Origin of the sequence: uncultured Alistipes sp. (assembly GCF_949296715.1) — a bacterium.
In the GTDB taxonomy this organism is placed as follows: Bacteria; Bacteroidota; Bacteroidia; order Bacteroidales; family Rikenellaceae; genus Alistipes.
Window position 1 is genome coordinate 1 of the sequence record NZ_CASFQD010000053.1, and the last position, 57,671, is coordinate 57,671.

Sequence of the window (57,671 nt, forward strand, 5' to 3'; positions counted from 1 at the left end):
ACAACATTTTAAGGACTTCGTAAAGTGGTATCTTTTTCTGAATAGCAATGATGGAATTATTATGAAAAACAAATGACCAGAATCATACGATTCTGGTCATTTGTTCTAATATAATACCAACCAATTTTGGCATCATTACCTTACTTTTTACCTTTCACTTCTCACTTTCACTTTTCGCCCTCTCCCGCACCTTTTACCTTTTACCTTTCACTTTTCACTTTTCACCTTAATAAAGGTTTTGTGCGGCGTGCGGATTTCGAGGTGCGTCCAGCCGGGCGGCAGCACGGCGGCATCGAGCTGCACCACTCCGTCGGGGGTGATCTCCAGCCCGCCGAAGCCGAACATCACGGCCTGCAGCAGGCCGCCCGCTCCGGTCATGAAATAGAGATTGCCGCTCGTAGCCGTCTCGGCGAAGGCCCCGAAGGGCGGCCGGAGGTTGGGCCGGTAGGCGCGGCGGAACATCTCGGCGGCCCGCCCGGCCATCCCCAGCCGCGCATACTGCACGGCAAAGACCGAGTAGCTCATCGCGGGACCGTTCTGCGGGTCGATGCGGTGCTCGTAGTAGGCCAGGTCGCGCAGCAGCGCTTCGCGGTCGGTGACGATCCCGAGCGGATAGCCCAGCAGGTTGGCATCCGCCTGCTTGATCTGCTCGCCCGCGTAGGCGGCATGCTCGCGCGTCACCCCGTCGTCAAAACGCAGGATGCGCAGCCCGGCGGCGATTTCGCGCCATGCGGGATCGGGCTCCTCGCCGCACAGCTCGGCCGCGGCAGCTGCATACTCCAGCGCCCGGCGCACGGCCCCGTTCGTGAAGGCGTTGTCCGTAACGCCCACGGCGTATTCGTTGGCGCCGATGACGTTGCGGATCGAGTAGCTGCCGTCGCCGTTCGGTGTCACACGGTCGCACCAGAAACGGGCCACCTCGTGCAGCAGCGGCCACCCCTCGCGGCGCAGCCACGTCCGATCGTGCGTCACGCAGTAGTAGTTCCAGCAGGCGATGGCCACATCCGCCGTCACGTGGTGCTCGAGCGGCCCCGTCAGGGCGAAGGTCGGCGTGCACTCCTCGCCGCGGTCGTCCCCCTCCCAGGGAAACATCGCGCCCCGGTAGCCGTGGACATAGGCCCGGCGCCGCGCGGCCGGCAGCCCGTCGACGCGGTAGTCGAGCATGCCGCGCGCCAGCTCGGGATGCAGCACCAGCAGCGGCGGATACATCCACAGCTCGGCATCCCAGAAGATGTGGCCGTTGTAGACGCCGCGGGCCGAGAGGCCCATCGGCGGGATACTGCGGCGGCTCCCCTCGCGGATCGAGCCGTAGAGGTTGTAGAGGGCGAAGCGCACGTCCAGCTGCGCCCCGGGGTCGCCCCCGATCACAATGTCGCCGCGCCACAGCTCCGCCCAGAGACGCTCGTGCGCCGCAACGAGCGCCGCACGCCCCTCGCGGGCGGCGTAGATCGCCTGCCGCTCCGCCTCGTTCCACGGATCGGCAAATGAAGCCGTCGTGCAGACCGTTCCCACGAGGGCAAGCGTCACCCGCTCGCCGCGCCGCAGTGCGATGCGCACCTCGCCGGGCCGCTCCTGCACGCAGGGTGCCTCGCAGAGAAAGGTCGACGAGGCGGCCACGTGGTCGCGCCCGCCGTTGTAGCTGCCCGACGAGCCCGTGGCGACGATCCGGCGGCCGTCGTCGCAGAAGACCGTGCGCGCGGAGTGCGTCGTGTCGGCAAAGTCCGCAGGGATCATGTGGCGGTTCACCAGGCGCAGGTCGACGTCGCGCGCGGCCGTCACCTCGACCTCCGCCATCAGGGCGCAGGGCATGTTGCGCAGGGCCCGGACGGCGTACCGCACGGTGACCGGCCCCGTCTCGAAGCGCGTCTCGTGCACGGCGCGCCGCAGGTCGATCCACTGCGCACGCTGCCGGACATCGGCGGCCTCCACGCGGCGGCCGCCGATCTCGAGCTCCAGCCCGAGCGGATTGATTCCCTCCAGCACGCGGCACACCGAGCCGTGCGTGCCCGCCTCGTAGGCGGCACCCAGCACAACGGGGCCGAACGCAAAGGGATCGCGCCCGACGGTCATGCCCACCTCGCCGTTGGCCACCGCCACCGGGTAGTAGGCCGCCGCGGTGTCGCGCGCCCGGAGGATCCACCCCTCGTCGCAGGCCGCGGGCGTCCGTTCCCGGTCATCCGCCGCAGCGAACTGCTCCCGGCCCGCTGCCACCGACACCCGCTCGCAGCCGTGCGCCGCAGAGGTCCGGGGCCCGGCCTGCACCGCCGTCACGGCAGGTGCGAGGACCGCCAGCCAGAGGATGATTCCGCGCCGTATCATGCCGTTATTCGTATTGCGGGATGAAGGTCACGGCCTGCCCGCCGCGCGCCGCCATGACGATTTCGAGCGTGTCGTCCGCCGTCACCGTGCGCTCCTCGATGCGGTAGGCCTCGGGGTTCTCGGCCGAGTCGGCGGCATCGGCATAAATCGTCGCCGTGTAGCGCACGCCGGGCTGCAGGAAGCCGAGCGGCTGCGTCAGCGTGCGCGCCTCGCCGTTCGTGCCGGCGCCGAGGAAGAAGCGCTCGCCCGCACGACGTGCCACGACGATATAGTCGCCGATCTCGCCCTGCAGCGCCTCGGACCAGTCGCAGTCGGCGTCGAAGTCGCGGAAGAAGCGGAAGGCCGGATGCCCCTCGTAGTTCTCTATCAGGTCGGCGGCCATCTGCAGCGGCGAGTAGATGATGACCCAGTTGGCAATCTGGCGCGCGAGCGTCGTCTTGATGCAGCAGTCGCCGTTGGGGCCGTTCCACTCGATGCGTCCCTTGTCGGCCTTCGCGCGCGAGTAGTCGATATCGAAGATGCCCGGCGTGTAGTCCATCGGGCCGCTCAACAGCCGCACGAAGGGCAGCGTGCAGAGGTACTCGGCCGAGTTGCCCTCCGACCAGGCGTTCCACTCCATGCCGCGGGCCCCCTCGCGCGTCATCATGTTGGGCCACGTGCGGCGGATGCCGGTCTCCTTGATCGGCTCGTGCACGTCGAGCATGATGCCGTAGCGGGCCGCCGTCTCGACGACGCGCTGGTAGTGCTGCACGCCGTACTGCGAATGGTGGAGGTAACCGCCCTTGAAGCCTCCGGCGTAACCCGTCTTGAGGGTGCGGATGCCCAGCTCGGCGTAGCGCTGCATGGCTTTCTCCATCTGCCGCTCGAATTCGGGGATGTTGCCGCCCGTCTCGGCGTGCATCCACAGCTCGACACCCCGCTCGCGGGCGTAGGCAGCGATGCGCTCCAGATCAAAGTCGGCATAGGGCTCGACGTAGTCGAAGTGCTGGTTGCCGCCCCAGTTCTCCCAGCCCTTGTTCCACCCCTCGAACAGCACGCCCTGGATGTTGTTGTCGGCCGCGAAGTCGATGTGCCGCAGGGCATTGGCCGTCGTGGCGCCGTGGCGCGGCCCCATCGTCCAGACCTGCGTGCCGAGGTGCATGCCCCACCAGACGCCGACATACTTCTGCGGGGTGATCCACGACGTGTCGGCGATCTTCGAGGGTTCGTTCAGGTTGAGAATCAGCGCCGAGTTGATGAGGTCGACGGCCCGGCGGCCGATCTGCACCGTGCGCCACGGCGTGGTGAACGTCACCGGGACGTAAGCCTTCACGCCGTCGGGCAGCGGCGCCAGGTCGGCCTTCAGCACCCCGGCCGAGTCGCGCCGCAGCACCATCTCGGGGTAGTCGTACAGAGCCGCCTCGTGCACCGAGCCGTAGAGACCCGCCGCCGTGCGGAACGTAAAGGGGGTGTTGGCGTCGGCAACCTCCGCGACGGGCAGCTCGCGATACTGAAGCTCGTAGGTCTCGAAGTTGCCCGGAATGGACCACGACTGCGTGCCGGGCTCGTCGGCGAAGCGGAACTCGGTCAGCTCGTCCGTCACCGCGAGGGTGTCGCACCCCGCGACGCGCCACTCGTAGCGGAACGCCACGCCGTCGTCGAAGGCCCGGGCGCGGAGCGTGAGGGCCACGTCGCCGGCGCCGCGCAGCGTGACGGCCATCTCGTTGCAGTGGTTGCGCACGAGTTTGTTCTCGCCCCAGGGCTGCGTCCACTCCTCGTCGAAGGAGCTGTGGCGCACGGAGGCGATCCGCGTGCCGGCGATGAGCGCCTCGCGCGTCTGAACCCCCAGCCGCGAGGGGAGCAGCAGCGGCTCTCCGTCGACCTCGACGGACCATGTCGGGCCGTCGGCATCGGCGGCGACACTCAGGGTGATGCGCCCGTCGGGCGAGGTCACCACGGGCCGTTCACCGCACGCGGAGCAGAACAAGAGAGCGCACAGGGACGCCAGCAAAGCGAAAAGAGAGATACGTTTCATACGGATGGTCTAATTTGCGTTTTTTTGCACGAGTTGTCGGAATTATTCGTCCGTGCGGTCGAAGAAGTAGGGCGCACAGCGGTAGCCGCACCGCTCATAGAGCCGGCGCAGCTCCCCGAGCCGCACGCGGAAGCTCTCCATGTCGCGCCGGTCGCAGGCCCAGCCCACCTCGGCGAGGGCCGCCAGGCGCGGCAGCAACATGTGCTGCAGATGCGCCATGCCGGCGACGTATTCGGTCCAGAGGTTGGCCTGCACACCGAGGATGAAGGGGCGCTCGGCCTCGGTCAACTGGTCATAGGGGTCCAGCGCATAGACCTTCCCGACGGAGACGTAGCCGCCGATGCCCCACGGCTCCTGCCGCGGGTCCTTCGTCTGGTAGTAGTCGAAGTAGCAGTGCGTGTTGGGGGTCATGATGGCGTGGTTCTCGGCCCGGGCGGCGGCAATACCGCCCGCGGCGCCGCGCCACGACATGATCGTCGCGCTCTGCGAGATGCCCCCTTCGAGAATCTCGTCCCAGCCGATCAGACGGCGGCCGTGGGCGTTGAGCCACCGCTCGATGCGGTGGATGAAGTAGCTCTGCAACTCGTTTTCGTCGCGCAGCCCCTCCTCGCGGATGCGGCGCTGGCACTCCGGACAGCGCTTCCAGTTCTCCTTCGGGCACTCGTCGCCGCCGACATGGATGTACTCCGAGGGGAAGAGCGCGATCACCTCGTCCAGCACCTCCTCCATGAACTCGAAGGTCGTGTCGCGCCCAGCGCAGAAGACCTCGGGGAAGACACCCCACAGCGTCTGCACCTTGTATCCCTCACCGGCACACCCGAGCCAGGGATACGACGCCAGCGCCGCGGAGGCGTGGCCCGGCATCTCGATCTCGGGCACCACGGTGATGAAGCGCTCGGCGGCGTAGGCCACCACGTCGCGCACCTGCCTCTGCGTGTAGTAACCGCCGTAGGGCTTGCCGTCGCAGGCCGCCGAGTTGTTGCCGAGCACCGTCTCCGCGCGGTGCGCACCGACGCGCGTCAGCTCGGGGTAACGGAGAATCTCGATGCGCCACCCCTGGTCGTCGGTCAGGTGCCAGTGGAAGCGGTTGATCTTGTGCAGGGCGAGGATGTCGATGAAGGTCTTGACCTCGTCGACCGTGAAGAAGTGGCGGCAGCAGTCGAGCATCGTGCCGCGGTAGGCGAACGTCGGTTCGTCCTCGATGTGCAGCGCCGGAAGCGCCGCGCCGTACTGGGAGACAAGCTGCCGCAGGCTCTGCAGACCGTAGAAGACCCCGGCCTCCGTGCCGCCCTCGACCAGAAGGCCGTCGGGACCGACCGTAAGCCGGTAGGCCTCGGCACCGAGCGCCGGATCGAGCGTCAGGCGCAGCGGGCCGTCGCTCTCCGCCACGGCGAGCCGCAGCCCCGCCTCGCGCTCCATCCACTGTGCAAACTGCTCCGCCACACGGAACAGCACGACGTTGTCCGCCGGGACGGAGATTCGCACGCCGTCGGTCAGCTGCAGGCCTTCGCCCCCGTCACAGACGGCAAGCCGCGGTTGCGGCACGACGGCCGGCTGTGCGGCCGCAAAGGCTCCGGCAGCCGACAGCGCCGCGAGCACAAGAAGGATCGTTTTTTTCATAGGTAACCGTTTGATTGTTTATCTGTCTGTTCTGCATTTCACGAAGCGCCACGGGGTCCGCGCATGCAAGCCGCCGGACCAACGACGAATTTAGCGATTTTTTTCTTCATTTGCAACCGGGCAGCCCACCATACGGCACAAAACAGACGGGAACACGGGCAATCCGTCCGCCCTCCCCGCCCCGGCACCGCCCGGTTCCCGGCAGCGGCATCCCGTCCCGCGTGCAAATCCCGCCTCCCGGCGGAGCACCCGGCCGGGCCTTTTATTTTTTTTCTACTATTTTTTTCGAAGAAAATTTGCATTACTAAAAAATTAGTAGTATACTTGCATTGCGGGAGCAGGTTTTCGCCGCCCGGCATTCCCACTGTGGAGCGGCATCCCGGACACGAAGAGACGCAACAAACGAAAACAGATACGACCATGAACGAAAAGCAACCCACGGCCCTGACACGCGGCGAGGAGGAGATCATGCAGATACTCTGGCGGCTCGGCAACGCCGTCGTCAACGACATCATCGCCTCGACGGAGGAACCGCACCCGAAATACACGACGGTGGCCACCTTCCTGAAGATTCTCGAAAACAAGGGCTTCGTCCGCCACACGAGCGAGGGCAAGAGCCACCGCTACTGGCCCGCCGTAAGCAAGGAGGAGTACGCCCGCAGCGTCATGTCGACGATGCTCGACTCCTACTTCGACGGCTCGCTCGTCCAGCTTGTGTCGTTCTTCTCGCGCCACGAGCAGCTCTCGGCCCGCGAAATGGACGAGATTCTCGAAATCATGCGCCAGGCCGGCAAATAATCCCGCAGCACCATGAAAGAGCTCCTGACATACCTTGCCGAGGTCATCGTCTGCAGCACCGCGCTCCTGGCGGCCTACGCCCTGCTGCTCGAACGCCGCGTGCGTTTCGGCTGGTGCCGACGCTACCTCACGGCACTGCTGCCGCTCGCCGCGCTCATTCCGCTGCTGCGCATCCCCGTCTGGCCGGGCGAGGTCATCACCGCAACCACAGCGCCGGCAGCCCCCATCCCCGCTACGGCGTGGGCCTCCGTGCCGGAGGTGCTCCCCGCGGCCGAGCCCCTCGTAACGCCCCGCACGCTGCTGATCGCCGTCTGCCTGCTCGGGACCGCGACGCTTGCCGGGGCGATGCTCCGTGAGGCGCTGCGCATCCGCCGTCTGCGCCGCCGCGCCACCGTCACGGACGCCGGGCACCTGCACCTGGTGCGGACGCGGGAGCGCATCGCCTCGTTCTCGTTCTTCCGCTCGGTCTACGTCTGGGAGGGCACGCCGGGCGAGGAGATGCAGGCCGTGCTGATGCACGAAGCGAGCCACATCGCCCACCGCCACACGGCCGAACGCCTCCTGATGGAGACCTTCAAGGCCCTTCAGTGGTGGAACCCCGTGGCGTGGGTCGCCGCGCGCCGCCTGACCGAAGTACAGGAGTTCGAGGCCGACCGCGACGTGCTTAAGCAGGGCTTCGACCGCGAACGCTACATGCACACGATATTCCGCCAGCTCTTCGGCTATAGTCCGGACATAGCCAACGGGCTGCGGGACTCACTGACCAAAAAAAGATTCCAGATGATGACAACCAACCACACAAGCAGGCACGCCCTGCTGCGAGTGGCGGGCACGGTGCCCGTCCTCGCGGGGTTGCTGTGCGCCTTCTCGTTCACGGCGCAGGCGGCCCGCATCGAAACCGAGTCCGGAGCAAGCCACGAGCGGGTCATCTACCTGCTCAACGGCCGCGAGGTTCCCGCCGCGGAGATCCGCGCCGCCGAACCCGAAGCGCTCACCGTCGACAGGTTCTACTCGTCGGAGAACCTTCCGGCCGAATACCGCGACCGTAATCCCGAGCTCGTCGTCGCCTTCACGGCCGAGGAGCCGCTCCGGCACTACACCCCGATCCGCATCGAGGGCACGGTGACCCACGCCGACGGCTCGCCGGCCGCCGACATCCTGCTCTACGCCGGTGCCATGGGTACGCACCCGCTCGACAAGGAGGCCTACCCCGCCCGCACGGACGCCGAAGGGCGCTTCTCGCTCACGGGTCCGGCCCGCGGATCGCTGACCTACGCCTCCAACACCGCAGAATCCTCCTTCACCCGTGTAACAACCTACGACAGCAAAGGGGCCGATCCCTACCGGATGCAGCTGGAGATCGCCGATCCCGATGCGGCAACCCCGCAAACGGACGCTGATGCCGCAGAACGCACCGCCGTGGAGCATCCGACAAACGCAACGACCCGAACAGCCCCGGCAGCCGCCAGTCAGCCGTTCGACCTCAAGTTCTACATCCGGCTGTGGAACCGGGACAACCGCAGCTTCTCGACCGACAACTACGCCGCGGGCGCCACGCTGCGGATCATCGGCACGGACGTCACGACGCAGTCCGACAGCAAGGGCGAGGCCACGCTCACGGTAACCGAAGGACAGGTCGTGGAGATCAATTACCCGGAATACTACGCCGTCTCCGTCGTGGCGGAAACCGCGCAACGCGAGGTATTCATCGACCTGCGGTCCGAGAGCACGAAGCAGTCGGTCGGTCCGATCCCGACGGTCGATGAATACGGCGTCCAGCAGCGCCCGCTCTACATCATCGACGGCATGGAATACCCCACCAACACGGGACTGACGACAAACTCCGTCGAGTCAATCCAGCTGCTCAAGCCCGAGGAGGCCACGGCCAAATACGGCGAGCGCGGAAAATACGGAGCCGTGGAAATCACCACCACCGCCGTCAAAAAAATGAAGCGTCCGAAAGCCGACGCCGCCGCGGAGGAAGCGCCCGCCGGGCAGCAGCCGACGCCGGCCGCTTCGGAAGACGACACGCCGTTCCTTGTCGCCGAGGAGATGCCGCTCTTCCAGGGCAAGGACCTCAACACCTTCCGCACATGGGTGCAGTCGCAGATCCGCTACCCGGCCGAGGCGCTCAAGCGCGGCATCGAGGGACGCGTCGTTCTGTCGTTCATCGTCGAGCGCGACGGTTCGGTGAGCACCATCCAGCTGCTGCAATCCCCCGACCGGATACTCTCGGAGGAGGCCCGGCGCGTCGTCGCCGCCTCGCCGAAATGGACCCCCGGCCGGCAAAGGGGGCATCTCGTGCGCGTCCGCTATATGCTGCCCGTAGACTTCAGCATCCCGAAGGAGAAGGCAGCCGCACAGGAGCCGGGAATGACGCCGCCGCAGTTTGAGGGCGGAGATATTAACGCCTTCCGCAGCTGGGCGATGCAACGCCTGCGCTATCCCGCCAAAGCGAGGGAGCAGCAGACGGAAGGGAGCGTCGTGGCCACCTTCACCGTCGGCAGGGACGGCCGGGTGGACGACATCCGCATCGCCGGTAAGCCCGACCCGCAGCTTGCCGAAGAGGTGCGCCGCGTCGTGAAGGCCTCGCCCGCCTGGAGTCCCGCTACGCGCAACGGCGAGGCGACGACCGTGACCATCACGCTGCCCGTCTCGTTCCGGATTCAGGGCTCGGGGCATCCGCTGGAGGAGGTGCCCGCCGCCTCGGCAACGACCGTGGAGCGGATCATCGTCACGGCGTTTCCGACCCCAGCCCGCGAAACGGCTCCCGATACGGCTTCCGCCACCCGCTGACCACCGCAACCAATCTTACCATAACGCGGAAGGCGGCGTCCACTCCGAAGTTCGGTGGACGCCGCCTCTTTTTCTACCGGTGAATCCGGCCGCGGAAGCTGCGCGGGTTATTCGAGCCCGAGCAGTTGCATGATCCGCTGCGAGAGCTGCGTATTGTCCATCACGCCCGTGATGCGGTCGGCTCCCGCGCCGTAGAGGTAGACCGGCACCATCGTGCCCGTATGGCCCGTCGTGGAGAAGGAGTAGTTCAGGCCGCTCTCCGAACGGGTGAAGTCCGCCTCGTTGCTCGGAATCGTCAGACCGCCCGTCTCGTGGTCGGCCGTGACGACCACCAGCGTGCCGGGTGTGCGGTCGGCAAAGTCCATCGCCGCAGCCACCGTGCTGTCGAAGTCGCGCATCAGAAAGAGCAGCTCTTCGGCATCGTTGCCGTGGCAGGCCCAGTCGATGAACGACCCCTCGACCATCAGCACGAAGCCCTTGTCGCGGCGCTCGGCCTCGGCGGAGAGCAGTTCGAGCGACCGGCGCGTGGCACGCGTCAGGTAGCCTGCCTGCATCTCGTCGTCCAGTACGCTCTCCTCGGCCACAACGGCCAGCAGGGGCAGCGCATCGGCACGCTCGGCCTCGTCCATCGTTTCGGCCACGGCATAGCCGTCGCGGCGCATCGCATCCAGCCAGCTGCCGCCCTCGGGCGACGCTTCGCCGAGCCACTTGCGGCCGCCGCCGAAGAGCACGTCGATGCCGCTCGCGGCCAGGTCGCGCGTAATGGCCGGATTGTCGTCGCGGTCGGCCACATGGGCATAGAAGGCTGCCGGCGTGGCATGCTGCAGATAGCAGCAGACGGCAAGGCCCGTCGGGCGTCCCTCGGCATGGGCCCGGGCGATCATCGACTGCACGGGCTTGCCGTCGGGCGTCTGCCCGAGCATGCCGTTGTTGGTCTTGTGCCCCGTGGCGAGCGCCGTACCGGCCGCCGCGGAGTCGGTCACGCGGTTGTTGGCCGAGCGCGTCGTGATGAGCGCCACGCCCTCGGCCCGGTCGAAGGCCGTCGGGGCATACTGCTGCTCAATCTGCAGCATCGAGACCTGCGCGAGGCCCATGCCGTCGCCGATCAGCAGAATCACGTTGCGGACCGGTTCCGCGCCGCTGCACGCGGGCTCCGCAGCCCGCAACATGCCCGTCGACAGCACCACCGCCAACAGGCCCATCCAAAATCTTTTCATGGTCGTAGTTTTGTTTACACGACAAAAGTAAGGGAATTTTGCAACTTTTTGCTACATTTACCGAACTTTATCCGATTTGCATCATGGACGTAAAGATCGCCCCCGACTGGAAAGAGATATTCGCCCCCGAATTCGAAAAGCCCTACTTCGGGGAACTGGCCCGCTTCGTGCGCGAGGAGTACGCCTCGCACCGCATCTACCCGCGCGGCAGCAACATCTTCCGCGCCTTCGACAAGTGTCCGTTCGACCGGCTCAAGGTCGTCATCATCGGGCAGGACCCCTACCACGGACCCGGGCAGGCCAACGGGCTCTGCTTCTCGGTCGGCGACGGCGTGCCCTTCCCGCCGTCGCTGCAAAACATCTTCAAGGAGGTGGCCGACGACACCGGCACACCCATCCCGCCGACGGGCAACCTCGACCGCTGGGCCGAGCAGGGCGTGCTGCTGCTCAACGCCGTGCTGACGGTGCGCGAACACCTGGCCGCCTCGCACGCCGGACACGGCTGGGAGACCTTCACCGACGCCGTGGTGCGGGCCGTCGCCGAGCGCAAGGAGCACATCGTCTACATGCTCTGGGGCAGCTACGCCCAGAAGAAGGGCGCCATCGCCGACCCCGCGCGCAACTGCATCCTCAAGGCCGTGCACCCCTCGCCGCTGTCGGCCTACCGCGGATTCCTCGGCTGCCACCACTTCTCGCGCGCCAACGACTACCTCCGCTCCGTAGGCAAGGAGCCGATCGTCTGGTAGCCGCACCGCCGACAACCGGCTACGACTGTCCGTCCCGGTCCTTTCTGAGAAAGAGCCCGGCAAGGAACCAGCCGACCAGGATATAAAAGATGGTTGAAAGCATATTCCGAAGATACGGAAATTTTCGCTTTCATGCAACACCGGACCCCGGCGGCCGCCCGAACGCTCCGCACGCGACGACGCCGCAGGACAGCCGGGCATAGACACGAAAAGCCCGCCCTTTCCTTGCGAAAGAGCGGGCTTTATCCGTATCTGCGCGGGCGATCAGCCCAGGTAGGACTTCAGCAGCTTCGAGCGCGACGAGTGGCGCAGGCGGCGGATCGCCTTCTCCTTGATCTGACGCACGCGCTCGCGCGTGAGGTCGAACTTCTCGCCGATCTCCTCGAGGGTCATCTCCGAGCAGCCGATGCCGAAGAAGTACTTGATGATGTCGCGCTCACGCTCGGTCAGCGTCTCCAGCGCGCGGTCCACCTCCGTCGAGAGCGACTCGTTGATCAGCCCCCGGTCGGCATTCGGCGAATCGGGGTTCACCAGCACGTCGAGCAGCGAGTTATCCTCGCCGTCGGCGAAGGGCGCATCGACCGAGACATGGCGTCCGGCCACACGCAGCGTATCGGTCACCTTCTCCTTCGGGAGTTCGAGCTCCGTGGCCAGCTCCTCGGGCGACGGCGTGCGCTCGTGCTCCTGTTCGAAGCGGGCGAAGGCCTTGTTGATCTTGTTGAGCGACCCCACCTGGTTGAGCGGCAGGCGCACGATGCGCGACTGCTCGGCCAGCGCCTGGAGGATCGACTGGCGGATCCACCACACGGCATAGGAGATGAACTTGAAGCCGCGCGTCTCGTCGAACTTCTCGGCGGCCTTGATCAGTCCGAGGTTGCCCTCGTTGATCAGGTCCGGCAGGCTCAATCCCTGGTTCTGATACTGTTTGGCGACGGAGACCACGAAACGAAGGTTGGCTTTCGTGAGCTTTTCGAGTGCTTCCTGATCCCCTTTCTTGATCCGTTGGGCGAGTTCCACCTCCTCCTCGACCGTGATGAGTTCCTCCTTGCCGATCTCCTGCAGGTACTTGTCCAGCGAGGCGCTCTCGCGGTTGGTGATGGACTTCGTAATCTTTAACTGACGCATAACTTACTATTACCTCTCAATAAACATTAGCCGTTGCAAAAACCCGCCCGGACCGGCCGCGCCTACTCCACAAACATGTAGCTTGCGGAGCGGCCGTTGGGGTAGATGCCGTCAATCGAACGAATCTTCTCGGTCAGGCGCTGCATCTCCGACACCGAATAGACCGGCTTGTCGTTGATGTGGGTGATGACAAAACCCTGCTTTACGCGCGCCCGGGAGAGCAGTCCGTCCGCCTTGAGGCCGACCACCTGCACACCGCCCCGGATGTCGAGTTCACGGCAAAGCTTCGAGCCCGCATCGGCGAACCGGCCGCCCAGAGCCTCGACCACGTCGACGTCCTCACGGGTCAGCAATTCCGCTTTGCCTGCCTTATTACGCAAAGTGACGTCAATTTGTTTCACGCTGCCGTCTCTTTTTACCGACAATCTGACCTTGTCGTTGGGTCGATGGCGGGCGATCTGCTCCTGCAGCGAGACCGAACCGTCGAGTTTCACGCCGTCGATTGCAACAATCACGTCACCCTTGCGGACACCGGCCTCCGAAGCCGCACCGCCCTCGGTGATGCCGGCCACGTAGACACCGCCGATCTCGGTGATGCCCAGCTCCTTGCCCTCCGTGTCGATGAAGTCCTGGTCGACCGGACGGAACAGGATGCCCAGCATGGCGCGCTGCACGACGCCGTACTCCTTCAGGTCGACAACGACCTTGCGGACAATCGACTCGGGCACAGCGAACGAATAACCGACATAGCTGCCCGTCTGCGACTTGATGAGCGTGTTGATGCCCACCAGCTCACCGTGCGTATTGACCAGCGCACCGCCCGAGTTACCGGGGTTGACGGCCGCGTCGGTCTGGATGAACGACTCGATCGAGAAGTCGTTGGGTATGGCCCCGAGGTTGCGGGCCTTGGCGCTGACGATGCCGGCCGTAATGGTCGACGGCAGGTCAAACGGCGATCCGATGGCCAGCACCCACTCGCCCAGGCGCAGGGCGTCCGACGACCCGAAGGCGAGCGTCGGCAGATCCTTCGCCTCGACCTTCAGCAGCGCGATGTCCGTGGCCGAATCCTTGCCCACGAGCTTCGCGTCGAAGGTCCGCCCGTCGTTGAGCTTCACCTTGAGTTTCGTGGCACCGTCGACGACGTGGTTGTTCGTCACGATGTAGCCGTCGGCCGAGATGATGACGCCCGAGCCGCCCGCGCGGCGCTCCTGGTATTCGGGCTCGCCGCTGCCGCCGCGCCGTCCGTACTCCTGCGGAATGCCGAAGAACTCCAGGAAGGGGTCATAGTCGTAGCCATAGGCGCCGCGGCGCGGCATCTCGATCTGCTGCACGGCCTCGATGTTCACCACGGCCTTCACGGCGTTCTCGGCCGCATAGGTCAGGTCGGGATACTGCCCCGCCTCATAGGAGGTGAAGTGCGTACCCAGCGCCGGGGTGCGCGGCACCTCGCGCTCGATATATTCGACGGACGGCTCCCGCCCGGCAGTGAGCGTCCACGCCGTCGCACCGCCCGCGGCAGCCGATACGGCAACAAGTCCTAAAATCAAAAATGCCTTTTTCATAATTCAAATGTGTGTGTTTTTCAATAAATTAATCGGAGGCAATCATTCCATCATAGGCTCTTTTCATTTTCAGTCGAAGGATAAACGCACGAAAACGCCCCGTTAGTATGCAAAAAAAGACAAAAATCGGAGCACCGCACCCGGTGCCCCGATTTTTTCTGCGGCAAGCGGCGATCAGAGGCCGAACTCGCGGCGGATCATCTCGACGGCGTCGAGCTTCTCCCAGCCGAAGTACTCGATTTCGCGCTCCACCTCGCGGCCGTTCTCCCAGACCTTCTCGACGCGCTTGAAGGGGCGGTTGCCGAAGTGTCCGTAGGAGGCCGTGGCCTCGAAGATCGGGTTCTTCAGCCCGAAACGCCTGACGATGGCCGCGGGACGCAGGTCGAAGAGCTTGCCGATGCGGCGGGCGATCTCGCCGTCGGTCATCCCCTCGAGGGCCGCGGGACGCGGCGAGCGGTAGGTGTCGACGTAGATCGACAGCGGCTCGGCAATGCCGATGGCGTAGGACAACTCGACGAGCACCTCGTCGGCGACGCCCGCCGCCACGAGGTTCTTGGCGATGTGGCGCGCGGCATAGGCGGCCGAACGGTCGACCTTCGAGGAGTCCTTGCCCGAGAAGGCGCCGCCGCCGTGGGCGCCGCGCCCTCCGTAGGTGTCGACGATGATCTTGCGGCCCGTGAGGCCCGTATCGCCGTGAGGGCCGCCGATGACGAACTTGCCCGTGGGGTTCACGTGCAGGATGTAGTCGTCGCCGATCAGCTCGGCGAGCTTGTCGCCGGCACGCTCCAGCCGCGCCTTGACGCGCGGGATGAGGATCGTGCGCACATCCTCGCGGATGCGCTCCTGCATCTGCCGCTCGGCCTCCTTCTCCGTCAGGCCGTCGGTCGGGCGGATGAACTCGTCGTGCTGCGTCGAGACGACGATCGTGTGGACGCGCAGCGGGCGGTTCGTCCGCTCGTCGTATTCGATCGTCACCTGCGACTTGGCGTCCGGGCGCAGGTAGCGCATCACCTCGCCCTCGCGGCGGATGACGGCCAGCTCCTTGAGAATCACATGCGAGAGGATCAGCGTCGCGGGCATCATCTCGCGCGTCTCGTTGCAGGCGTAGCCGAACATGATGCCCTGGTCACCGGCACCCTGCGCCTCCTCCTCGTCGCGCACGATACCCTGGTTGATGTCGGGCGACTGCTCGTGGATGGCCGAAAGGATGCCGCACGAGTTGCAGTCGAACTGGTACTCGCTCTTCGTGTAGCCGATGCGCTCGATGACGCGGCGCGCCACGCCCTGCACGTCGACATACGCCTCCGAGCGCACCTCGCCCGCCACGACCACGAGGCCCGTGGTGCAGAGCGTCTCGCACGCCACCTTCGACGAAGGGTCGTGGCGCAGGAACTCGTCCAGGATGGCGTCTGAAATCTGATCCGAAACTTTGTCGGGGTGCCCCTCGGACACCGACTCCGACGTAAACAAAAAGCCCATTTTCTACATTTTTAATGGTTAAACGTATAAAATGGGAAAAATTGGCTGTTGGAATAAAAAAGTGCTGTTTTAGCGATTTTTTATTGTGGTTTGCAATCAGTCAAATCTTTCCACATTTTCCCGCGTGACAGACGGGACGGCAAAGGTACGAATTTTTTTCCAATCCGCAACTTTTTCCGCCTTTTCCGGAAAAAGAGCGCCCCAAAAGCGGAAAAGGCACCCCGGAGAGCCGTCTCCCCGGGGTGCCTTCCCGTTTCGGGCTGCCGCGCCGGCGGCCCCACCCTACTCCTCCGACTGTGCGACGAGGAAATCCTCGCCCGTCGTGTCACGCACGACGATGCTGCCGTCCTCGTTCGTGAAGTAGAAGTAGAGCGCCTCGATGCGCGTCCCCTCGGGCAAGCCGAAGAAGTGGCGCGGATAGATGTACTTCTGGTAGGAGGTCTCGCCGATCTTCTCCATCAGGTTGGCGTCGCCCGTCGTCGTGACCGACACCTCCGAGCCGTCCTCGCAGAGGGCGCGGCCGCAGAGGTAGACCTTCTCGGCCCCCTTGAGCTCGGTCTCGGTCGAACCGGCCACCGACTCGAACTTCACCGAGAAGATGTCGCCGTAGCGGAACACCGACGGCACGGTCGAGACGAGGCTCACGGTCGTATAGTCGAGCATCGGGCCCGAACCGCCCGTCACGGTGAGCACCTTCGACATCTCGTTGGCCTTGTAGCGCTCGCCGTTGAAGCCGCTCTTCATGCCGCAGAAGCCGTAGCCCATGAAGCACTTGATGCTCTGGCTGCCCGTCGTGAGGCGGATCTTCACCGTACCCTCGATCGGGTCGGTGCTCACCTTGTCGTTGATGATGAAGGTGGTCTTCGAGCGGAAGACGACCCACTCCATGGGGCCGAGGTTGCCCATCAGGCCGATCTTGCTCTGGTAGGCCTCCGACCACTTCAGGGCCGTCGTCGGCTCGACCTCGCTGTCGGGCATCAGCTCCATCTGTTCGTCCGTCACGTCGGCATACCCCTGGCTCGCATAGCCCGAGGTCGTGAGCGACAGCCGGGCGCTCTGCGCGATGTTCCAGCTCTTGGGCGCCAGCACGGCGAAGACAAGCTGCGTCGTCTCGTCGGTCTCGGTCACGAGCTTGATGCGCACGGTGATGTCGATTTCGCTGTTCACCTGGGCATCGTCCGGGTGGATGATCTCTTCGATGGTCATGCAGGCGGCCACCATGAGCGGCAGGGCGACGAGCGCCAGCCAATATTTGCAGTTTTTCAGAAGTTTCATGGTCTCGACGTGTTTATTTGATCTCCTTGAAGGTATACTTGTAACTCAACTGCTTGCTGTCCAGCTGGAACGGGATGCTGAACTCGCCGTTCTGGAAATAGGCGATCACGTTGCCCGTGCCCTTGATGCGCAGCTCGTTGGGAAGCGCGTCGGTGTCGAACTCGCACTCGACCACCCCGTCGGGCAACTCGAATGCAAAGGGAGAGAAGGGCACCTCGCCGTTCGAGAACTCCAAGTGCGTCATCTTGCCGTCGTGCACCTCGATTGTGAAGCGCAGCGTCGAGAAGAAGTCGAACTTGTCCACGACGTCGATGCCGTTGATGTTCATCGGGTCGTACTGCAGCACCTGCCGCAGCCCGTAGTTGATCGTATAGTCACTCGGGAAGTCCGACGACATCTTGTCCGAGTGCTCCTCGCAGGAGATGAAGGCGCATGCCGCCGCAAGGAGGGAAATGATAGCGTATTTTTTCATGATTGGCGTATTTTCGGGTAGATGAATTATTTTCCGTTGAGTATGCGGTCGATCTCCACCCAGAAGAAGCGGGGACGATAGGTCGTCACGTCGCTGAACTGCTGGGCGAAGTCGCCCGTGTTGACGTTGTAGCTCACCAGGATCATCCCGTCCTTCTCGAACTGCGGGTGCGCCATGGCATTGTAGGTGAACAGATTGGGAACATCCTGCTCATAGGTTCTGAAGATGAGCTGCTTGTTCCGCCACGGCCCATAGGGCGTATCGGAGACGAACGTGTAGATCTCACCGCTGTTGAAGCGCTTGTTCTGCGTCAGCAGCACGTACTTGTCCCGCAGGCGGAAGACGTTGAACTGCGACGAGACCGGCACGCTCGCCAGCCCTTCGAGCCGCACGGCGTCGGACGAGTTGACACTCCAGCCCGTACCCGTGTAGTACTCCCAGCTGTCGTAGAGGCGGTCGAGCGTCGTGCGGGCCGCCAGCACCTCCGAGACGGGGTTCGCACTGTTGTCGACGTCGACCTGCGCATAGATGTAGATGTAGTCGCCGTCGTTGAGCGCCGCCATGCCGTAGTGGATGTCCGCCGAGCCGGTGAAGGGGATGCGCGTCGTGCGCTTCAGGCGCACCTCCGGCAACTCGTACTCGAGGATGTCGGTCGTCTCGTAGCGGAAGCCCCACATGCCCTCTTCGCCCTGGTACATGACCGTCTGGAAGATGTAGAGCGTATTGTCGGCGACGAACCCGTGCCCGGGCCAGTACCACTTCTGCCCCTCGTTCGTAACGCCGGGAGGCACGGCCCCCGACGTGCCGGGGCCGTTGGCGTCGACCAGGGCGCTGACCGCGCCGTCGTCGTAGAGGATGTAGGAGTTGCGGTACATGTGGTCCGAGGTCGAGCGGCGCCCGGCCGTCACGGTGCCCGTGTAGGAGTCGCCCATCAGGAAGATGCTCCTCCCGTCGGGCAGGGCGACGGAGTACATGCCGTCGCCGCCCGTGACGCTGCCGCGGTCCGGGATGATGATCCCGGCCGTCACGCGGTCCAGCCCGTCGATCACCAGGTCCGTCTTGTTCGTCTTGAGCACCTTGCCGTCCTGCATGAGCGAGAGGTAGACCGACACCGGCTCGGCATAGGGGATGTGCGTGAGGAAGCACGACGTCGCCTCGCGGCCGGCCGTGACGACGCGGCCCGTCCGGTTGTCCGTCACCTGATAGGAGTCGAAGCGCGTGTCGGTGTCGTTCAACGTCCAGCGCAGGTAGACCGTATCGGCGTTCGACGTGTACTCGACCTTCACGAACGACTCCTCGTCGCCGAAGATGTTGGGCTTGCGTCCCTGGCCGTCGTCACCGCACGAGGCGAGCAGGGCAAGCGCGATTCCCGCAAAGATCATGGTTCCGAAAGATCGTTTCATACGGCGGTTATCGGGTAAGATTCGGATTCAGGCGCTTCTCTCGCAGCGGATAGGGGAAGAGCAGGTCCTCCTCCTCGAACTTGCAGCCCTCGTTGTGGCCGGGAGCCTCGTATCCGATCAGATCGATGACCGCACCCGTCGTGACGTTGAGAATCTTGCGCGTGCGCAGCAGGTCAAACCACGTCTGCGACTCGAAGCAGAGCTCCCACAGCCGCTCGCGGTATACCTCGTCGAAAGAGACCGATCCGGGCTTGGCCGCCTCGGGCAGCGCGCGGCCGCGGACCATCCAGTAGGCGTCGACCGCATCCCGGTCGGTCGTCGTGCCGCCGTCGGCCTGGGCCTTCGCCTCGGCCATCACCAGCAGCAGGTCGGCGTAGCGCAGCAGCGGGTAGTTCATGCCCGACTTGCCCGTCGAGGCGCAGTTGCTGTCCCAGTACTTGTAGATGTAGGGGCGGTCGAGCTGCACGACACCCGATCCGTCGGTCGCCTCGTGCTCCGTGTAGTAGTATCCCTTCTCGGCCGTGCGCAGGTCGCCCTCCGTATAGGAGTCGTAGAAGGCCTGTGCCGGGGCCAGGGCGCCGCCGAAGGCCGAGTTGGCCGAGATGGGCTTCTCGGGTTCGGGATACGGCAGCATGTCGTTGTGCACGGGCGATCCGGCGTACTGCTGCTCGCACTGGATCATCCAGATGTGCTCGCCGATGTTGGCGTTGGCCGGGTCGCGCAGGGCGGCATAGTCGCCGAAGAGGTAGAACTGACCGCTCGCATAGACCTCATGAGCCGTTTCGTAAGCCTTCGCATAGTATTCGGCACCCTTCTGGAGCGGATAGCCGGCCATCGTCAGGTAGACCTTCGCCAGCAGCGTGTGCACGGCACCGCGCGTCACGCGGCCGTCGGCACTCGTCCAGGGCGACGCAGCCATCAGCTCGGCGGCATGGACGAGGTCCTTCTCGATACGCCCGTAGATGTCCTCCTGCGACGAAAGCGGAATCTTCACGTCCGACAGGTCGCTCGTGGCCGAGGTCTTGAGGGGTACCTCGCCCCACAGACGCACGAGGTTGAAGTAGTGGTAGGCCCGCATGAAGTAGGCCTCGCCCAGCAGCTTGTCCTTCGTCACGGCATCCATCGAGACCGTCGAGGACTCGATGCCGGCGATGACGCTGTTGCAGTTTTCGATGGCCGTATAGGCGCTCTTCCAGAGTTTCTCGATGAAGGTGTTTTCCTCGCTGACCGTGAGGCTCATGGCCTGCGAAAGGTAGATGCTGCCGGCCGAACGCGGACGAATGGCATAGCCCGGCAGGTAGTCCAGGAAGATGAAGTTCTGCGTGCCGACCTCGACATCGCCGTCGAACAGGTCGTCCACAAAGGTGTAGAGTCCGTTGACGCCGGCGACGATCTGCTCCTCGGTCTTGAAATAGTACTTGGGCGAAAGGGCCGTCTTGAAGTTCTCCTCAAGGAACGCATTGCACGATCCCGCCATCAGCGCGACGGCAAGCAGCGAAGCGACGGTTATGATGAGTTTTTTCATTGTTTTCAGCATTTAGAAGGTAATCTTGATGTTGGCGGAGACGGTCGTCGGACGCGGATAGGAGTAGAAGTCGATGCTCTGGCCCGTATCCGTGTTGAAGGCGCCCACCTCGGGGTCGAAGCCCGGATAGGAGGTGAAGACATGGAGGTTCTCCACGTTGATGCCGATGCTCAAACCCTTGATCACACGCGACTTGCGCAACAGTTCGGGGCTAAAGTCATACGACAGCGAGATGTTGCGGATACGCAGGAAGTCACCCTTGTAGAGCATGCGCGAGTCCTTCTCGTTCTCGCCGAAATTCGTATCCGACGGCAGACGCAGCGCCGCGATCATCGAGTTGGGGTTCTCGGGCGTCCAGGCGTTGAGCACCGACTTGAGCGAGTTGCCGTAGAGCTGGCGGTTCTCCATCATCGTCGGGGCGATGCCCAGAATCTTGAATCCGTAGCAGGCGTTCAGGTCGACCATCAGCGAAAGGCCGCGCCAGCGGAAGGTGTTGACCATCGTGATGTCGCCCTTGGGCGTACCGTTGCCCATGATCTTGCGGTCGGCATCGTCGATCTTGTAGTTGTGGTCCACGTCCTCGTACTTGATGTCGCCGGGCTTCTTGCCGTAGCGGCGCGCCTCGTCGACCTCGTCGAGACCCCACGTGCCGATGCGGTTCAGCACGAAGTAGGAGGCCCACTCCTCGCCGGCGCGGGCGATGGTGTTGTTGCCCGTGTCGATGGTCTCACCGCCGACGTCGAGCACCAGCAGCTTGTTGGTCGAGAAGACGATGTCGGTCGTCCACTGGAAATCCTTGTGTTCGATGTTGCGCGACGAGACGGTCACCTCGAAGCCGCGGTTGCGGATCTTGCCCAGGTTGGTCCACGTCGTCGCGTAACCGGTCGTATAGGGCACCTGTTTCTGGAAGAGCAGGTCCGTGGTGGTCTTGTTGTAGTACTCGAAAATCAGCTGGAGGCGGTTGTCATAGAGACCCAGGTCGAGACCGGCGTTGAACTGCTTGGAGGTCTCCCACTTCAGGTCCTCGTTGCCGAGGTTCGAGAGCACGACGTAGGGATTCAGCTCGCCGTTGAGGATCATCGAACCGTTGGAGTACTGCGAAATGGTCCGGTAGTTGGGGATCGAGGCGTTGCCCACGGCACCGTAGCTCACGCGCAGCTTCATGTTGTTGACCACCTTGCGGGCGGCGGCGAAGAAGGGCTCCTCGGAAACGATCCATGCGGCCGAGGCCGAGGGGAAGTAGCCGTACTTGTTGTTGGCACCGAAGTTCGAGGCGCCGTCGGCACGGAACGTGAAGCCCAGCAGGTAGCGGTCCAGGAAGCTGTGGTTCATGCGGAAGTAGTAGGAGTTCATCGTGTTCTGCTCCATGCCCGAGGCCGGCTGGTGGTAGGTCGTGCCGGCGCCGAGGTTGTGGTAGCCGAACGAGTCGTCGAAGAAGTCCTCGGAACCCGACGACGAGCTCTCCGAATGGTTGTAGTACCAGCTGGCACCCAGCACGAACGTCGAGCTGAGGCGGCCGCCGAAGAACTTGTCCGTGTAGGTCAGGTAGTCCTCGTTCGACCAGCGGCGCGACTTGGTGTTGTAGATGTCGGCGAAGCCGCCGTTGTTCTCGCTCACGTCGAGCAGGCCGGCCTTGGCATAGCTCAGATCGCGGTGGTTGGTCATCGAGTAGTCGCCCTTGAGCGTCAGCGTAAGTTTCTTCGTCAGCTTGAGGTTGGCGATCATGTTGAAGATGGCGTAGTCGTTCTCGGCGATCTTCTTCTGGTCACGGAGCAGGCGGATCGGGTTCTCGGCCACCTCGCCCAGCGGATAGTCGTTCTTGCGGCCCCACGTGCCGTCGTCGTACTTCACCGGGACGATCGGCGGCATCTCGAGCATGTTGCGGATCGGGCCCTGGCCGAAGCCGCCCTCCATGTCGTTGCTCTTGTCCGTGGCGGCCGTCACAACGGTCTGCACGTTGAGCCAGCGGTTGACGTCCGTGCGGACGTTGACCGTTCCCGACAGGCGGTTCGAGTAGGTGTAACGGACCAGACCCTGGAAATCCTGGTAGGCGATGCTCGAATAGACCGAGGTCTTCTCGCCGGCCGAGGTGAACGACACCGTATGGTCGTTGGTCACGGCGTTCTGCGTCAGGGCCTCCTGCCAGTCGGTGTCGTAGCGCGGCGAGGCGATCAGGTTACCCTGGTCATCGCGCTTGTAGTTGCCCGACGCGTCCTTGGCGTACCAGAAGAGGTTTTCCATCGGCGTCACCAGGTGCGGCATGACCTTGCCGCTGTAGGCATAGGCGCGGCGCTGCACCTCCATGAACTCGTCGGCATTGAGCAGGTCGACCTTGCGGTTGAGGAAGCCCACGCCGACCTTGCCGTTGTAGGTCACCGTACCCTCGCCCTTCCTGCCGGACTTGGTCGTGATGATGACGACGCCGTTGGCACCCTGCGCACCGTACATCGACGTGGCGGCGGCATCCTTCAGCACGTCGATGCTCTCGACGTTGGCCGGGTTGATGAGCTGCGGGTTCACGCCCACGACGCCGTCGAGCACGTAGATCGGGTCGCTGCCGGCGTTGATCGAGCCCATACCGCGGATACGCAGCGCCGAGGCGCCGCCCGGCTTGCCGGAGAAGGAGACGTTCTTCACGCCGGCGATCTTGCCGGCCATGTCCTGCATGATGTTGAATGCCGAGGTGCGGTTGTCCAGGTCATCGCTGCGCAGCGAACCCACCGACGACGAAAGCTCGCGTTTGGTGAGCGTACCGTAACCGACCACGACGACCTCATCGATGCCCATCGAGCTGGACGAAAGGGTCATGTCGACCGTCGTGCGCGAGCCGACGGCCGTCTCCTGCGTATCCATGCCGAGGAACGAGAACTGGAGCACCTCGCCGTCGGCGGGGATTTCGAGTTCATAACGGCCGTCGCTCTGGGTCGTCGTGCCGACCGCGGTGCCTTTGACAAGAACGGTCACGCCGACGAGCGGAGTTCCCTCCTTGTCGGTCACGGAGCCCGTCACGACCCTTTTCTGCTGTGCATGCAGGGCCGGGGCCGTCAGCAGCACCAACGCGCCCGCAAGCAGCAGCTTGACTAATGTATGCGTAAAATTTTTCATAGGAAAGTAATTATAGGTAAGAATTAGGTTTCTGTACAAACTGGCGGATGGAGGTTGTCCCTATCCGGGAGCCGGGAAGTGAGGTTCGGGTTTCATGGGTTTGCTGATCGGGTTTGACATTTGACTGGTTGGCGAAACATGGATTTCCGGCCGGGCGGACATTCGACGGCAATCCGGCACACGCGCTCCGCCGCCGTCTGAACGGCAGCGTACGACATGGCGAAACGGATGCTGTTTTTCATGGGTGTGAATATTCGTCGCGGACGTCGGAAATCTTGTCCAATACAAATTTCACCTTAAATTCCAGCAAAAGGAAGGATATTAGGCCTCAAAGTAGGAGCATAGAGGCACCAGCAACCGCCAGATTTTTGAAAATCAGACAGTTGCCAAACAGACTACATTTCGTTTGGTAAATCGGAATGAGACGGGTTGAACGAGAGTTTTCCGAGCGTACGGACCGTCTGCTCGAAATTCTCGCCCCCTTCGAGAGCTGCTTTCTTGATCTTGCTCTTGTAGTTGTAGATGGTCTGGGGCGAACAGTGCAGGAAGTTGGCGATCTGCGGCACGTCGGAGATGCCCAGACGGATCAGCGCGAAGATGCGCAGTTCGGTGTTGAGGTGCCCCTCTTCGAGCACGTAGCGGCTCTGTGGAGCCAGCAGCTGGTTGAATTTCTCGACGAAGTCGGGATAGAGCTCCAGAAACGCCTGGTCGAAATTGGTGCACAGCGCCTCCTCTTCCTCGCGGCCGCGGGCCGGGGCAAGCTCCTGCAGGCGGTCGTACTGCTTGTTGCGTATCTTGAGGCTCACGTCGCGGCGGAGCCGGTCGAGTTTGTTGACATAGATCGAACACTGGTTCATGAAGTAGCCCAGGTAGCGCTCCTTGACCAGATTGGCCTCGTCGAGGCTCTTGTTGAGCGACAGCAGCTCCTCGGTGAGTTTTTTCAGCCGTGACCGGGCCTGCGAGACAATGCGCGTCTGCCGGAAATAGAAGAAGAGCGCAATGCCGCATCCCAGCGCGAGCAGGCTCGACACGATGCCGAAGATGCGCAGGTTGCGGCGCTGCGTGTCGAGCTTGTCGAGATAGCAGCTCTCGATGATCGGGTAAAGGCGTGCGATCATCGTGTTCTTGAAACGCGAGTTGTAGAAGTTCGCGTCGCTCAACGCGAAGGAGATGTAGGAGTAGGCGCGGTCGATGTCTCCGGTCTCGAAGAGCAGTGTCGCCAGGGCCAACAGGGCCTCGTTCTCCTTGACCGCAAGGCGGATGTCGGTCGTGGCGGCCACCATCAGGTAATACTCCTGCCGTTCGGCGTCGCCCGCCTGCTGATAGGCCTTGGCCAGACACATGGCCGACATGGCGTAGGCATGCGTGTCGGGCTCCTGCCTGCGGAATATGTCGTCGAAAATGGCGACGGCCGTTGCCGAATCCCCGGCCCGCTGCGCCAGAAAGGCCTTCTCCGTGAGCCACTCCTTCGATCCGGGGGACAGCAGCGACAGCAGCGAGTCGCGGCAGCGGTCGATCTGGCGTTCATACCCCGACGTGAAGCGTTCGTCGTTCGAATAGTGGATCAGATTTTCGTAGTAGCGGATGCGGTTCCAATGGTACTGGCACTTCTGGTAGGTTTGCAGCCGCGGATAGTCGATCGTGCGGAACAGGCTGTCGGCCTGCAGGAAGAGCCCCGAGAGCGAATAGAGGAAGGCCAGTTTCAGACGGCTGTCGGTCAGGCAGTCTTCATTGCCGAACTGCCGGGCGACGCGGATGTTGCGCAGCACGTAGTGTTCGGCCGAATCGCAGATAAAGGATTCGTAGTTGGCAACAATCTCCGACTGGACGGCATAACGCTCCTCCGCATCCGCGGCTGCGGCCGCACGGCGCCGCAGGTCGTCTATCGTCCGGTTCTTCTGCTCCGTATAGCGGTCGGCACCGGCAATCGTCTCGTTGAGCACCCGCCGCAGCGAATCCATGCGGGAGGAGGCCGCAGCCCCGGCGGGCAGCGGCCGGCAGAACAGCGACAGGAGGACGCACAACGTCGTTATGGCGTGCCGAATCGTCATTGGGTCTACCTTATTCGATCAGAAACTTACCAAAAATAGGCATTTTCCGCGAAAATCCGGCATGTTTCGCAATTTTTTCATCGCCGGAATCCGCGCCGCGGCACCATAGCACTGACTCTCCGGCACATAACGGAGGCACGACGAAACTCCCGTCCGCCGTGCCTCCGCCGTGCCGCATGCCGCGGATGCCGCTACTCCCTGCGCAGGACGATGCGGCGCGTCTGCGGCTTGTTGATCTCGTAAATCTTGCGCACGAGCAGCGCCATCTCCTCCTCGCGGGCCTCGCGCACCGGCGCATGCATCATCCGTGCGTAGTTCTCGCGGTGAATCTGCAGCCAGACATTCTTCGACTTCTCGCGGTCGAGTGCCTGCACAGCCCGCTCGTCGTCGGCGCCCAGCAGTCCCTTCTGCTGGAGGAAGTCATACTCCACCCACGCATAGTCGCGGAACGTGCGCTCGATCTCCCAGCGAAACTCGTTCAGGTACATCACCTGCTGCGCCTGCCGGTACTGGGGCGTGTTCTCGACGGCGAGGTTGATGCCTTCGGCCAGCGCCGCGGCGTTCCAGCTGCCAATCCGCTGCCCGTCGATATAGAGGGCGTAGTCCCCCTTCGGAAGCCCCTCGACGGCGAGCATCTCGCGGTTCATCTCCTCGATGAAGGGAACCAGCCGCACGGCCTCGGCCTGGCTGCGGCGCGCCTCCCAGCCGTGCGCCACCGTATCGAGCGGATAGGGCAGCGCCTCGGCCAGGTAGTCGAACGACACTTCGCGGCTGTTGCCGCGCAGGTTGTCGACGCGGCAGTTTTCGGCCGTGAGCACCCGGCGGCGGGCGGCGTCGATGCGCACATCGGCCACCTTCTTCCCGGCCATGCCCTGCGCCTTGAGGTAGAGGTAGGCCATGACCATGTGGCCGTCGTTGTCGGGATGGATGCGGTCGCCCATCGTCAGCGTGAAGGCCGGGTCTTCGGCCTGCACGCGCTGCGAGAGCTCGGTCAGCGGCGTGTTGAAGTCCAGGAACTCCCAGCCGTTCTTTTCGGCCGAGGCACGCTGGAAGCCGACCACGCGCTGCAACACGGCGTTCTTGCCGCGCAGGGGCGCATTTTTCCCGATCTGCGCGGTCTCGTCGTAGGGGGCGCCGCCCAGCAGCACGACACGCACGCCGTCGAGGCCCTGCAGGCGCTGCTCCATCCGGCCGTAGTTCTCGTAACACTCGCGGTAGCGCCGTTCGCCGAACTCCTCGGCACCGGGCTGGTTGTACTCGGCATAGCCCGTGTCGTTCATGCCGAAGGTCACGTTGAGCACCGTCGGACGCTTCGAGAAGACGTCGCCGTCGAGCCGCCGGTACATGTCGCCCGCCGTCTCGCCGCCGATGCCGGCATTCATCACCTGCACGTCCATGTAGGGGAAGCGGGTCATGTAGTAGAGCCAGATGTAGGAGTGGTAATGCCCTCCGTCGGTGATGCTGTTGCCGAGGAAGACGACCCGGTCGCCGTCGCGGAAGGGCTCGACGGTCTGCGCCTTCGCACCCGTCGTGAGGATGCAGGCAAGCGCTGCACAGAAAATCAGTTTTTTCATAAGCCGTATTGTTTCAGGTAGTCATTGTCGGATCATCGCCGCGCCGCACACTCCGCGCCGGCCTCGCGCACGGCGACGCCCACGCGCGAATCGGCACAGCCGTAGTAGAGGAACCAGCGGCCGTCGTGCAGCACCAGCCCCTCGATGAAGACCGTCCCTGCGGGATACTGCCCGCTGCGCTCGAAATCGGCTTCGGGGACGAAGAAGGGCTTGTCGAGCCGCCCCTTCAGCCGTGTGGGGTCGGCCGCGTCGAAGAGCGCCTGCCCGGCGCAGTAGGCTCCGGGGGTATAAGCGCCGTCGCCGCGCTCCCCGGCGGCATTCTTGCCGTTGTAGAGGAGCAGGATGCCCGCGTCGGTCACGACAGCCGGCGGGCCGCACTCGGTCAGTTCGCTGTCGAAGTATCCATCGCGCGGCTCGAGCACCCGGAGCAGCTCGCCGTCGGGGCCGAGCAGCGGCGTCCAGTCGGTCAGGTTGTCCGACACGGCCACGTTGACGAACTTCTCGCCCCAGTACATCCAGTAGCGGCCGCCGATGCGGGCAACCGTCTGCCGTTCGCCGTCAACGCGCGTCACGGGCGAGGCCGATTTCGAGAAGGCGTCGCGGAAACGGCCGCCATGGGCCTTTGCGAAGGCGGGCCCGTGCTTGTGCCAGGTCAGCAGGTCGCGCGACGTGGCGACGGCCAACCGCGCCTGGCGGCGGTTCCACTGCGTGTAGAACATCACGTAGAGCCCCTCGTCGGTCTGCACGATGCGCGGGTCCTCGACGCCGCCCGGCCACTCCAGCGCGGTCTGCGAATCGACGTCGGGGTAAAAGACCGGCTCGGGCAGCCGTTCGAAATGCACCCCGTCGTCCGAGCAGGCGCAGCCCAGCCGGGAGGTGCGTTGTCCGATACCCTCGCCCGAGCGGTCTTCGGCCCGGTAAAGAAGCACCACCCGGCCGTCGCGTACCGCGGCCGCGGGGTTGAAGGTGTCGCCCTCCTGCCAGGCGACCCATTCGCGCCGCAGGGGGCAGAAGAAGCGGGTCGCCGTGTCGGGGGCGATGACCGGATTGGCCCCTTCGGGACGCCGGAACCCGGTCCAGACCCAGTCGGGCGCCGTTGCGGCCTGCTCCGCGCAGGCCGAAGCGGTGAATGCCGCGGCAAGGATCAGCAGCCGGACACACCGGCGGGAAACGATCGTCATCATGGCCATATCAATCATAGGAGGGCGGCAGCTCCCGGGTCGCCCAGCGGCCGGGACGCGCCGCGGTTTCGTATTCGAGCACCGCGCCCTGCGCGAGGGTCTCCCAGTCGACCCATGCGCGGTCGCACGGCCGGCCGTCGATGCGCAGCGAGCGGGTGTAGGCGTGCTTCTCCGATCCGCCGAGGATCGTCACGTCGCCGCGCCGCAGGTGGATCGTGATCCGCTCGAAGAGCGGCGTGCTGAGCGTGAAGCCCCCGACGCCCGGGATCATCGGATAGAGCCCCGTGCAGGCAAAGACGTACCACGCGCCCATCGTCCCCAGGTCGTCGTTGCCCGGCAGGCCGTCCGGCGCGGAGGAGTACTGCTCGCGGAGCGTGCGGCGGATCACCTCCGAGGCCTTGTCGGGGCGTCCGACCCAGTTGTAGACCCACGGGATGTGGAAACTCGGCTCGTTGCCCGAGGCGAACCACTCGTCGTTGTAGCCCGCATCGAGCCGCACGAAGTATTCGTCCAGCCGCCGCTCGGCCTCCGCCTGCCCGCCGATCAGTTCGATGAGCCCCCCGAGGTCGTAGGGCACCATCCAGAAGTAGTCCTTGTAGGTCGCCTCGCGCCAGTCCTCCGTGAGGGGTTTCCAGCTGCCGTCGGCGTGGCGCGAGCGGAGCCAGCCGCTTTCGGCGTCGTAGAGGTTCCGCCAGCGCCGCGCCACGTCGAAGTAGCGCCAGCTGGCGAACTCGTCGCCCACGGCATGCAGGGCGAACTGCCCGATGGCGAAATCGGCCGAGGTATATTCGAGCATCTGCGAAGCGTCCCAGTAGCCCTTTTCGAGGTACTGCCCGAGGCCCGGCCGCGCCTCGACCTGCTGCGAGCGGGCACCGGGCACCTCGGCCGTGCGGCGCATCACGCAGAAGAGCGGATAGGGATCGTAGTCGCGGGCGCCGAAAGCCCAGGCGTTGGCAACGAGCGCCGACGTCGGGTCGCCCTGCATAACGCCCGTCTCGATGTTGGCCATCACCCAGCGCGGGAAGGCGCCGCCCGACTGTTCGGCGAAGTCGAGGTGCGAGAGCACAACCTCCGAGGCGACGTCGGGCGCCAGCATCGACAGCAGTTGGATCTGCGTGCGGTAGGTATCCCAGTTGCTGAACGACGTATACTGCGTCGAGCGGCTGCGGTGGATGCGGAAGTCGGCCCCCATGTACTCGCCGTTGACGTCGCTGCAGACGTTCGGATGGATCAGCGCCCGGTAGAGGTGCGTGTAGAACTGCACCGTGCGGTCCGGATCGGAGCCTTCGACCTCGATGCGGCCCAGCACGTCGTTCCACCGCGCCTCGGCGGCGCGGCGCACGGCGTCGAAGTCCCAGTCGGGGTTCTCTGCGCGCAGGTTTGCGCGGGCGTTCTCCACCGAGACATACGAGATGCCGATCCGGTAGTGCACGGTACGGCCGTGCCGCAGGTCGAAGACGAAGTAGACGCCCGACTCGCCGCCCTCGGCGAAGCGGCCGCCGGGCGTGAGGCGCTCGCGCTCCCAGATGCCCAAGCGGAGGGCGTCCGTGTCGAACTCGGCGACGAAATAGACCTTGTAGGGGGTGCGGATGCCGCAGAACTCGCCGCCCTCGGCATAGCCCTCGCAGCTGCGGGGCCCGGTGATGCTGACGGCCGCCTGCGCGATCGCCGTGGCGGCGACCCCCGTGCCGATAATGACCGTGCCGAGCGAATCCGACACCGGGAAGTCGTAGCGGGCCATGCCCGTGCGGCACGTCACGGTGAGCTGCGCGCGGACGGAGTCCTGCACGTAGGTCTCGTACCAGCCGGCATGTCCCCGGCCGGGGGCGACGTCGACACGGCAGTCGAACATGCGGCCGGGCGAGACTGCCAGCTCGCCCCGCAGCGGGAGCGTCGGGAAGTTGCCCATGTGGCGGCACCCGGCGCCGCTCAACTGATTGATGACAAAGCCGCTGCGCGGCGAGAAGTAGGAGGGCGTGAACTGCACCATCCCGAAGGGCGAGGTGGCTCCCGGGTAGAGATACCCCGAGGCGAGGCCGACGCCCTCGGTGCCGATGCGCGTGTCGACCAGCCGGGCGTAGTCCGTCGTCCGGGCCGCGGCCGATGCGGCCAGCAGAAGCCCCGCAAGCGGGAGCAGGCATCGGCCGGCTTTTGCAAAAAGGGTCTTCATGGTGAAGCGTTTATGTTGGGAGATTTCAGGGAGTTGTCTCAATCGGGCAGCCAGCACGCGATCACTGCCGCGGCGCCGCCGGGGCCATCGTACCGGCAAGGCCCCAGTCGGGATTCGGTTCGGGCGCGAGGAAGAGCTCGAGCGTCCCGCCGGCGGCGATCTGTGCGAAGTCCAGATGCGAAGCGTCGTACTCGCGGCCGTTGAGCAGCGCGCGGCGGATGTAGACGTTGCCCGGGGCGTTGTCGTGCGCCACGACGGTGAAGCTTCGGCCCGCGGCATAGCGGGGATCGAGCCGGAATTCGATGCGGTCGAAGACCGGGCTGGTGATCTCCATGCGCGTGTCGCCCGGGCAGGCGGGATGGAGGCCCGCCGCGGCCAGCACATACCAAGCCGACATCTGCCCGGCATCCTCGTTGCCGACGATGCCCTCGACGCGGTTGCCGTAGGCCCGCTCGCAGATGCGGCGCGTCCAGCGCTGCGTCATCCACGGCTCGCCGAGGCGGTTGAAGAGGAAGGGCACGAGATGGACCGGCTCGTTGGCGTGGTTGTAGTAGTCGTTCCAGAGCATGTCGTCGGGCGTCTGCCCGAAGAAGGCCGCAAGGTCCTTCAGCACGGCGTCGCGGCCGCCCATCAGCGAGACCATCCCCTCGACGTCGTGCGGCACGAACCACCCTTGCTGATAGGGGTTCGACTCGATGCAGCCGTACCACTCCGTCGTGCGGGCACGCTCGGGCCACGGCGCCCAGCTGCCGTCTGCACGCCGGGGCCGGAACCACCCCTTCTCCGCATCGAAGATGTTGCGGTAGGCCTGCCCCTTGCGGGCAAAGTCGGCGGCATCGGCCTCCTTGCCGAGCATCGAGGCCAGGCGCGAGAGGCACCAGTCCGTATAGGCGTATTCGAGCGTGTGCGAGATGCAGAGCTCCGAGGGAGTATATCCGAGCGGGTCGTTGCCGAAACGGCGCGAGGTGTTGACCGCATAGCGGTAGGCCAGCTCCGCGTCGTAGCCCCGGATGCCCTTGGCGTAGGCGTCCGCCAGCACCGACAGCGCCGGGTTGCCCAGCATGCAGCCCGAATAGGCGTTCATGATCTCCCAGCGCTCGAAGTATTCGCGGCCGCTCTCCGTGGCCATCGTCACGAGCGAGTTGAGCAGGTCGTCGACCAGCTGCGGGTTGATGATCGTCTGCAGGGGCATCTGGCTGCGGAAGACGTCCCAGCCGCTGAAGATCGTGCGCTTGGTGAAACGCCCTTCGGTCGAGTGTATCTGCCCGTCGGCCCCGGGGTAGCGTCCGTCGACGTCGGTCAGCGTGCGGGGGTCGATCATCGTGTGGTAGAGCGCCGTATAGAAGACGGTCTTCTCGTCGTCGCTGCCCCCCTCGATGCGGATGCGGCCCAGCTCGTCGTTCCACTGCGCACGGGCCGCGGTGCGCACCTCGTCGAAGGAGCGGTCGGCGATCTCCGCCTCGAAGTTGCGGCGGGCCCCCTCGGCGTCGACGAACGAGATGCCGACGCGCAGCTCGACCTCATGACCCGCTTCGGTAGCAAATTCGGTAAAGAAGCCGAGGTGCTTGCCCTCGATCTCGCCGACACCCGTCACAACGGGCGCCTCGGCGACCCGCTGCTGATAGGCCGCGCTCACCACGTCGTCGCGCCGACGGCTCCACGAATCGGGAATATCGGCACTCCAGAAGCCGTAGCGGGTGATCGGCTCGCTCAGGCGGGCATAAAAGTAGAGCGTGTAGTCCACCTGCCCCTCGCCGTTGCCCCAGCCGCCCGTGGCGGGCGTGCAGTGGATCCATCCGGAGAGCGTATGGTCGTCCTCGACACGAACATACTGCCGCTCGGCCGTACCGCCGACGCGGCGCGCCAGGTCAATCTGGATGCGCGAAGTGTCGCTCTCGGGGAAGGTGAAGCGCAGGATGCCGGCATGCGGCGTGGCCGAGCACTCGGCCAGGATGTCGTAATCGGTCAGAAGGACGCGGTAGTAGCCCGCCTCGGCGTGTTCGCTCTGCTTGTCGTAGTGCGAGCGGTAGCCCGCGATCGAGCCGTCCTCGCGGCCCGCGATCTTGCACAGCGGCCCGGTCGTCGGCATGACGAGCAGGTTGCCCAGGTCGCCGAACCACCCCACGCCGCTCATCTGCGTGAAGGCAAAGCCCTCGATGGTGGTGTGCTCGTAGCTGTAGCCGGGACTGTTGTCACCGCCGGTGATGGTGTTGGGGCTGACCTGCACCATGCCGTAAGGGGTCGTCGCCCCGGGGAAGGTCTTGCCCAGCCCGTGGTAGACGCCCGCGGCTGCGGTGCTCGTGCTGGCGCCGATAAAGGGATTCACGTAGTCGGCCGGAGCGAAGCTCTCCTGCGGTGCGGAGGAGCAGGCGGCGGCAAGGGCCGACAGCAGGGATGCGGCGAAGGGAAGGATGTTGCGTAAGGTATACATGTTGCAGAGATTATTTTGTCAGACGGAAGGTTCGGACACCGAAGCGCGGCATGGCGACCTCGAATTGCGTTTGTCCGCCGCGGACGCGGCACGGCACCGGGGCAAGCGTCTGCCCGTCGAGCGATACCTCCTCGATGCGTGCGAGGGGCACGCCGAAGCGGAGCCGGCAGGGGCGCCCCGATCCCGAAGCGTTGTAGAGGCGCAGGAGGATGTCGCCGCCCTCCATGCAGACGGCCGAGAGTTCGTAGCCGCTGCCGCCGAGGTCGAGCAGCGAGGCCGCCTGCGGGCGTGCGTCGGCAAGCAGGCCGCAGAGCAGCGGCTCGTTCCAGCGCAGGCTCTCACGGTCGATGCCCGCCTCGTCCCAGCGGCCGCGGTGCGGCACCAGGGCATAGCGCAGGTGCGTCGGGCCGTCGAGCGTGTAGTCGCGTCCCCAGAGGCCGTTGCCGGCAAACTGCACCGTCAACGACAGCGGGTCGCCGGGTCCGTAGGCATAGGAGGTCGTATGGTCCGAGAGGAGCGCCAGGCCGCAGCGCCCCTTCTCCCCGGCCAGGTCGACCCAGTGCAGCAGGACGTTGTGCTTGATCGAGTCCCAGGTCGTGAAGTAGGTGTCGCGGAGCGTGCTCTCGCAGACGTCGAAGGGGGCGTCCTTGCTAATGCGGCCTTCGCCGGAGGCCACGGGGAAGCAGACGCGCAGCTTGCCCCGTTCGTCGTAGAAGGCCCGGCGGTTGCTGGCATAGGCGTCGTTTTGCTTATAGGAGCCGATCGCGGTCGGATGCCGCCAGTCGATCCGCAGATCGAAGTCGATGCGGCGCTCGCCGCGGCGCAGCGTGAGCGTCTGCACGAAGGGATGCGAGGCGATGCGGCCCTCGATGCGCACGCTCCGTTCCAGCGCATCGTCCCGCACGACGGTCAGCGTCGCCGGCGTCTCGGTCGAGGAGCGGAAGCCGCCCTCGTCGGGGAAGCAGCCGCGCAGCTCGCCCATCGCAAAGTCGCTCTGCGGATCGACCACCTCGCAGCCGCCGCAATGTTTGACAATCAGGCTTTCGATCACCCCGCCGCGCGAGAGGTCGAGCACGATGCGGTACATGTCATTCTCCAGCAGGTAACGGCCCGACGACACCGCCGCGGCCGGTGCGGCCGTTTCGGGCGTCCTGCCGCACCCCGGCTCCAACCGGAAATCGGCATACCCGAAGGCCGGAACCCCGGCCTCGAAGGCGAGGGCGTACCCCTTCTCCGTGCGTTCGTAGCGCGCGGCGTCGATGCGCCGTCCGGCGGCATCCGTAATCCGGGGCGCCGTCGGTCCGAACGTCTCGGGCACGACGACCGTGAGCACCTCGCGCCGCGCCGTGCCCAGCGTATTGACGGCCCGCACGCGAAGCGGTCCCTGCGTCCCGGCATCGGGGCCGAGGCTGCGCAGCGCGGCGGCCATGACGTCGCCGCAGATCGAGTCCGTCGCAGCGGTCCAGCGGGCGATATGGTCGGCCCACGTGCCGCGGCCGTGCAGGCCGTTGTAGGGGACGATCCACGAATCGTGGTGCTGCGCCAGCATCAGCGTGCGCCACGCCTCGTCGAGCGACGCCGTGTCGTAGCGCCCGTCACCGAGCAGCACGGCCAGCACGGAGGCCTTCTCGGCCTGCACGAGGGCATTCTCGGCATGCCGCACCTGTCGGGCGATGCGCTGCAGCACCTGACTGCCCCAGACGAGGCTCACGCGCACATCCTCCTGCGACATGCGGTAGGGCGTGCAGGCAGCCGGATCGGCCACCTGCTCGAAGTATTCGCGCCAGGTGACGTAGCGCGAGCCGTTGCGGATGCTGTCGCCGCTGCCGATCCAGGGTCCGAATTTCCAGCCGGCATCCTGATAGCACATCCCGACGGGATGGGCAATGCCCTGCCGCCGGCAATCCTCGAGGTACTCCGTTTCATTGCCCCAGGCCGTGGTCTGCCAGACGGAGTTCTCCGCCAGCCGTTCGGAGGCGTAGCGCGGCACGGTGCGGATCGACGTGCCGTCCGGCCCCGTCCAGTCGACCGTCTCCCCGCCGAAGGGGGCCGTGTAGCCGCCCCAGCAGGTGTTGGGACACTTGAGCGAGGCGTAGCGGAAGCCGAACGAGCGGAGCAGCTGCGGCAGGCAGCTCGTGAAACAGGGCTCCTCGACGGCGTAGGTCACGAATTCGATGCCGGGGAAGTGGCTGCGGAGCTTGCGCATGCCGTAGGCGAACTGCCGGATGATGCTCTCACCCGATATATTGTAACAGTAGGGCTGGGCATAGGTCGGATTGGTGAATTCGACCCGGTCGTCCGTAGCCATTTGTTTGAAACGCGCGTAATCGGCCGGCGTGCGCACCTGCACCGTGTCCCACGTCTCGGGCTCGATTTCCAGGCCGATGCGCCATTCGGGATGGGCATCCAGCTGATCGGCGATGAAGCGGGTCTTCCACTCGACGGGATAGTGGCCGTAGATGCCGCCGTGGTATCCGTCGACGAACCACGCCTGCGGCTGCGCCGCGTATGCGGAGGAACCGACCATGAGCAACAAGGCGGAAACGATTGCCCGAACAGATATTCTGCTCCGGGACGGATGGTTTGAAAAAACATCCATGAAGGTTCGGGGTTAAGTGAGTTTTCGGTATTACAAATTAACTTCATAAATATGGAAAACGAAGGGATATTAAACCGGAAAGTAGATAAGACAACACAACAATTCGCTCATCCACAAATAAATATAATCGACCCGAGTACACTCATGGTAAATCGCAAGGAGGGCCTTTTCGTGGAAAAGCCCCCTTCACAACGGCAAAAAGAGGCCGAAAAGAGGCCCGCTTCAGGGAGCGATGATAACGAGAACGAGGACGAAAGGCAAAGGCGGAGGTGGGTGGCGCGGGCGGAGATAAGCGGCGTGGTTAGGTGGACAGCGCGGGCGGCGTCCGGGCACAAAAAACCGGACGGCCGTACCCGCATGGTACGTTCCGTCCGGAATTCATTTTCGGCAGGGACTGCCGATTACTTGCCCGGCAGCTGCTTCACCTCGGCGGTCTCCCAAAGGTCGTTGCCGCCGACGCATCGGTGCATCACAGCCCTCCGGCGAAAGGCCGGACCGTCTACTTGCCCGGCAGCTGCTTCACCTCGGCGGCCTTCCAAAGGTCGTTGCCGCCGACGCATCGGTGCATCACAGCCCTCCGGCGAAAGGCCGGACCGTCTACTTGCCCGGCAGCTGCTTCACTTCGGCGGCCGCCCAAAGGTCGTTGCCGCCGACGCATCGGTGCATCACAGCCCTCCGGCGAAAGATCGGGCCGATTACTTGCCCAGCAGCTGCTTCACTTCGGCGGCCGCCCAAAGGTCGTTGCCGCCGACGCATCGGTGCATCACAGCCCTCCGGCGAAAGATCGGGCCGATTACTTGCCCAGCAGCTGCTTCACCTCGGCGGCGACGGTCACACCGTTGTAACCGAACTTCTCGTCGAGCACCTTGTAGGGAGCCGAATACCCGAAGTGGTCCAGACCGTGGATCATTCCCTCTTCGCCCACAAGACCCTGAAGTGTCACGGGCAGCCCCGACGTCAGGCCGTAGCGCACGATACCCGCTGGCAGCACGCTTTCCTGATACGACTTGGGCTGGTCGCGGAACAGTCCTTCGCTCGGTACGCTCACGATGCGCACCGCGATGCCCTCCTTTGCCAGCTCCGCAGCCCCCTCGACCAGCGTCGAGACCTCCGAGCCCGAAGCGACAAGCACGGCGGCCGGCTTGGCGGCGTCGACCACGACATAGGCACCCTTGGCGGTCTGGGCAGCCTCCTCGCGGCGGCTCCGGCCCAGCGTCGGCAGGTTCCGGATATTCTGACGCGACAGGACAAGCGCCACGGGACGGTGCTCCTCCAGCGCCAGTTTCCACGCCACGACCGTCTCCTCGGCATCGGCCGGACGCAGCACGAGCATCGAACGCTCGCCCTGGTGGTTGCGCAGGTGCTCCATCAGACGGATCTGCGCCTCGTGCTCGACGGGCTGGTGCGTCGGACCGTCCTCGCCCACGCGGAACGAGTCGTGTGTCCAGACATAGATCACGTGCAGCCGCATGAGCGCCGAAAGACGCACCGCGGGCTTCATGTAGTCCGAGAAGACAAAGAAGGTGCCGCAGGCCGGAATCACACCGCCGTGCAGCGCCATGCCGTTCATCACGCAGGCCATCGTCAGCTCCGAGACACCCGCCTGGAAGAAGCGGCCCGAGAAGTCACCGCGCGTGAAGGCCTTGGTCTTCTTGAGAAAACCGTCGGTCTTGTCCGAGTTGGAGAGGTCGGCCGAGGCGACGATCATGTTCTCGACCTTCTCGGCATAGAGGCCCAGCACCGTGGCCGACGCGGCGCGCGTGGCGATGTCGGCCTTCATCTCGATCGACTTGTAGTCGATCTCGGGCAGCTCGCCCGAGAGGAACATGTCGAGCTTGCGCGCCAGGTCCTTGTGCTCCTGCCGCCACGCCTTCTCGACGCGCGCCTGCTCGGCCGCCCATGCGCGGAGCTCCTCACGGCGCCCGGCAAAGAGCTCGCGGCTCTCCTCGAAGACGGCAAACGGATCGTCGGGATCACCCCCGAGATTGCGTACCGTCGCCGCGAAGTCGGCACCGGCCGCCGACAACGGCTGTCCGTGCGTCGAGACCTTGTCCTCGTAGCTGACCCCGTCGGGACCCATGGCGCCCTTGCCCATCACCGTGCGGCCGATGATGAGCGTCGGACGCTCCATCTCGGACTGTGCGGCAACGAGCGCCTCGCGGATCTGGTTGATGTTGTGCCCGTCGATCGTCAGCACGTTCCAGCCCCACGCCTCATATTTCATGGCCACGTTCTCCGTGTCGACCTCGTCGACCTTCGTCGAGAGCTGGACATTGTTCGCATCGTAATACATCACGAGGTTCGAAAGCCCCAGGTGTCCGGCGATGCGGCCCACGCCCTGCGAGATCTCCTCCTCGACGGCGCCGTCCGAGATGTAGGCATAGGTGCGGTGTGCCATCCACTCGCCGAAGCGCGCCACCATGAAACGCTCCGCAATGGCTGCGCCGAGCGCCATGGCATGGCCCTGACCCAGCGGTCCGGAGGTGTTCTCCACGCCGTGCAGCACGTCCACCTCGGGATGGCCCGGCGTCACGCTCCCCCACTGCCGCAGCGACTTGAGGTCTTCGGTCGAATAGAGCCCGGCCAGCGACAGCACCGAATAGAGCATCGGCGACATGTGCCCCGGATCGAGGAAGAAACGGTCGCGGTAGGGATAGGCCATGTTGTCGGGATCGTACCGCAGGAATTCCGAGTAGAGCACCGTGACGAAATCGGCGCCGCCCATCGCACCGCCGGGATGACCCGACTTCGCCTTTTCGACCATGGCGGCCGACAGGATGCGGATGTTGTCGGCAACGCGCGTTAGTTTCGAATTCGTAGACATATCAAAGTTTAAGGTTTAGTATTTTTCAGTTGCTAAAGATAGCAAAAAAAATCATCCGACCTGCCGAAGTTGCGGAAGATTCGCACGCCCGATTTTTTCGCGGGCGTAATCCAGCGTCACGGTGAACTCCCGGGCGCCCGTCGACGGCAGCTCGAACATCGTGTCCATCATGACCGCCTCGCAGATCGAACGCAGGCCGCGCGCCCCGAGCCGGAACTCCACGGCCTTGTCGACGATGTAGTCCAGCACGTCGTCGTCGAAGGTCAGCTTTACGCCGTCCAGCTCGAACAGACGCTGGTACTGCTTGATGATGGCGTTCTTCGGCTCGGTGAGGATGCGCCGCAGGGCGTCGCGGCCCAGCGGCTGCATGTAGGTCAGCACCGGCAGACGCCCCACCAGCTCGGGAATCAGCCCGAAGCTCTTGAGGTCCTGCGGCGAGACGTACTGCATGAGGTTGTTGCGGTCGATCGTGTCGGCATTGATCCGTCCGTAGCCCATCGCGCGGGTGTTGAGCCGCTGGGCGATCTTCTTCTCGATGCCGTCGAACGCGCCGCCGCAGATGAAGAGGATGTTGCGCGTGTTGACCTGGATGAACTTCTGCTCGGGGTGCTTGCGCCCGCCCTGGGGCGGCACGTTGACCACCGTGCCCTCGAGAATCTTCAGCAGCGCCTGCTGCACGCCCTCGCCCGAGACGTCGCGCGTGATCGAGGGGTTGTCGCCCTTGCGGGCGATCTTGTCGATCTCGTCGATGAAGACAATGCCCCGCTCGGCCTGCTCGACGTTGTAGTCGGCCACCTGCAGCAGCCGCGAGAGAATGCTCTCGACATCCTCGCCCACGTAGCCCGCCTCGGTGAGCACCGTGGCGTCGACGATCGTGAAGGGCACCTTCAGCAGGCGGGCGATCGTCCGCGCCATGAGCGTCTTGCCCGTGCCGGTGGGGCCCACCAGCACGATGTTCGACTTGTCGATCTCGACGTCGTTCTCCTGCGGGGCGTAGAGCAGCCGCTTGTAGTGGTTGTAGACCGCCACCGACAGGTAGCGCTTGGCGGCATCCTGCCCGATGACGTACTGGTCGAGGAACTCCTTGATCTGCGCCGGCTTGAGCAGCTCCTCCTTCTTCAGGGGCGCGGCCGACGGACGGCGCGGCGCCTCGGTCGCCAGCTCGTTGTCGACGAGGATGCGGTAGCCGTTCTCGATGCACTTGTTGCAGATGTTGGCGCCGTCCATGCCCTGGAACATGATCTCCACGTCGGCACGGGCGGCCCCGCAGAACGAGCAGCGGTCGCCGTGTGCGCCGCCGCCACCGCCGCGGCGGTTGTTCGGATTCTCCGTATGATTCGGGTTGTCTGTCTTCTTTGCCATTACTTCTCCCTTTTGGTCAGCACTTCGTCGATCAATCCGTACTCCCGGGCCTCGGCGGCCGAGAGCCAGTAGTCGCGGTCGGCATCCTTCTCGATCCGGCGGACCGGCACGCCCGAGTGCAGCGAGAGGATTTCATAGAGCTCGCGCTTGGTCTTCATGATCTCGCGCGCCGTGATCTCGATGTCGGAGGCCTGCCCCTGCGCACCGCCCAGCGGCTGGTGGATCATCACCCGCGAGTGGGGCAGCGCCGAACGCTTGCCCTTGGCGCCGGCCGTGAGCAGCACGGCGCCCATCGAGGCGGCGAGCCCCGTGCAGATGGTCGCCACGTCGGGGGCCACGAGCTGCATCGTGTCGTAGATGCCCAGTCCGGCCGAGACGGAGCCGCCCGGCGAGTTGATATAGATCTGGATGTCCTTCTCGGGATCGACCGACTCGAGGAAGAGCAGCTGCGCCTGGATGATGTTGGCGGCATCGTCGTAGATCGGCGCCCCGAGGAAGATGATGCGGTCCATCATCAGGCGCGAGAAGACGTCCATCGTGGCGACGTTCAGCTGCCGCTCCTCGATGATCGTCGGCGAGACATAGCCCGCGCTGACCGACTGGAAATCGTGCAGCTTGAGCGAGCTGATGCCGCAGTGTTTCCGCGCGTACTTTTCAAATTCTGACATATCCGGTAGTTTTTCTCAAAAAAAGGACTTTGCAAACATCACGCCTGCAAAGTCCAAAGATAGCTGTTTTTCGGCAATTATCGGAGCTCCTGGGCCAATTTGGCGAACTCGTCGGCCGAAACGGCCTTCTCCGTTACCTTGATCTTCGATTTCACGTCCTCGACGACCTTCGTTTCGTAGAGCTTCTCGTAAATCTTCTGACCCTGCTCCTTGTCGGCGAGGATCTTCCCGGCGTAGCCCGCGAGCATGTCGTCGGGAGCCGACGGCATGCCGTACTGTGCGAACTGCGCGGCAGCCAGCGCCTTGGCCTCGGCCTCGGCCTCCTCCTTGCTGACCGAGAGGTTGTCCTGCTTGATGAAGTGCTTCTGGATGTAGTTCCAGGTGAACATCTTCAGGAACTGTGCAAAGTCCTTCTCGATCTCCTCCATCGTGAACTTGCCCTCGTTGATCGTGTAGAGCCAGCGCTTGAGGAAAGCCTCGGGCATCTTCAGCCCGGCCTTTTCGATCAGGTAGTCGCGCAGCTGCAGCGTGAAGAGGTAGTCGCTCTCGCGGCGCAGCTCCGATGCGATCTGCGCGTCGATGTAGGCCTCGAACTCCTCGGCGGTCTTGACGTTGCCGCCCGGGAAGGCCATCTTGAAGAACTCCTCGTTGAGCTCCGGCTCGGCGAAGCGGCGGATGCGCGTGATCTCGAGCGTGAACTCCGGCTTGATGCCCTCCAGCTCGTTCTCCTTGACCTGGAGCACGGCGGCGCGCTGCGACGGGTTCTTGTAGAGCTCGTTGATGTTCACCTCGGTCTTGTAGCCGACCTTCTTGCCGAGGAAGGGCTTGCGCTCCTCCTCCGACATCGAGATCAGCCCCACGTAGGCGTCGGCAACGTTCATCTCGCCGTTGTCGAGCGTCACCGAAAGGGCCTCGTCCGAGGTCACCTCCTCAGCATCGACCAGACGGCCGAAGCGGCGCAGGAAGTTCGAACGGTAGTCGTCGTGCATCTTCTTGTCGACGGCGATGGCGTTGTAGGTCAGCTTGTCCTTCTCCGAGAGGTCGAGCTTGATCTCGGGAGCCTCGCCGATCTCGAAGATGAACTCGAACTCCCTGCCGTTCTCGAAATCGAAGGCGCCCTGCTCCTCCGAGGGAATCACGTCGCCCAGGTAGTCGATGTTCTCCTTCTGGAGGTACTCGAACACGGCGTTCGAGGCGGTGCGGTACGACTGCTCGGCCAGGACACCCTTGCCGTACATCTTCTTGATGATGCCCATCGGCACCATGCCGGGACGGAAGCCGGGGATATTGGCCTTGCGGCGGTACTCGCGCAGCGACTTCTCGACACTCTGGCCGTAGTCCTCCTCGCCGACCGTCACCTTCACGAGCGAAGTGTTCTCTTCGCGTTGTTCTCTTACGATCTTCATAATGAATGTGTTGTATTTGTTATTCTCGTTTTTCTCCGTCGGAATCGGGAGGCAAATGTACAAAATTATTCCGTCCGGCGCAAGATATTCTCATATATTATGGTCAAATTATGATTTGTGGATTGCTTTTCGTAACTTTGCATGATTATTCGCACACGATAACGATGAAAACCACGACGATCCTCCTCTGTGCGGCGCTGCTGCTGGGCGCCTGCGGGGGAAACGCGGCGCGCAGCCGCAAAAGCACCGCCGCAACCCGCGTGACGGTGCCGGCGGCGCCCCGCGAATACACCTACCGCGTGAAGGCGGTCCACCCCCATGCGACGGACGCCTACACGCAGGGGCTGCAATACGTCGACGGCACGCTCTGGGAGGGGACGGGCCAACACGGCGCCTCGCGCGTCACGAAGACCGACCTCGGGACGGGCCGCACGGAGCTCTTCGCGAGCCTGCCCCGCTCGGAGTTCGGCGAGGGCATCACGCTGCTCGACGGGCGGCTCTACTACCTGACGTGGCAGTCCAACACGGCGCACGTCTACGACGCCGCGACGGGCCGCCATCTGCGCGACTTCCGCTACCCGGGCGAGGGGTGGGGGCTCACGACCGACGGCGAGCGGCTCTACCTCTCCGACGGCACGGAGTCGATCCACGTGCTCGACCCCGAAACGTTCCGCCGCGAGCGCCGCATCACGGTGACCCTCGAGGGCGAACCCGTGCACTTCCTCAACGAGCTGGAGTGGATCGACGGCCGCATCTGGGCCAACGTCTACACGACGGACCAGATTGTCATCATCGACCCGGCGACGGGCGCGATTGAGGGGGTCGTCGACCTCACGGAGCTGCTGCCGGAGGAGGACCGCACGCGGCAGACGGACGTGCTGAACGGCATCGCCTGGGATGCGGCCGGCGGGCGCATCTTCGTCACGGGCAAGAACTGGCCCAAACTCTTCGAGATAGAAATTCTCCCGAAATAAATGCAAAACACGTTATACGACAATCTGGAGCGGCGCATCCTGCTGCTCGACGGCGGCTTCGGCACGATGGTGCAGGGCTACGGCCTGGGCGAGGCGGAGTACCGCGGCGAGCGGTTCCGCGACTGGAGCGTGCCGCTCAAGGGCTGCAACGACCTGCTGGCGCTCACGCGCCCGGAGGTCGTGCGCGAAATCCACGACAAGTACCTGCAGGCCGGCGCCGACATCATCGAGACCGACTCGTTCAACGCCAATGCCGTCTCGCTGCGCGACTACGGGCTTGAGGCATACGCCGAGGAGATGGCACGCGCCGCGGCTGCGGTGGCCCGTGCGGCGGCCGATGCCGCAACGGCGCGCAACCCGCAGAAGCCGCGCTTCGTCGCCGGGTCGATGGGCCCGACGAACCGCACGGCCTCGATGTCGGCCGACGTGGCGAACCCCGCGTCGCGCGAAATCACCTTCCGCGAGCTGGTCGACGCCTACACGGCACAGGCACGGGGGCTCCTCGACGGCGGGGTCGACATCCTGCTCGTCGAGACGGTCTTCGACACGCTCAACGCCAAGGCGGCGCTCTACGCCATCGACCTCCTGGCCGAGAAGCTCGGCCGCGAAATCCCCGTCATGGTCTCCGGCACGCTGGCCGACGCCAGCGGCCGCAACCTCTCGGGACAGACCGTCGAGGCCTTCTGCATCTCGGTATCCCATGCACGGCTGCTCTCCGTGGGGCTCAACTGCGCCTACGGGGCGCGGCAGCTGCTGCCCTACCTCGAGCGGCTCGCGGCCGTGGCCCCGACACGCATCTCGGCCCACCCCAACGCCGGACTGCCGAACGTCCTGGGCGGCTACGACGAGACGCCCGCGATGTTCGCCGAGGATGTGGGCGAATACATGCGCCGCGGGCTGGTGAACATCGTCGGCGGCTGCTGCGGCACCACCCCGGCCCACATCTTCGAGCTGTCGAAGATCGTCGGCCGCTACACTCCGCGCCCGCTGCCGGAGCCCCGCCACGAAACCGTATTGAGCGGCCTCGAACCGCTGCGCATCGTCCCCGAGGCGAACTTCATCAACGTCGGCGAGCGCACGAACGTCGCCGGCTCGGCCCGCTTCGCGCGGCTCATCCGCGAGGGCAACTACGAGGAGGCGCTCACCGTCGCCCGGGCACAGGTCGACGCCGGGGCGCAGGTCATCGACGTCTGCATGGACGACGGGCTGATCGACGGCCCCGCGGCCATGCGCACGTTCCTCAACCTGACGGCCTCCGAGCCGGAGATCGCCCGCGTGCCGACGATGATCGACTCGTCGCGCTGGGAGACGCTCGTCGCGGGGCTGGAGGTGACGCAGGGCAAGGCCGTCGTCAACTCCATCTCACTCAAGGAGGGCGAGGAGGAGTTCCTGCGCCGGGCGCGCGAAATCCGCCGCTACGGCGCCGCCGCGGTGGTGATGCTCTTCGACGAGCGGGGGCAGGCCGACACCTTTGAACGCAAGATCGAGGTGGCCGAACGGGCCTACCGCCTGCTGACCGGCGCCGGCTTCCCGGCCGAGGACATCATTTTCGACCCCAACATCCTGGCCGTCGCCACGGGTATCGCCGAGCACGACGGCTACGCCAAGGCCTTCATCGACGCGACGCGCTGGATCAGGGAGCACCTGCCCCACGCCAAGGTCTCGGGCGGCGTCTCGAACCTCTCGTTCGCCTTCCGCGGCAACAACACCGTGCGCGAGGCGATGCACTCGGCCTTCCTCTACCACGCAATCCGCGCCGGCATGGACATGGGCATCGTCAATCCGCAGATGCTCAAGGTCTACGACCAGATCGAACCCGCGTTGCTCGAACGCGTCGAGGACGTGATCCTCTGCCGCCGCGCCGATGCGGCCGAGCGGCTGGCCGAATACGCCCAGCGGGTGCGGCAGACGGCCGACACCGCGCCGCAGGCCGCGGACGCCTGGCGCGCGGGGACGCTCGCCGAGCGCATCGACCACGCCATGCTCAAGGGCGTGGCGGAGCACATCGAGGAGGATGCGCTGGAGGGCTACCGCACGCTGGGCAGCCCGATGGCGGTAATCGACACGCTGCTCATGCCCGCCATGGAGCGCGTGGGCAAGCTCTTCAGCGAGGGCAAGATGTTCCTGCCGCAGGTCGTCAAGACGGCGCGCGTGATGAAGCGTGCCGTGGCGGCCCTCACCCCCTACATCGAGCAGGGCGCCGCCACGGCGTCGCACAACGCCGGGCGGGTGCTCATCGCCACGGTCAAGGGCGACGTCCACGACATCGGCAAGAACATCGTCTCGGTGGTGATGGCCTGCAACGGATACGAGATCCGCGACCTGGGCGTCATGGTCGAGGCGCAGCGCATCGTCGACGAAGCCGCCGCCTGGGGCGCGCAGTGCATCTGCCTGAGCGGTCTCATCACGCCATCGCTCGACGAGATGGCGCACGTCTGCGAGGAGCTCGAGCGCCGCGGCCTGCGCATCCCGGTCATCGTCGGCGGCGCAACGACCTCGGCGCTGCACACCGCCCTGAAGATCGCCCCGGTCTACGGCGGCACGGTCGTCCACTCGGCCAACGCCAGCCAAAACAGCCAGCTGCTGGCCCGCCTGCTGGGGCCCGACCATGAACGATTCGCCGCCGAGGTGCGCGAGGAGCAGGAGCAGCTGCGCCGCGAGTACCGCGCGCGGCAGCAGGCACGCGAGCTCATCCCGATCGTCGAGGTGCGCCGGCAGCGCCGCGCGGCCCACGCCCCGGCGCACATCCCCGTCGTGCCGCTGCACACGGGGCGCATGGTCTTCCCGGACTTCGACATCGCCGACGCCGAGCGCTTCATCGACTGGACCTTCTTCTTCCCGGCCTGGGGGCTCAAGGGCCACTACCCCGAGCTGCTCGACGACCCCACGAAGGGCGAGGAGGCCCGCAAGGTGCTCGCCGACGCACAGGCGCTGCTCAAGCGCATCCGCGACGAGCGGCTGCTGACGCTGCAGGGCGTCGTCGGCATCTTCCCCGCCCGCAGCGAGGGCGACGACATCGTCGTCACCGACACCAGGGGGCGCGACGTGCGGCTGGCAATGCTCCGCAACCAGACGCGCGGCGAGGAGAACCGCTCGCTGGCGGACTTCATCGCCCCCGAGGGCGACTACATCGGCTGCTTCGCCCTGACGGCCGGCATCGGCCTCAAGGCACTCACCGAACGCTTCCGCAGCGAGGGCGACGACTACAGCGCCATCCTCGCCAAGCTGCTCGCGGACCGGCTCACCGAGGCCTTCGCCGAAGCCGTGCACGCCTTCGTGCGGCGCCAGATGTGGGGCTACGAACGCGACGGCGAACTCTCGCCCGAGGAGGTGATCCGCGGCAACTACCGCGGACGGCGGATGGCCTTCGGCTACCCCGCCTCGCCGGACCACTCGCTCAAGCGCGAGGTCTTCGACCTGCTGGCCGCGGAGATCACCACCGGCATGCGCATGACCGAGAACTACATGATCGACCCGGGCGAGGCGCTCTGCGGCCTGCTGTTCGCCGACGCGGAGTACTTCTCCGTGGGGCGGATCGACACCAAGCAGCTGCTCGACTACGCCCGGCGCCGCGGCATGGAGCCCGACGAGGTGCGCAGGATCATACCCAACAACGCATGAACGTAACAAGCATCATACACGAAGCCCTCGCGCAGCACCGCACGCGCTTCGCCTTCGAGCTGCTGCCGCCCCTGAAGGGGGACGGCACAAGCGGGGTCTTCGGGGCCATTGACCCGCTCATGGAGTTCGACCCGGCCTACATCAACGTCACCTTCCACCGCGAAGGGATCAAGCAGACGCAGCGGCCCGACGGCAGCGTCGAGTGGCATGTCGTGCGGCGGCGTCCCGGCACGGTGGGCATCTCGGCGGCCATCCGCAAGCGCTACGACGTGGAGGTCGTGCCGCACCTGATCTGCGGCGGCCTGTCGAAATACGACATCGAGGACGCACTGATCGACATGGACTTCCTCGGGCTGCACAACGTGCTGGCGCTGCGCGGCGACAAGTCGCAGAACGAGCGCTTCTTCATGCCCCACCCGCAGGGCCACGCCCACGCCGCGGACCTCGTGCGGCAGATCGCCGCGATGAACCGCGGCGAGTTTGTCGACGGCGAGGTCGAGGTGTGCCACCACTCGAAATTCTCGATCGGCGTGGCGGGCTATCCCGAGACGCACGAGGAGGCCGCATCGCCCGAGGCCGACATCCTCCACCTGAAGGAGAAGGTCGACGCCGGGGCCGAGTACATCGTCACGCAGCTCTTCTACGACAACGCGCGCTTCTTCGACTTCGTCGCGCGGTGCCGCGCCGCGGGCATCCGCGTGCCGATCATCCCCGGCATCAAGCCCCTGGCGACGGTGCGCCACCTCAAGCTGCTGCCCGAGACCTTCGGCTGCCGCATCCCCGAGGAGCTCGAGCGCGAGGTCCTGGCGCATGCCGGCGACAAGGCCGCCGTGCGCCGCATCGGCACCGAGTGGGCCATCGCGCAGAGCCGCGAGCTGATCGCCGCAGGCGTGCCCGTGCTCCACTACTACCCCATGGGCAAGGCCGAAAACATCATCGAAATCGCAAGAACCGTCTTCTGACAATGAACGCCATCGAATTCCGCCGCCACCTGCATGCCCACCCCGAACTCTCGTTCCGGGAGCATGAGACCGCGGCGTTCATCTCCGCCCGGCTCTCGGAGCTGGGCATCGAAAACCGACCCGTCGCCTCAACCGGCGTCCTGGCCCGCATCGAGGGCCGCGCCGCGGCGGACCGCCGGACCGTGGTGCTGCGCGCCGACATCGACGCCCTGCCCGTCGACGAGCAGACCGGCCTTGCGTGGAGCTCGTGCAACGCGGGCGTCATGCACGCCTGCGGCCACGACATCCACGCCGCCGTGCTCTACGGCGTGCTGCAGCGTCTGGCCGCAGCGCCCGACTTCCGCGGCACGATTTTCGGACTTTTCCAGCCGGGCGAGGAGTGCAACCCCGGCGGCGCGTCGCTCGTGCTCGCCGAGAAGCCCTTTGCCGACTGCGGCATCCGCGCCGTCATCGGCGAACACGTCGAGCCGCAGCTCGAAGTCGGCACCCTCGGCTTCCGCACCGGCAAGTACATGGCTGCCAGCGACGAACTGCGCCTGCACGTGCACGGCAAAGGGGGCCACGGCGCCCTGCGCCGCCAGCTCAAGGACCCCGTCGCCGCAGCGGCCGAGTGCACGACGCGCCTGCTGGCCCTCAACGGCGAGGAGTGCGTCCTCTCGATCGGCCGCATGGAGGCCGCAGGCGCCACGAACGTCATACCCGACGAGGCCTACCTCGAAGGGACGCTGCGCACCTTCGACGAGCGCGAGCGCGAGATCATCCACCGCCGCATCGCCAACATCGCCGCCGACATCGACGCGCGCCACGGCACCCGCACCGACGTGGACATCAACCACGGCTACCCGTGCGTGGTGAACGACGAGATTCTCGTCAAGCGCGCCGTGGCGCTGGCCAAGACGCTGGGACTCGGCGTGGAGATGCTCCCCCTGCGCACGACGGCCGAGGATTTCGGGTTCTACTGCAAGCAATATCCGTCGCTCTTCTACCGGCTGGGCGTAGGGGCCGCGGCGGGCCGCCCCCACACGGGGAGCTTCTCGCCCGACGAGGGGGCCATCGGCACAGGCATCGACTTTATGGAGCGTCTCGCACGACAAATACTGGAACAATGAAAAGACAACAAGACAAGCGCACCGCCCGCGGTGCGAAGAAAAACGACCGCGCAGGGATCATCCTCCACCTCTTCCGCGAGTTCCCGAACAACAAATTCTCGCTCAAGCAGCTGGCATCGGCATCGGGCGGCGCCTCGAAGGAGGGGCGGCGCGAAACGCTCGAAATCCTCGGCCGCCTCTTCGAGGAGGGAATCGTCGAGGAGTGCGCCCGCGAGAAGTACCGCCTCACGCACAAGCACCTGCCCCACTACGAAGGCATCGCCGACATGACGGCCGGGGGTTCGGTCTACGTGCGGGTCGAGGGGCTCGACAACGACATCTTCGTCAACCAGCGCAACACGTCCAACGCCCTGGACGGCGACCGCGTGGAGGTCGTGGCCATACACCGCGGCCGCAACGGGCAGTTCGAGGGCGAGATCACGCGCGTCGTGGAGCGCAACCGCAAGCCTTACGTCGGCATCGCCGAGGTCGGCGCCCACCAGATATTCGTCAAGGCCGACTCGCGCCGCATGCCGATGGACATCTACCTCCCGAAGCGCGACTGTCCCGACGTGCGCGACGGCGAGAAGGTCGTCGTGCGCATCGTCGACTGGCAGCCGGGCAGCAAGAGCCCCGTGGGCGAACTGGTCGAGCGGCTCGGCATGGCGGGCAACAACGACACGGAGATGCACGCCATCTTGGCCGAATACGAACTGCCCTACCGCTTCGAGCCGGAGGTCGAGGCGGCCGCCGAGGCCATCGACGCCCGCATCACGCAGAAGGAGATCGACTCGCGCCGCGACTTCCGCAACGTCACGACCTTCACCGTGGACCCGGCCGACGCCAAGGACTTCGACGACGCCCTCTCGGTGCGCAAGATAAGCGACGGCGTCTGGGAGGTGGGCGTGCACATCGCCGACGTCACGCACTACGTGCGTCCCCACTCGACGATCGACGACGAGGCCGTCGAGCGCGGCACGTCGGTCTACCTGGTGGACCGCACCGTCCCGATGCTGCCCGAACGCCTCTCGAACGAGCTCTGCTCGCTGCGCCCGAACGAGACGAGCCTCTGCTTCTCGGCGGTCTTCACGCTCAACGAGAACCTCAACCTGCTCGACGAGTGGTTCGGCCGCACGGTCATCCACTCCGACCGCCGCTTCACCTACGCCGAGGCGCAGGAGGTGATCGAGACCGGCCGCGGCGACTATGCCGAGGAGATTCTGACGCTCAACCGCCTGGCGCAGGCGCTGCGCCGCCAGCGTTTCAGGAACGGCGCCATCTCGTTCGAACGCGAGGAGGTGAAGTTCCGCCTCGACGAGAGCGGCAAGCCGCTGGGCGTCTACTTCAAGGAGCAGAAGGAGTCGAACCAGATGATCGAGGAGTTCATGCTGCTGGCCAACCGGCGCGTCGCGGAGTTCTGCGGACACCGCACCTCGGAGAAGGGACGCAAGGTGCCCCGCACGATGGTCTACCGCGTACACGACACGCCGAGCGAGGAGAAACTCGACCGCTTCCGGCAGTTCATCCTCCGCTTCGGCCACGTCTTCAAGGCCTCGAAGGGGCGCGCCGTGGCCCGCGAGATGAACAAGCTCTTCAAGCAGATCAAGGGCTCGACCGAGGAGAACGCCGTGACGACGATGGCCGTGCGCTCGATGGCCAAGGCCTACTATACGACCGACAACATCGGCCACTACGGACTGGCCTTCGACAGCTACACGCACTTCACGTCGCCCATCCGCCGCTACCCCGACATGATGGTCCACCGCCTGCTGGCCCGCTACCTCGAGGGCGGCAAGTCGGCCGACAAGGAGACGCTCGAGGCGCTCTGCGAGCAGGCCTCCGAGCGCGAGATCGTCGCCGCAGAGGCCGAGCGCGCCTCGATCAAGTACAAGATGGTCGAGTTCATGAAGGAGCGCATCGGGCAGGAGTTCGAGGGCCATATCTCGGGACTGACCGAGTGGGGCGTCTACGTCGAGCTGGACGAGACCCACATCGAGGGCATGTCGTTCCTGCGCGACATCGAGGGCGACTTCTTCCAGTTCGACGAGGAGCAGTACGAGATCGTGGGCCGCTCGACGGGCCGCCGCATGACGCTCGGCGACGCCGTGCGCGTGCGTGTCAAGCGTGCCGACCTGCAGAAGCGCCAGCTCGACTTCGAGCTGCTGCTGCCCGAGGGGGCCGCACGCCGCACGGTCCCGGCCGCCGGGAAGGGCGGTACGGGCCGCAAGAGCCCCGAAGTGCGGCAGTCGTCACGCCGCCGCGGACACTGATAATCCCGGCCGTGCGGGGAGAGGCCCGATCGAACGGAGCATCGGATCAGGGGGGGGGCGGTGCATCGGATCGGGGAACACCGCCGCTGCAAACTACGGTTCCGCAAGCTACCACCCCGCAAACCGCTGCCCGGCAAGCTGCCGCCGCCGCAAACTGCCACCCCGGCAAACCGCTACAGGCAGACCGCTACCCCGCAAACTGCCGTCCGCAAAACGCGGCCAATGCAAACCGCTACCGGCAAACCGCAAAAAGGTCCTGCAGCCGAATGGCAGCAGGACCTTTTTGTATCCGCCCCGATCGGAAAGAGGCCGTTCCGAACCGCGCCGCGGCACTCCCCCACCGCACCCCACACGACACTGGACAACACACGGACCCGAACAGACACATGGCACCGGACAGCACGAAAAAAGGGAACCCCCGCAGCGGAGGATTCCCTTTTTTGCGTCGGGTGAGACTCTTTAGAAGAGGTTTACACCGTCGAGCGTAGCGATAAGGAACGTGGCAGCGACCGACAGAATGGCGTAAAGCTCCGGGAAAGCGGCCAGAATCAGCGTCTTACCCATCACGTCGTGGCCGTTGCCGATGGCAGCGATACCGTTGGCGCAAATCTTGGCCTGGAAGATCGACGAGGCCAGGTTGACGATGCCGACCAGCAGACCGGCACCCAGGATGGCCGCACCCTGCGTCATCGTGGGGTTCGTCAGACCGCTCTGTACGAGGAAGAAGCAGACGAAGCCGTAGAGACCCTGCGAACCCGGAAGGGCCGAGAGGATCATGTAGCTACCGAATGCGCCGCTGTTCTTCTTCATGGCACCTACCGAAGCCATGCCGGCGATTGCGGTTCCGACGGACGAGGCGATGCCCGCGAGGCCCACCATCAACGCTACGCCGACGTAAGCCATTACCAATGCAGTTGTTGTTTCCATAGTGTTTGAAAAGGTTTTTGATTGTTATTTATTCGTTTGTCTGATTCATTTTGCGGATGGGGTCGAACGACCGCGTGGCCATCTCGAAGCCGGCGTTCTTGAAGAACTCCACGAAGGTGAGTCGCATCGGGTGGACGAACGACGAGATGGTCGACATGAAGAGGTTGATGCCGTGGCCGATGAGCAGGATCGGGATCATCACCAGCAGCCGCACGACGATGTTTGCACCCTCGGGTACAAAGCCCTCGGCCAGCGTGTTGAAGACCAGTGCCAGCACACCGCCCGAGAGTCCGATGGCGAACAGACGGATGTACGACAGCACGTCGCTCAACAGACCCGTGATGTTGTTGTAGAGGTCCCACAGTCCGGCACCGATGTTGACGAGCGGATTGCGCTTGACGTTGTTGAGCAGCAGCAACAGCACGAAGCCGATGCCCAGCGCCACGTAGAAGGCCACCGACCCGGCCGTGAAGCCCGGGATGGTGATCGAGGCCATCGGAAGCGCCACGCCCAGCACGCAGGTCATCAGAATGACGAACCAGCCGATCTGGCCGAAGGCCTGCGTGATGCCGAAGCAGCGCGTCGTGGTCCAGATGTTGAGCGCCATGCCGAAGAGAATCTGCACGAGACCGATCACGAGCGAGACGGTGAAGAACTTGCCCTGGAAGTCAAAGAACGGAATCGAGGGGAAGTACTCCGCGAGGCTCAATCCGAAGAACGAGCCGCAGATGCCGCCGAAGACGACCGTCGAGATGGCGCAGAGCGTGGCGAACCATGCCGCGCGGCGCATCATGCCCGGCTCGCGGAACTTGTGCAGCATCACCAGACCCGCGGCGAGCAGTACGAGGCCGTAGCCCGCATCGTTCAGGCAGATGCCGAAGAAGAGCATGTAGAACGGCGCGAAGAATGGCGTCAGGTCCAGCGTGCCGTACTTCGGGCGTGCATAGAGGTCGCCGATCATCTCGAAGATCCGCGCGAAGCGGTTGTTCTTCAGCTTGACGGGCGTATCGTCCTCGGGCGTCGGATCGCTCTTGAGGTAGATCACGTTGGGATACTCCTCGAGCAGCGCATCCACGCGTGCCGAGGTCTCCGTCTCGGCCCAGCCTTCGAGCACGAGCAGCACACCGTCGGCAGCCCGTTCGGCCGACCCCTCGACACGCACGCCCTGCAGGCGTTCGCGCAGCGACGCTCCGTAAGCGGCGAGGAGCTCCTCCGAAGCTGCAACGCGCGAGAACTCGGCGTCGAGCGCCGCAAGTTTCGACTTGGCCTCCTTGATGCGGCGCTCCGCCTCGCGGATATCCATCGTCGGAGCCTTCATCTCCTGCGCGTCGAACGACACCTCCTCGCCGGGCGCCGTCACGACGACGAACCACACGGTCGAGTCGGCCCGGTTGATGACCTCGAGCGTATACTGCGCGCCCCATTCGGCGGCGTTCTTGTCAAAGATGTTCGCCTGCGTGAAGAAGTAGCGCACGACGATACCCTCGCCCGCAAGCGCCTGCAGCCGCTCCGCGTCGAACGCACCCCACGGGCGCAACTCGTCGGCAGCCTTCTCGAGGCGTCCGATCTCGGCACCGAGCGCCGCAGCCTCACGCTGCGCCGCCGCATAGTGTTCGTAGGCCTCGGCACCCGAAGCGAACGGCTCGGCCTGCCCGTCGCAACGTGCAGCGTCGGCGCGGAACGTCTTGAGGAACTCCGCGGCCTTCGCCGTGCCCTCGATGTCGAGCAACAGCTGACGGTCCTCGTCCGAGGGTTCCCAGCCCGTGGTCGTGATGTCCACGAGGCCCAGCTCACGCAGCCGGTCGATAAAATCGCCGCTCTGTGCCGCATAGAGCACAAAGTCGTATTTGGACATTCTCGCTATCATGCCATCGCGCCCTCCCCGGCGTTCTGCTGCTTGTTTTTCACGATCTTCTGCGAGGACTTCGAGAGGTTCTCCTCATCCTCCATGAAGCGCTTGATCTTGCGTATGGCGTCCTCGTACCCGGGTATCTGCACCTTTTCGTACAAGTTCACCTTCTGAGTGGTCTTGCGGCGCGCGCGGTCCAACAGCTCCATCTTGCGGTTGTAGACCTCGTACTCGAGGCCCAGCCGCGCCAGCCGCTTGAGGATGTCCACCCCGTCGGCGTACCAGACGGGCGAGGAGAAGAGGTCGTAGGGTTTCTCCTCGAAATTGACCTCCTGCAGCACGGGCGTGCGCACTCCGGCGATCTTCTGCGTCGCAAGATCGACGCCCGCGATGCGCAGGAGCCCGCTGTCGAACTCGCCCCACAGCGACACCATGTAGTCGTACTCGGCCTTCAGGGCATCGAGACGACGGCGGTAGTCCTGGGCCGAGTCCTTCGCCTTCTTCACCTCGGAACGCAGGGCCGACTCCTTGCTCTTGATCGTAGGGAGTGCCTTTTGCCGCATTTTCAGCTGCTTGCCCAACTCGCCCAGCGAGGTCTTGTTGTATTGGAACTTGATTGCCATCGGTTAGGCCTCCTTCCAGTACTTCTTGATAAGCTCCTCCTTGATGGCGACCTCCTCCTTGGAGAAGTACTTGGAGAAGAGCGTCCACGCCGTGTCGAGCATCTGCGTGATGTCGATGTTCACGTCGATCGAAAGCAGCTTCTCCGAATAGTCGTGTGCGAAACGGATCGTGCGCTCGTCGTAGTCCGAGAGGTCGAAACCGTTTTCGAGTTTCGTCTTGGCATTGGCCGCGTCGGCGTACAGACGCACGCAGGCGTTCATCACCTGCGGGTGGTCCTCACGCGTTTTCTTGCCGATGACCAGCTGCTTGAGTCGCGACAGCGAACGGAACGGGTCGACGATCACGCGGCCCGTGTCGGAGTCGTTGCGCAGGTAGAGCTGGCCCTCGGTGATGTAACCCGTGTTGTCGGGCACGGCGTGCGTGATGTCGCCGCCCGAGAGCGTCGTCACGGCGATGATCGTGATCGATCCGCCGTTGGGCAGCTGCACGGCCTTCTCGTAGATCTTCGCCAGGTCCGAATAGAGCGAACCGGGCATCGAGTCCTTCGAGGGAATCTGGTCCATACGGTTCGAGACGATGGCCAGGGCATCGGCATAGAGCGTCATGTCCGTCAGCAGCACCAGCACCTTCTCGCCCTTGTCGACGGCGAAGTACTCGGCGGCCGTCAGCGCCATGTCGGGAACGAGCAGACGCTCCACGGGCGGGTTCTCCGTCGTGTTGACGAACGAGACGATGCGGTCGAGCGCTCCGGCGTTCTCGAAGACCGACTTGAAGTAGAGGAAGTCGTCGTTGGTCAGACCCATGCCGCCGAGGATGATCTTGTCGGCCTTGGCGCGCAGCGCCACATTGGCCATCACGGCGTTGTAGGGCTGGTCCGGGTCGGCGAAGAAGGGAATCTTCTGGCCCGTCACAATCGTGTTGTTCAGGTCGATGCCGGCGATACCCGTGGCGATGAGCTCCGACGGCTGGATACGCTTGAAGGGGTTGACCGTCGGGCCGCCGATCTCGCGCTCCTCGCCCTCGACGATCTCACCGCCCTCGAGCGGCTCGCCGTAGGCGTTGAAGAAGCGGCCTGCGAGGTTGTCCGAGACGCGCAGCTTCGGCGGCTCGCCGTGGAAGATCACCTCCGAGGCCGTCGAAAGGCCCTCCGTGCCGGCGAAGACCTGCAGCGTGACGTTCTCGCCCATGATTTTCACCACCTGCGCCAGCTTGCCGCCCACGGTGGCCAGTTCGTCGTTGCCGACGCCCTGTGCACGCAGCGTCACGGTCGCCTTGGTGATGTTGTCGATCTTGGTATATATCTTCTGAAATGCTCGTGTTGTCATGGCTTATTTCGTTTTTTCACCCACATATTGTTCGATCTGCTTCAGGTAGCCGTGGAACTTCTCCGACTGCCACTCCGAATAGTTCATCTGTCGGAAGAGGTTGATCAGGCCCTTGAAGAACTGCGAGCACTCCTCGAAATCGGAGAATCCGAAATCCTTGCGGCAGACGTCGAGCACCATCTTGTACATCATCTTCTGACGCTCGATCGGGCAGTTGGCGTCGATGTCGTCGAAGGCGTCCTGCTGCAGGATCACAAAGTCGATGAGCTCCGACTTCCAGAACCGCTCGTGGTACTCGACGGGCACGCCGTCGTCACCGAGGATGTTGATCTGGTCGTTGGCCTCCTTGCCGCGCTGCACAATCGTCTTGCCGGCATAGACCGCATCGACCCAGTCCTTTTCGATGTGCTCGTCGAGGAAGGCGCGGATCTCGGGATACTCCAGGTACTTCGAGTAAGATTCCAGCGGGTCGATGGCCGGGTAGCGCTTCGAGTCGGCACGTCCCTGCGAAAGGGCGTAGAAGCAGCGTGCGGCCTTCTTCGTCGACTCCGTGACGGGCTCCTTGAGGTTACCGCCCGCGGGCGACACCGTGCCGAGGAAGGTCACCGAACCTGTCTCTCCGTTGTAGAGCTTCACCAGACCGGCGCGCGAGTAGAAGTTCGAGATGATGGCCGAGAGGTCCATCGGGAAGGCGTCCTGACCGGGCAGCTCCTCCAGACGGTTCGACATCTCGCGCAGCGCCTGCGCCCAGCGCGACGTCGAGTCGGCCATGACGAGCACCTTCAGACCCATCGAACGGTAGTACTCGCCGATGGTCATACCCGTATAGACCGACGCCTCACGCGCCGCAACGGGCATGTTCGACGTGTTGCAGATGATGATCGTGCGCTCCATGAGCGTGTGGCCCGTGTTGGGGTCTATGAGTTCGGGGAACTCCTTGAAAATCTCGACCACCTCGTTGGCGCGCTCGCCGCAGGCCACCATGATGATGACGTCGGCGTCGGCCTGCTTCGAGATGGCATGCTGGAGCACCGTCTTGCCGGCGCCGAACGGCCCCGGGATGAAGCCCGTACCGCCCTCGGCCATCGGGTTGAAGGTGTCGATGGCGCGCACGCCCGTCTCCATGACGCGCGAGGGGCGCGGCTTCTCCGTATAGCAGCGGATAGCCTGCTTGACGGGCCACTTCTGCACCATCGTGATCTCGTGGTCGACGCCCTCGGCATCGGTCACCACGGCCATCGTGTCGGTCACCTTGTACTTGCCGGCCGCAGCCACGCTCTTGACCGTATACGAACCCGTCATCGTGAAGGGGACCATGATCTTGTGGGTGATCCACTTCTCCTGCACCTCGCCCAGCCACGATGCGGCCGACACGCGGTCACCCGCCTTGGCCAGCGGCTTGAACTCCCACTCGGCCGCAAAGTCGATCGGCTCGGTCACCGAACCGCGCGCGATGAAGAGTCCGTCCATCTTCTCGAGGTCGTTCTGCAGACCGTCGTAGTTGCGCGACAGCAGACCCGGCGCCAGCGTCACCTCGAGCATGTGACCCTCGAACTCGACGCGGTCGCCGATCTTCAGACCGCGGGTGCTGTCAAAAACCTGGACATAGGCGTTGTCGCCCATGACCTTGATGACCTCGGCCATCATTCTGGTATCCCCCGCATACACGTAGCAGATCTCGTTCTGGCCCACGGCTCCGTCGGCCTTGACGATGACGATGTTCGAGATGATACCGTTTACACGTCCTGTTGTTTTCATCGTATGTGTTTGTTGTTTTATTCCTGTTCAATGAACTTGCGGCCGTCGAGCCCGGCGACGAGCCGGTCGAACATCTCCCGGCCGCGGGCGGCGTCGAGCCGCGTCCAGCGGGCCACGATATTGATCCGCACCAGGTAGGAGAGGATCGCGGCGATGTCGAAATAGTCGAACGTCGCCAGCTCCTGGGCCTCGTTCCAGCGGATCAGGTCGATCTTGTGCTCCTTCTCGACGAGGTTCGCCTCGTCGTTCACCGCGGCGATCACCGCATCGACACAGGGCAGTTCGCCCCGCAGGCCGAAATCGGCGGCCGAACTGCGCTGCAGCTGCTCGACGACATCGCCCCCGCCGACGGTCACCTCCTCGACCGGCCGGCCGGCGGCACGCGCCGTGACGGCGGCCGCGACGTTGCGCAGCGTGCGGTCGAAGGCCGACCACTCGCGCAGGAAACGGCATCCTTCCCGCTCGCAGGCGGCGTAGTAGGCGCCGAAGAGCGCCTTCTCGAAGCGTTGCGCCGTGCCGATCTCCGCGGCCTCCTCGCCTTCGGGATCAGC

Annotated in this window: 36 protein-coding genes (1 of these 36 running past the window's edge); 8 read left to right on the forward strand and 28 right to left on the reverse strand. The window is 64.7% G+C overall.

Features of this window, described 5'->3' with window-relative positions:
- Window positions 1–207: 207 nt before the first annotated feature.
- From Q1Y33_RS07825 to Q1Y33_RS07835, 3 genes are read right to left on the reverse strand one after another with little or no spacing between them, the layout of a single operon-like run.
- A complete protein-coding gene (locus tag Q1Y33_RS07825) occupies window positions 208–2,319 on the reverse strand; it encodes a glycoside hydrolase family 65 protein (protein WP_300799187.1) in 2,112 nt (703 codons plus the stop codon).
- A 4-nt stretch (window positions 2,320–2,323) separates the two neighbouring features.
- The gene (locus Q1Y33_RS07830; protein WP_300799188.1) at window positions 2,324–4,333 is read right to left on the reverse strand and encodes a glycoside hydrolase family 97 protein; all 2,010 of its coding nucleotides are present in this window, start codon (window positions 4,331–4,333) and stop codon (window positions 2,324–2,326) included.
- A gap of 42 nt (window positions 4,334–4,375) precedes the next feature.
- On the reverse strand, window positions 4,376–5,953 hold the full coding sequence (locus Q1Y33_RS07835; protein WP_300799189.1) for a beta-N-acetylhexosaminidase: 1,578 nt from the start codon (window positions 5,951–5,953) through the stop codon (window positions 4,376–4,378).
- 420 nt (window positions 5,954–6,373) lie between these two features.
- Here Q1Y33_RS07835 and Q1Y33_RS07840 point away from each other — a divergent pair, with 420 nt between their 5' ends.
- Window positions 6,374–6,751: a BlaI/MecI/CopY family transcriptional regulator gene (locus Q1Y33_RS07840; protein WP_295906351.1), complete on the forward strand. Its 378-nt coding sequence runs from the start codon at window positions 6,374–6,376 to the stop codon at window positions 6,749–6,751.
- Between the two features lie 12 nt (window positions 6,752–6,763).
- Window positions 6,764–9,547, forward strand: a complete 2,784-nt coding sequence (locus Q1Y33_RS07845) for a M56 family metallopeptidase (RefSeq protein ID WP_300799190.1) — start codon at window positions 6,764–6,766, stop codon at window positions 9,545–9,547.
- Window positions 9,548–9,654: 107 nt separating this feature from the next.
- Here Q1Y33_RS07845 and Q1Y33_RS07850 read toward each other — a convergent pair whose 3' ends face one another.
- Window positions 9,655–10,764 (reverse strand): alkaline phosphatase, encoded by a 1,110-nt coding sequence (locus Q1Y33_RS07850; RefSeq protein ID WP_300799191.1) that lies wholly within the window; start codon window positions 10,762–10,764, stop codon window positions 9,655–9,657.
- An 83-nt stretch (window positions 10,765–10,847) separates the two neighbouring features.
- Here Q1Y33_RS07850 and ung point away from each other — a divergent pair, with 83 nt between their 5' ends.
- Window positions 10,848–11,510 (forward strand): uracil-DNA glycosylase, encoded by a 663-nt coding sequence (ung, locus tag Q1Y33_RS07855; RefSeq protein ID WP_300799192.1) that lies wholly within the window; start codon window positions 10,848–10,850, stop codon window positions 11,508–11,510.
- A 264-nt stretch (window positions 11,511–11,774) separates the two neighbouring features.
- Here ung and Q1Y33_RS07860 read toward each other — a convergent pair whose 3' ends face one another.
- The 18 genes from Q1Y33_RS07860 to Q1Y33_RS07945 all read right to left on the reverse strand — a co-directional run bounded on the left by Q1Y33_RS07860 (window position 11,775) and on the right by Q1Y33_RS07945 (window position 41,722).
- Entirely contained in the window at window positions 11,775–12,635 is an 861-nt protein-coding gene (locus Q1Y33_RS07860) for an RNA polymerase sigma factor RpoD/SigA (RefSeq protein WP_087260869.1), read from the reverse strand.
- A gap of 62 nt (window positions 12,636–12,697) precedes the next feature.
- On the reverse strand, window positions 12,698–14,197 hold the full coding sequence (locus Q1Y33_RS07865) for a trypsin-like peptidase domain-containing protein (protein WP_300799193.1): 1,500 nt from the start codon (window positions 14,195–14,197) through the stop codon (window positions 12,698–12,700).
- A gap of 174 nt (window positions 14,198–14,371) precedes the next feature.
- Complete coding sequence (gene metK / locus Q1Y33_RS07870) at window positions 14,372–15,676, reverse strand: methionine adenosyltransferase (RefSeq protein WP_300799194.1); 1,305 nt, start codon at window positions 15,674–15,676, stop codon at window positions 14,372–14,374.
- Window positions 15,677–15,958: 282 nt separating this feature from the next.
- Window positions 15,959–16,951 (reverse strand): DUF4961 domain-containing protein, encoded by a 993-nt coding sequence (locus tag Q1Y33_RS07875; RefSeq protein WP_300799195.1) that lies wholly within the window; start codon window positions 16,949–16,951, stop codon window positions 15,959–15,961.
- A gap of 13 nt (window positions 16,952–16,964) precedes the next feature.
- Complete coding sequence (locus tag Q1Y33_RS07880; RefSeq protein ID WP_300799196.1) at window positions 16,965–17,423, reverse strand: hypothetical protein; 459 nt, start codon at window positions 17,421–17,423, stop codon at window positions 16,965–16,967.
- Window positions 17,424–17,449: 26 nt separating this feature from the next.
- Window positions 17,450–18,826, reverse strand: a complete 1,377-nt coding sequence (locus Q1Y33_RS07885; RefSeq protein WP_300799197.1) for a DUF5005 domain-containing protein — start codon at window positions 18,824–18,826, stop codon at window positions 17,450–17,452.
- Between the two features lie 7 nt (window positions 18,827–18,833).
- A complete protein-coding gene (locus Q1Y33_RS07890; protein ID WP_300799198.1) occupies window positions 18,834–20,351 on the reverse strand; it encodes a RagB/SusD family nutrient uptake outer membrane protein in 1,518 nt (505 codons plus the stop codon).
- A 12-nt stretch (window positions 20,352–20,363) separates the two neighbouring features.
- The gene (locus Q1Y33_RS07895) at window positions 20,364–23,456 is read right to left on the reverse strand and encodes a SusC/RagA family TonB-linked outer membrane protein (protein ID WP_300799199.1); all 3,093 of its coding nucleotides are present in this window, start codon (window positions 23,454–23,456) and stop codon (window positions 20,364–20,366) included.
- A 395-nt stretch (window positions 23,457–23,851) separates the two neighbouring features.
- Window positions 23,852–25,507: a DUF6377 domain-containing protein gene (locus Q1Y33_RS07900; protein WP_300799200.1), complete on the reverse strand. Its 1,656-nt coding sequence runs from the start codon at window positions 25,505–25,507 to the stop codon at window positions 23,852–23,854.
- A gap of 191 nt (window positions 25,508–25,698) precedes the next feature.
- Window positions 25,699–27,081, reverse strand: a complete 1,383-nt coding sequence (locus Q1Y33_RS07905) for an SGNH/GDSL hydrolase family protein (RefSeq protein ID WP_300799201.1) — start codon at window positions 27,079–27,081, stop codon at window positions 25,699–25,701.
- Window positions 27,082–27,113: 32 nt separating this feature from the next.
- Window positions 27,114–28,262 (reverse strand): glycoside hydrolase family 130 protein, encoded by a 1,149-nt coding sequence (locus Q1Y33_RS07910; protein ID WP_300799222.1) that lies wholly within the window; start codon window positions 28,260–28,262, stop codon window positions 27,114–27,116.
- A 10-nt stretch (window positions 28,263–28,272) separates the two neighbouring features.
- Window positions 28,273–30,432 (reverse strand): GH92 family glycosyl hydrolase, encoded by a 2,160-nt coding sequence (locus tag Q1Y33_RS07915; protein ID WP_300799202.1) that lies wholly within the window; start codon window positions 30,430–30,432, stop codon window positions 28,273–28,275.
- Between the two features lie 61 nt (window positions 30,433–30,493).
- Window positions 30,494–32,863 carry a GH92 family glycosyl hydrolase gene (locus tag Q1Y33_RS07920; RefSeq protein ID WP_300799203.1) on the reverse strand — a complete coding sequence of 790 codons (2,370 nt, stop codon included), beginning with the start codon at window positions 32,861–32,863 and terminating at the stop codon, window positions 30,494–30,496.
- A gap of 10 nt (window positions 32,864–32,873) precedes the next feature.
- Window positions 32,874–35,390 (reverse strand): glycoside hydrolase family 38 C-terminal domain-containing protein, encoded by a 2,517-nt coding sequence (locus Q1Y33_RS07925; protein ID WP_300799223.1) that lies wholly within the window; start codon window positions 35,388–35,390, stop codon window positions 32,874–32,876.
- Between the two features lie 865 nt (window positions 35,391–36,255).
- Complete coding sequence (locus tag Q1Y33_RS07930) at window positions 36,256–38,286, reverse strand: transketolase (protein ID WP_300799204.1); 2,031 nt, start codon at window positions 38,284–38,286, stop codon at window positions 36,256–36,258.
- Between the two features lie 51 nt (window positions 38,287–38,337).
- Entirely contained in the window at window positions 38,338–39,648 is a 1,311-nt protein-coding gene (clpX, locus tag Q1Y33_RS07935; RefSeq protein ID WP_300799205.1) for an ATP-dependent Clp protease ATP-binding subunit ClpX, read from the reverse strand.
- Window positions 39,648–40,316 carry an ATP-dependent Clp endopeptidase proteolytic subunit ClpP gene (gene clpP, locus Q1Y33_RS07940; RefSeq protein ID WP_300799206.1) on the reverse strand — a complete coding sequence of 223 codons (669 nt, stop codon included), beginning with the start codon at window positions 40,314–40,316 and terminating at the stop codon, window positions 39,648–39,650. The genes clpX and clpP overlap by 1 nt, the downstream gene beginning before the upstream one ends.
- A 77-nt stretch (window positions 40,317–40,393) precedes the next feature.
- Window positions 40,394–41,722: a trigger factor gene (locus Q1Y33_RS07945; protein ID WP_300799207.1), complete on the reverse strand. Its 1,329-nt coding sequence runs from the start codon at window positions 41,720–41,722 to the stop codon at window positions 40,394–40,396.
- A 164-nt stretch (window positions 41,723–41,886) separates the two neighbouring features.
- Between Q1Y33_RS07945 and Q1Y33_RS07950 the strand changes: the two genes are divergently transcribed.
- The 5 genes from Q1Y33_RS07950 to rnr are packed head-to-tail and all read left to right on the forward strand — an operon-like array spanning window position 41,887 to window position 50,637.
- A complete protein-coding gene (locus Q1Y33_RS07950) occupies window positions 41,887–42,696 on the forward strand; it encodes a glutaminyl-peptide cyclotransferase (RefSeq protein ID WP_300799208.1) in 810 nt (269 codons plus the stop codon).
- Window positions 42,697–46,317 carry a methionine synthase gene (metH, locus tag Q1Y33_RS07955; RefSeq protein WP_300799209.1) on the forward strand — a complete coding sequence of 1,207 codons (3,621 nt, stop codon included), beginning with the start codon at window positions 42,697–42,699 and terminating at the stop codon, window positions 46,315–46,317.
- Complete coding sequence (locus tag Q1Y33_RS07960; protein WP_300799210.1) at window positions 46,314–47,279, forward strand: methylenetetrahydrofolate reductase; 966 nt, start codon at window positions 46,314–46,316, stop codon at window positions 47,277–47,279. Before metH ends, Q1Y33_RS07960 begins: the two co-directional genes overlap by 4 nt.
- Window positions 47,280–47,281: 2 nt before the next feature.
- Window positions 47,282–48,388: a M20 family metallopeptidase gene (locus tag Q1Y33_RS07965; RefSeq protein WP_300799211.1), complete on the forward strand. Its 1,107-nt coding sequence runs from the start codon at window positions 47,282–47,284 to the stop codon at window positions 48,386–48,388.
- Entirely contained in the window at window positions 48,385–50,637 is a 2,253-nt protein-coding gene (rnr, locus tag Q1Y33_RS07970; protein WP_300799212.1) for a ribonuclease R, read from the forward strand. The genes Q1Y33_RS07965 and rnr overlap by 4 nt, the downstream gene beginning before the upstream one ends.
- A 459-nt stretch (window positions 50,638–51,096) precedes the next feature.
- Here rnr and Q1Y33_RS07975 read toward each other — a convergent pair whose 3' ends face one another.
- The 6 genes in view from Q1Y33_RS07975 to Q1Y33_RS08000 are tightly spaced (at most 52 nt apart) and all read right to left on the reverse strand, a layout consistent with a single transcriptional unit that may run on beyond the window.
- Window positions 51,097–51,540 (reverse strand): ATPase, encoded by a 444-nt coding sequence (locus Q1Y33_RS07975; protein WP_300799224.1) that lies wholly within the window; start codon window positions 51,538–51,540, stop codon window positions 51,097–51,099.
- 52 nt (window positions 51,541–51,592) lie between these two features.
- Entirely contained in the window at window positions 51,593–53,419 is a 1,827-nt protein-coding gene (locus Q1Y33_RS07980; RefSeq protein ID WP_300799213.1) for a V-type ATPase 116kDa subunit family protein, read from the reverse strand.
- An 8-nt stretch (window positions 53,420–53,427) separates the two neighbouring features.
- Complete coding sequence (locus tag Q1Y33_RS07985; protein WP_300799214.1) at window positions 53,428–54,036, reverse strand: V-type ATP synthase subunit D; 609 nt, start codon at window positions 54,034–54,036, stop codon at window positions 53,428–53,430.
- Window positions 54,037–54,039: 3 nt separating this feature from the next.
- Window positions 54,040–55,362, reverse strand: coding sequence for a V-type ATP synthase subunit B (locus tag Q1Y33_RS07990; protein WP_295906324.1), 1,323 nt, complete (start codon window positions 55,360–55,362; stop codon window positions 54,040–54,042).
- Between the two features lie 3 nt (window positions 55,363–55,365).
- Entirely contained in the window at window positions 55,366–57,120 is a 1,755-nt protein-coding gene (locus Q1Y33_RS07995) for a V-type ATP synthase subunit A (protein ID WP_300799215.1), read from the reverse strand.
- 17 nt (window positions 57,121–57,137) lie between these two features.
- Window positions 57,138–57,671 carry the 3' portion of a DUF2764 family protein gene (locus tag Q1Y33_RS08000; protein ID WP_300799216.1) on the reverse strand. Its footprint extends 300 nt past the window's final position, so 534 of the gene's 834 nt are visible here — the last part of the coding sequence; its start codon lies beyond the right edge, outside the window — the gene reads right to left on this strand; the stop codon is at window positions 57,138–57,140.

What these genes read in the sequence shown, in the direction of transcription:
- Q1Y33_RS07995 (WP_300799215.1), bottom strand. Translation starts at nt 57,120, where the DNA reads ATGAAAACAACAGGACGTGTAAACGGTATCATCTCGAACATCGTCATC.
- Q1Y33_RS07860 (WP_087260869.1), bottom strand. Translation starts at nt 12,635, where the DNA reads ATGCGTCAGTTAAAGATTACGAAGTCCATCACCAACCGCGAGAGCGCC.
- Q1Y33_RS07945 (WP_300799207.1), bottom strand. Translation starts at nt 41,722, where the DNA reads ATGAAGATCGTAAGAGAACAACGCGAAGAGAACACTTCGCTCGTGAAG.
- Q1Y33_RS07960 (WP_300799210.1), top strand. Translation starts at nt 46,314, where the DNA reads ATGAACGTAACAAGCATCATACACGAAGCCCTCGCGCAGCACCGCACG.
- ung (WP_300799192.1), top strand. Translation starts at nt 10,848, where the DNA reads ATGGACGTAAAGATCGCCCCCGACTGGAAAGAGATATTCGCCCCCGAA.
- rnr (WP_300799212.1), top strand. Translation starts at nt 48,385, where the DNA reads ATGAAAAGACAACAAGACAAGCGCACCGCCCGCGGTGCGAAGAAAAAC.
- Q1Y33_RS07830 (WP_300799188.1), bottom strand. Translation starts at nt 4,333, where the DNA reads ATGAAACGTATCTCTCTTTTCGCTTTGCTGGCGTCCCTGTGCGCTCTC.
- Q1Y33_RS07865 (WP_300799193.1), bottom strand. Translation starts at nt 14,197, where the DNA reads ATGAAAAAGGCATTTTTGATTTTAGGACTTGTTGCCGTATCGGCTGCC.
- Q1Y33_RS07850 (WP_300799191.1), bottom strand. Translation starts at nt 10,764, where the DNA reads ATGAAAAGATTTTGGATGGGCCTGTTGGCGGTGGTGCTGTCGACGGGC.
- Q1Y33_RS07875 (WP_300799195.1), bottom strand. Translation starts at nt 16,951, where the DNA reads ATGAAACTTCTGAAAAACTGCAAATATTGGCTGGCGCTCGTCGCCCTG.
- Q1Y33_RS07930 (WP_300799204.1), bottom strand. Translation starts at nt 38,286, where the DNA reads ATGTCTACGAATTCGAAACTAACGCGCGTTGCCGACAACATCCGCATC.
- Q1Y33_RS07985 (WP_300799214.1), bottom strand. Translation starts at nt 54,036, where the DNA reads ATGGCAATCAAGTTCCAATACAACAAGACCTCGCTGGGCGAGTTGGGC.
- clpP (WP_300799206.1), bottom strand. Translation starts at nt 40,316, where the DNA reads ATGTCAGAATTTGAAAAGTACGCGCGGAAACACTGCGGCATCAGCTCG.
- Q1Y33_RS07975 (WP_300799224.1), bottom strand. Translation starts at nt 51,540, where the DNA reads ATGGCTTACGTCGGCGTAGCGTTGATGGTGGGCCTCGCGGGCATCGCC.
- clpX (WP_300799205.1), bottom strand. Translation starts at nt 39,648, where the DNA reads ATGGCAAAGAAGACAGACAACCCGAATCATACGGAGAATCCGAACAAC.
- Q1Y33_RS07900 (WP_300799200.1), bottom strand. Translation starts at nt 25,507, where the DNA reads ATGACGATTCGGCACGCCATAACGACGTTGTGCGTCCTCCTGTCGCTG.
- Q1Y33_RS07895 (WP_300799199.1), bottom strand. Translation starts at nt 23,456, where the DNA reads ATGAAAAATTTTACGCATACATTAGTCAAGCTGCTGCTTGCGGGCGCG.
- Q1Y33_RS07825 (WP_300799187.1), bottom strand. Translation starts at nt 2,319, where the DNA reads ATGATACGGCGCGGAATCATCCTCTGGCTGGCGGTCCTCGCACCTGCC.
- Q1Y33_RS07950 (WP_300799208.1), top strand. Translation starts at nt 41,887, where the DNA reads ATGAAAACCACGACGATCCTCCTCTGTGCGGCGCTGCTGCTGGGCGCC.
- Q1Y33_RS07980 (WP_300799213.1), bottom strand. Translation starts at nt 53,419, where the DNA reads ATGTCCAAATACGACTTTGTGCTCTATGCGGCACAGAGCGGCGATTTT.
- Q1Y33_RS07880 (WP_300799196.1), bottom strand. Translation starts at nt 17,423, where the DNA reads ATGAAAAAATACGCTATCATTTCCCTCCTTGCGGCGGCATGCGCCTTC.
- Q1Y33_RS07890 (WP_300799198.1), bottom strand. Translation starts at nt 20,351, where the DNA reads ATGAAAAAACTCATCATAACCGTCGCTTCGCTGCTTGCCGTCGCGCTG.
- metH (WP_300799209.1), top strand. Translation starts at nt 42,697, where the DNA reads ATGCAAAACACGTTATACGACAATCTGGAGCGGCGCATCCTGCTGCTC.
- Q1Y33_RS07905 (WP_300799201.1), bottom strand. Translation starts at nt 27,081, where the DNA reads ATGAAAAAACTGATTTTCTGTGCAGCGCTTGCCTGCATCCTCACGACG.
- Q1Y33_RS07910 (WP_300799222.1), bottom strand. Translation starts at nt 28,262, where the DNA reads ATGACGATCGTTTCCCGCCGGTGTGTCCGGCTGCTGATCCTTGCCGCG.
- Q1Y33_RS07925 (WP_300799223.1), bottom strand. Translation starts at nt 35,390, where the DNA reads ATGGTCGGTTCCTCCGCATACGCGGCGCAGCCGCAGGCGTGGTTCGTC.
- Q1Y33_RS07965 (WP_300799211.1), top strand. Translation starts at nt 47,282, where the DNA reads ATGAACGCCATCGAATTCCGCCGCCACCTGCATGCCCACCCCGAACTC.
- Q1Y33_RS07835 (WP_300799189.1), bottom strand. Translation starts at nt 5,953, where the DNA reads ATGAAAAAAACGATCCTTCTTGTGCTCGCGGCGCTGTCGGCTGCCGGA.
- Q1Y33_RS07915 (WP_300799202.1), bottom strand. Translation starts at nt 30,432, where the DNA reads ATGAAGACCCTTTTTGCAAAAGCCGGCCGATGCCTGCTCCCGCTTGCG.
- metK (WP_300799194.1), bottom strand. Translation starts at nt 15,676, where the DNA reads ATGGGCTTTTTGTTTACGTCGGAGTCGGTGTCCGAGGGGCACCCCGAC.
- Q1Y33_RS07845 (WP_300799190.1), top strand. Translation starts at nt 6,764, where the DNA reads ATGAAAGAGCTCCTGACATACCTTGCCGAGGTCATCGTCTGCAGCACC.
- Q1Y33_RS07840 (WP_295906351.1), top strand. Translation starts at nt 6,374, where the DNA reads ATGAACGAAAAGCAACCCACGGCCCTGACACGCGGCGAGGAGGAGATC.
- Q1Y33_RS07885 (WP_300799197.1), bottom strand. Translation starts at nt 18,826, where the DNA reads ATGAAACGATCTTTCGGAACCATGATCTTTGCGGGAATCGCGCTTGCC.
- Q1Y33_RS07920 (WP_300799203.1), bottom strand. Translation starts at nt 32,863, where the DNA reads ATGTATACCTTACGCAACATCCTTCCCTTCGCCGCATCCCTGCTGTCG.
- Q1Y33_RS07990 (WP_295906324.1), bottom strand. Translation starts at nt 55,362, where the DNA reads ATGACAACACGAGCATTTCAGAAGATATATACCAAGATCGACAACATC.